The organism is Psychrosphaera ytuae (genome assembly GCF_017638545.1).
Classification (GTDB): domain Bacteria; phylum Pseudomonadota; class Gammaproteobacteria; order Enterobacterales; family Alteromonadaceae; genus Psychrosphaera; species Psychrosphaera ytuae.
The window spans coordinates 2,363,416-2,421,086 of sequence record NZ_CP072110.1 but is presented as its reverse complement, the minus strand read 5'-3'; the positions used below and the strand labels follow the sequence as shown (position 1 = coordinate 2,421,086).

The 57,671-nt window shown below is 42.6% G+C and carries 57 protein-coding genes and 1 pseudogene (2 of these 58 only partly in view); 3 read left to right on the top strand and 55 right to left on the bottom strand.

Going from position 1 to position 57,671, the window contains the following annotated elements; translation table 11 throughout:
- From J1N51_RS10820 to typA, 3 genes are all read right to left on the bottom strand, one after another.
- Positions 1 to 231, bottom strand: partial view of an HAD-IIB family hydrolase gene (locus J1N51_RS10820; RefSeq protein ID WP_208831254.1) — the 5' end (the start) only. The gene continues 618 nt to the left of window position 1, outside the view; only the first 231 of its 849 coding nucleotides appear in the window; it begins with the start codon at positions 229 to 231; the stop codon falls past the left edge of the window.
- Entirely contained in the window at positions 231 to 1,127 is an 897-nt protein-coding gene (locus J1N51_RS10815; protein ID WP_208831245.1) for a kinase, read from the bottom strand. Before J1N51_RS10815 ends, J1N51_RS10820 begins: the two co-directional genes overlap by 1 nt.
- 170 nt (positions 1,128 to 1,297) lie before the next feature.
- Entirely contained in the window at positions 1,298 to 3,130 is a 1,833-nt protein-coding gene (typA, locus tag J1N51_RS10810; RefSeq protein ID WP_208831243.1) for a translational GTPase TypA, read from the bottom strand.
- A gap of 213 nt (positions 3,131 to 3,343) precedes the next feature.
- Here typA and J1N51_RS10805 point away from each other — a divergent pair, with 213 nt between their 5' ends.
- Positions 3,344 to 4,228, top strand: coding sequence for a diguanylate cyclase domain-containing protein (locus J1N51_RS10805; RefSeq protein WP_208831241.1), 885 nt, complete (start codon positions 3,344 to 3,346; stop codon positions 4,226 to 4,228).
- 96 nt (positions 4,229 to 4,324) lie between these two features.
- On the top strand, positions 4,325 to 4,798 hold the full coding sequence (locus tag J1N51_RS10800) for a chemotaxis protein CheX (RefSeq protein ID WP_208831239.1): 474 nt from the start codon (positions 4,325 to 4,327) through the stop codon (positions 4,796 to 4,798).
- Here J1N51_RS10800 and J1N51_RS10795 read toward each other — a convergent pair.
- From J1N51_RS10795 to J1N51_RS10785, 3 genes are all read right to left on the bottom strand, one after another.
- A complete protein-coding gene (locus tag J1N51_RS10795) occupies positions 4,762 to 5,685 on the bottom strand; it encodes a hypothetical protein (protein WP_208831237.1) in 924 nt (307 codons plus the stop codon). The genes J1N51_RS10800 and J1N51_RS10795 overlap by 37 nt on opposite strands.
- A 103-nt stretch (positions 5,686 to 5,788) precedes the next feature.
- A complete protein-coding gene (gene nagA, locus J1N51_RS10790) occupies positions 5,789 to 6,934 on the bottom strand; it encodes an N-acetylglucosamine-6-phosphate deacetylase (RefSeq protein ID WP_208831235.1) in 1,146 nt (381 codons plus the stop codon).
- Between the two features lie 12 nt (positions 6,935 to 6,946).
- Complete coding sequence (locus J1N51_RS10785; RefSeq protein ID WP_208831233.1) at positions 6,947 to 7,543, bottom strand: LysE family translocator; 597 nt, start codon at positions 7,541 to 7,543, stop codon at positions 6,947 to 6,949.
- A 108-nt stretch (positions 7,544 to 7,651) separates the two neighbouring features.
- Between J1N51_RS10785 and J1N51_RS10780 the strand changes: the two genes are divergently transcribed.
- Positions 7,652 to 8,095 carry an Lrp/AsnC family transcriptional regulator gene (locus tag J1N51_RS10780; RefSeq protein WP_208831231.1) on the top strand — a complete coding sequence of 148 codons (444 nt, stop codon included), beginning with the start codon at positions 7,652 to 7,654 and terminating at the stop codon, positions 8,093 to 8,095.
- Here the strand turns inward: J1N51_RS10780 and J1N51_RS10775 are convergent.
- From J1N51_RS10775 to J1N51_RS10540, 49 genes and pseudogenes are all read right to left on the bottom strand, one after another.
- Positions 8,076 to 9,362: a sensor domain-containing diguanylate cyclase gene (locus J1N51_RS10775; protein ID WP_208831229.1), complete on the bottom strand. Its 1,287-nt coding sequence runs from the start codon at positions 9,360 to 9,362 to the stop codon at positions 8,076 to 8,078. The genes J1N51_RS10780 and J1N51_RS10775 overlap by 20 nt on opposite strands.
- The gene (alr, locus tag J1N51_RS10770) at positions 9,340 to 10,443 is read right to left on the bottom strand and encodes an alanine racemase (RefSeq protein WP_208831227.1); all 1,104 of its coding nucleotides are present in this window, start codon (positions 10,441 to 10,443) and stop codon (positions 9,340 to 9,342) included. Before alr ends, J1N51_RS10775 begins: the two co-directional genes overlap by 23 nt.
- Positions 10,444 to 10,451: 8 nt before the next feature.
- Complete coding sequence (gene dnaB, locus J1N51_RS10765) at positions 10,452 to 11,852, bottom strand: replicative DNA helicase (protein WP_208831225.1); 1,401 nt, start codon at positions 11,850 to 11,852, stop codon at positions 10,452 to 10,454.
- 171 nt (positions 11,853 to 12,023) lie between these two features.
- The gene (locus J1N51_RS10760; protein ID WP_208831223.1) at positions 12,024 to 12,989 is read right to left on the bottom strand and encodes a DUF4097 family beta strand repeat-containing protein; all 966 of its coding nucleotides are present in this window, start codon (positions 12,987 to 12,989) and stop codon (positions 12,024 to 12,026) included.
- 15 nt (positions 12,990 to 13,004) lie between these two features.
- On the bottom strand, positions 13,005 to 13,505 hold the full coding sequence (locus tag J1N51_RS10755) for a hypothetical protein (protein WP_208831221.1): 501 nt from the start codon (positions 13,503 to 13,505) through the stop codon (positions 13,005 to 13,007).
- On the bottom strand, positions 13,505 to 14,137 hold the full coding sequence (locus J1N51_RS10750) for an RNA polymerase sigma factor (RefSeq protein ID WP_232842788.1): 633 nt from the start codon (positions 14,135 to 14,137) through the stop codon (positions 13,505 to 13,507). Before J1N51_RS10750 ends, J1N51_RS10755 begins: the two co-directional genes overlap by 1 nt.
- Before the next feature lie 127 nt (positions 14,138 to 14,264).
- Positions 14,265 to 14,717: a 50S ribosomal protein L9 gene (gene rplI, locus J1N51_RS10745; protein ID WP_208831219.1), complete on the bottom strand. Its 453-nt coding sequence runs from the start codon at positions 14,715 to 14,717 to the stop codon at positions 14,265 to 14,267.
- 24 nt (positions 14,718 to 14,741) lie between these two features.
- Complete coding sequence (rpsR, locus tag J1N51_RS10740) at positions 14,742 to 14,969, bottom strand: 30S ribosomal protein S18 (RefSeq protein ID WP_208831217.1); 228 nt, start codon at positions 14,967 to 14,969, stop codon at positions 14,742 to 14,744.
- Positions 14,970 to 14,979: 10 nt separating this feature from the next.
- Complete coding sequence (priB, locus tag J1N51_RS10735; RefSeq protein ID WP_208831215.1) at positions 14,980 to 15,285, bottom strand: primosomal replication protein N; 306 nt, start codon at positions 15,283 to 15,285, stop codon at positions 14,980 to 14,982.
- 20 nt (positions 15,286 to 15,305) lie between these two features.
- Positions 15,306 to 15,644 (bottom strand): 30S ribosomal protein S6, encoded by a 339-nt coding sequence (gene rpsF / locus J1N51_RS10730; protein WP_208831213.1) that lies wholly within the window; start codon positions 15,642 to 15,644, stop codon positions 15,306 to 15,308.
- A gap of 174 nt (positions 15,645 to 15,818) precedes the next feature.
- Entirely contained in the window at positions 15,819 to 16,421 is a 603-nt protein-coding gene (locus J1N51_RS10725) for a TlpA disulfide reductase family protein (protein ID WP_208831211.1), read from the bottom strand.
- 58 nt (positions 16,422 to 16,479) lie between these two features.
- Positions 16,480 to 17,304, bottom strand: a complete 825-nt coding sequence (locus J1N51_RS10720; RefSeq protein WP_208831208.1) for a substrate-binding periplasmic protein — start codon at positions 17,302 to 17,304, stop codon at positions 16,480 to 16,482.
- 26 nt (positions 17,305 to 17,330) lie between these two features.
- A complete protein-coding gene (gene rlmB, locus J1N51_RS10715; RefSeq protein WP_208831206.1) occupies positions 17,331 to 18,077 on the bottom strand; it encodes a 23S rRNA (guanosine(2251)-2'-O)-methyltransferase RlmB in 747 nt (248 codons plus the stop codon).
- Positions 18,078 to 18,119: 42 nt separating this feature from the next.
- Positions 18,120 to 20,657, bottom strand: coding sequence for a ribonuclease R (rnr, locus tag J1N51_RS10710; RefSeq protein WP_208831204.1), 2,538 nt, complete (start codon positions 20,655 to 20,657; stop codon positions 18,120 to 18,122).
- A 145-nt stretch (positions 20,658 to 20,802) separates the two neighbouring features.
- Positions 20,803 to 21,417, bottom strand: a complete 615-nt coding sequence (locus tag J1N51_RS10705; protein ID WP_208831202.1) for a tetratricopeptide repeat protein — start codon at positions 21,415 to 21,417, stop codon at positions 20,803 to 20,805.
- Positions 21,418 to 21,541: 124 nt separating this feature from the next.
- The gene (locus J1N51_RS10700) at positions 21,542 to 22,903 is read right to left on the bottom strand and encodes a S41 family peptidase (RefSeq protein WP_208831200.1); all 1,362 of its coding nucleotides are present in this window, start codon (positions 22,901 to 22,903) and stop codon (positions 21,542 to 21,544) included.
- A gap of 168 nt (positions 22,904 to 23,071) precedes the next feature.
- On the bottom strand, positions 23,072 to 24,370 hold the full coding sequence (locus J1N51_RS10695) for an adenylosuccinate synthase (RefSeq protein WP_208831198.1): 1,299 nt from the start codon (positions 24,368 to 24,370) through the stop codon (positions 23,072 to 23,074).
- A gap of 121 nt (positions 24,371 to 24,491) precedes the next feature.
- On the bottom strand, positions 24,492 to 24,674 hold the full coding sequence (locus J1N51_RS10690) for a DUF2065 domain-containing protein (RefSeq protein WP_208831196.1): 183 nt from the start codon (positions 24,672 to 24,674) through the stop codon (positions 24,492 to 24,494).
- A gap of 79 nt (positions 24,675 to 24,753) precedes the next feature.
- Positions 24,754 to 25,629: a protease modulator HflC gene (gene hflC, locus J1N51_RS10685; protein ID WP_208831194.1), complete on the bottom strand. Its 876-nt coding sequence runs from the start codon at positions 25,627 to 25,629 to the stop codon at positions 24,754 to 24,756.
- A gap of 2 nt (positions 25,630 to 25,631) precedes the next feature.
- On the bottom strand, positions 25,632 to 26,783 hold the full coding sequence (hflK, locus tag J1N51_RS10680) for an FtsH protease activity modulator HflK (RefSeq protein ID WP_208831192.1): 1,152 nt from the start codon (positions 26,781 to 26,783) through the stop codon (positions 25,632 to 25,634).
- A 109-nt stretch (positions 26,784 to 26,892) separates the two neighbouring features.
- A complete protein-coding gene (gene hflX, locus J1N51_RS10675; RefSeq protein WP_208831190.1) occupies positions 26,893 to 28,182 on the bottom strand; it encodes a ribosome rescue GTPase HflX in 1,290 nt (429 codons plus the stop codon).
- A 142-nt stretch (positions 28,183 to 28,324) separates the two neighbouring features.
- Positions 28,325 to 28,573: an RNA chaperone Hfq gene (hfq, locus tag J1N51_RS10670; protein ID WP_208831188.1), complete on the bottom strand. Its 249-nt coding sequence runs from the start codon at positions 28,571 to 28,573 to the stop codon at positions 28,325 to 28,327.
- Positions 28,574 to 28,652: 79 nt separating this feature from the next.
- A complete protein-coding gene (gene miaA / locus J1N51_RS10665) occupies positions 28,653 to 29,582 on the bottom strand; it encodes a tRNA (adenosine(37)-N6)-dimethylallyltransferase MiaA (protein ID WP_208831186.1) in 930 nt (309 codons plus the stop codon).
- A 21-nt stretch (positions 29,583 to 29,603) separates the two neighbouring features.
- A complete protein-coding gene (gene mutL / locus J1N51_RS10660) occupies positions 29,604 to 31,646 on the bottom strand; it encodes a DNA mismatch repair endonuclease MutL (protein ID WP_208831184.1) in 2,043 nt (680 codons plus the stop codon).
- A gap of 7 nt (positions 31,647 to 31,653) precedes the next feature.
- Complete coding sequence (locus J1N51_RS10655) at positions 31,654 to 32,961, bottom strand: N-acetylmuramoyl-L-alanine amidase (RefSeq protein WP_208833403.1); 1,308 nt, start codon at positions 32,959 to 32,961, stop codon at positions 31,654 to 31,656.
- A 36-nt stretch (positions 32,962 to 32,997) separates the two neighbouring features.
- Positions 32,998 to 33,468, bottom strand: a complete 471-nt coding sequence (tsaE, locus tag J1N51_RS10650; RefSeq protein ID WP_208831182.1) for a tRNA (adenosine(37)-N6)-threonylcarbamoyltransferase complex ATPase subunit type 1 TsaE — start codon at positions 33,466 to 33,468, stop codon at positions 32,998 to 33,000.
- A gap of 38 nt (positions 33,469 to 33,506) precedes the next feature.
- Complete coding sequence (gene rng / locus J1N51_RS10645; RefSeq protein WP_208831173.1) at positions 33,507 to 34,979, bottom strand: ribonuclease G; 1,473 nt, start codon at positions 34,977 to 34,979, stop codon at positions 33,507 to 33,509.
- Positions 34,976 to 35,545 (bottom strand): Maf family protein, encoded by a 570-nt coding sequence (locus tag J1N51_RS10640; RefSeq protein ID WP_208831171.1) that lies wholly within the window; start codon positions 35,543 to 35,545, stop codon positions 34,976 to 34,978. The genes rng and J1N51_RS10640 overlap by 4 nt, the downstream gene beginning before the upstream one ends.
- Before the next feature lie 7 nt (positions 35,546 to 35,552).
- Positions 35,553 to 36,041, bottom strand: a complete 489-nt coding sequence (gene mreD / locus J1N51_RS10635; RefSeq protein ID WP_208831168.1) for a rod shape-determining protein MreD — start codon at positions 36,039 to 36,041, stop codon at positions 35,553 to 35,555.
- Positions 36,034 to 36,891, bottom strand: a complete 858-nt coding sequence (gene mreC, locus J1N51_RS10630; protein ID WP_208831166.1) for a rod shape-determining protein MreC — start codon at positions 36,889 to 36,891, stop codon at positions 36,034 to 36,036. Before mreC ends, mreD begins: the two co-directional genes overlap by 8 nt.
- Positions 36,892 to 36,983: 92 nt before the next feature.
- Entirely contained in the window at positions 36,984 to 38,027 is a 1,044-nt protein-coding gene (locus tag J1N51_RS10625; protein ID WP_208831164.1) for a rod shape-determining protein, read from the bottom strand.
- A 152-nt stretch (positions 38,028 to 38,179) separates the two neighbouring features.
- Positions 38,180 to 44,620, bottom strand: coding sequence for a LamG domain-containing protein (locus tag J1N51_RS14880; protein ID WP_208831162.1), 6,441 nt, complete (start codon positions 44,618 to 44,620; stop codon positions 38,180 to 38,182).
- A gap of 3 nt (positions 44,621 to 44,623) precedes the next feature.
- Complete coding sequence (locus J1N51_RS10615; protein WP_208831160.1) at positions 44,624 to 45,094, bottom strand: type II secretory pathway component; 471 nt, start codon at positions 45,092 to 45,094, stop codon at positions 44,624 to 44,626.
- Entirely contained in the window at positions 45,084 to 45,890 is an 807-nt protein-coding gene (locus tag J1N51_RS10610; protein WP_208831158.1) for a PilW family protein, read from the bottom strand. The genes J1N51_RS10615 and J1N51_RS10610 overlap by 11 nt, the downstream gene beginning before the upstream one ends.
- Entirely contained in the window at positions 45,890 to 46,471 is a 582-nt protein-coding gene (locus tag J1N51_RS10605) for a type IV pilus modification PilV family protein (RefSeq protein WP_208831156.1), read from the bottom strand. The genes J1N51_RS10610 and J1N51_RS10605 overlap by 1 nt, the downstream gene beginning before the upstream one ends.
- Positions 46,458 to 46,790: a hypothetical protein gene (locus tag J1N51_RS14735; protein WP_232842787.1), complete on the bottom strand. Its 333-nt coding sequence runs from the start codon at positions 46,788 to 46,790 to the stop codon at positions 46,458 to 46,460. Before J1N51_RS14735 ends, J1N51_RS10605 begins: the two co-directional genes overlap by 14 nt.
- 123 nt (positions 46,791 to 46,913) lie before the next feature.
- Positions 46,914 to 46,970, bottom strand: a pseudogene (locus J1N51_RS14860) (pilus assembly FimT family protein); the annotation flags it as partial.
- A gap of 37 nt (positions 46,971 to 47,007) precedes the next feature.
- On the bottom strand, positions 47,008 to 47,520 hold the full coding sequence (locus J1N51_RS14785) for a prepilin-type N-terminal cleavage/methylation domain-containing protein (RefSeq protein WP_208831152.1): 513 nt from the start codon (positions 47,518 to 47,520) through the stop codon (positions 47,008 to 47,010).
- A 16-nt stretch (positions 47,521 to 47,536) separates the two neighbouring features.
- Positions 47,537 to 48,097, bottom strand: a complete 561-nt coding sequence (locus J1N51_RS10590; RefSeq protein ID WP_208831150.1) for a type II secretion system protein — start codon at positions 48,095 to 48,097, stop codon at positions 47,537 to 47,539.
- A gap of 103 nt (positions 48,098 to 48,200) precedes the next feature.
- Positions 48,201 to 48,704, bottom strand: a complete 504-nt coding sequence (locus tag J1N51_RS10585; RefSeq protein WP_208831147.1) for a hypothetical protein — start codon at positions 48,702 to 48,704, stop codon at positions 48,201 to 48,203.
- A gap of 6 nt (positions 48,705 to 48,710) precedes the next feature.
- Complete coding sequence (locus J1N51_RS10580; protein WP_208831145.1) at positions 48,711 to 49,928, bottom strand: type II secretion system F family protein; 1,218 nt, start codon at positions 49,926 to 49,928, stop codon at positions 48,711 to 48,713.
- A gap of 13 nt (positions 49,929 to 49,941) precedes the next feature.
- Positions 49,942 to 51,669 carry a GspE/PulE family protein gene (locus tag J1N51_RS10575; RefSeq protein WP_208831143.1) on the bottom strand — a complete coding sequence of 576 codons (1,728 nt, stop codon included), beginning with the start codon at positions 51,667 to 51,669 and terminating at the stop codon, positions 49,942 to 49,944.
- 2 nt (positions 51,670 to 51,671) lie between these two features.
- Positions 51,672 to 52,853, bottom strand: a complete 1,182-nt coding sequence (locus J1N51_RS10570) for a tetratricopeptide repeat protein (RefSeq protein ID WP_208831140.1) — start codon at positions 52,851 to 52,853, stop codon at positions 51,672 to 51,674.
- Positions 52,850 to 53,773 (bottom strand): ExeA family protein, encoded by a 924-nt coding sequence (locus J1N51_RS10565; protein WP_208831138.1) that lies wholly within the window; start codon positions 53,771 to 53,773, stop codon positions 52,850 to 52,852. The genes J1N51_RS10570 and J1N51_RS10565 overlap by 4 nt, the downstream gene beginning before the upstream one ends.
- Positions 53,774 to 53,778: 5 nt before the next feature.
- Positions 53,779 to 55,458, bottom strand: a complete 1,680-nt coding sequence (gene mshL / locus J1N51_RS10560) for a pilus (MSHA type) biogenesis protein MshL (RefSeq protein WP_208831135.1) — start codon at positions 55,456 to 55,458, stop codon at positions 53,779 to 53,781.
- Complete coding sequence (locus J1N51_RS10555; RefSeq protein WP_208831133.1) at positions 55,448 to 55,723, bottom strand: hypothetical protein; 276 nt, start codon at positions 55,721 to 55,723, stop codon at positions 55,448 to 55,450. The genes mshL and J1N51_RS10555 overlap by 11 nt, the downstream gene beginning before the upstream one ends.
- Positions 55,724 to 55,778: 55 nt before the next feature.
- Positions 55,779 to 56,507, bottom strand: a complete 729-nt coding sequence (gspM, locus tag J1N51_RS10550; RefSeq protein ID WP_208831131.1) for a type II secretion system protein GspM — start codon at positions 56,505 to 56,507, stop codon at positions 55,779 to 55,781.
- Positions 56,500 to 57,108 (bottom strand): PilN domain-containing protein, encoded by a 609-nt coding sequence (locus J1N51_RS10545; RefSeq protein WP_208831128.1) that lies wholly within the window; start codon positions 57,106 to 57,108, stop codon positions 56,500 to 56,502. Before J1N51_RS10545 ends, gspM begins: the two co-directional genes overlap by 8 nt.
- On the bottom strand, positions 57,098 to 57,671 hold the 3' portion of the coding sequence (locus tag J1N51_RS10540; RefSeq protein ID WP_208831126.1) for a type IV pilus biogenesis protein PilM. Its footprint extends 392 nt past the window's final position; only the last 574 of its 966 coding nucleotides appear in the window; the start codon falls outside the window, past its right edge; it ends in the stop codon at positions 57,098 to 57,100. The genes J1N51_RS10545 and J1N51_RS10540 overlap by 11 nt, the downstream gene beginning before the upstream one ends.

Sequence of the window (57,671 nt, the reverse complement as noted above, 5' to 3'; positions counted from 1 at the left end):
AGGTATATAAACCGCAGCCCCATTTTCGACAATAAAAGGCGTGTTAAGGCCGATTTGTTCAGTGATCACTTTAAGCTCGGCAAAAGTTTTACTCGTATTTGGAATTACGGGAATACTGGCGTGCTGAAGTTGTAATAAGGTCGGCTTGGCGGCTTCAAAGTTGTAGTCAAAGTGGTCTAGCAGGGTGCCATCTAGGTCAGTAAAAACAACAAAAGCTGGGACATCGCTCATTACTTTACTCCTGATATTGGGCGTGAAACGACCTGGTTGATACTGCGATCAGGAGCTAGCTCTATTACTAAATCAAAATTGCGATGACTATTAAGTGTGTGTTCAGTGAGCCTTTGATAATGTGAAACAAATCGGCGCAGTTGGTTAGCAGTCATCAATCCAGATGCATTTTTAGAAGCAACAGCTCTAAGCCTCTGCTCCTGCTCTAACCGCCATTCAAAAACACAATCAAAGCTCGGCGCCTTGAGCATGATCCAAAAGTCCATTAAGTTGTACAAAGGCAAAAAAGCTTGTTCGAGAACTCGGTCCGAATACTGGCGCCAAACTCCTTTGCCATCCTCTTTTTCTTCTAGACTGTTAACGGGCTCACTTAGCTGAAAAGGCGATTGCGGACGAGTGCCCCAGCACCAACCTTCTATTAAAACCAATTCAACGGGCTTATCAATGAAGCCCCAAGCCTCGATGGGATGTGGGTTATCTGTCGCTTTATTAAATCTTGGAATAGCAAAGCCAAGTTCTCGATTCTTTAACTTATGCAACACTGAAGTCAGCGATGCCATATCATGTGTACCCGGAACGCCCCTGGTAATAAACAACTGGTGCACTTCAGACGCTAATGCCTGTCGTTGTTGACGAGATAAATAAAAATCATCTAAGGATAAGGTGACTGAATTAACTTTATAAACTCGAGCAAGGTAATATTCGATAAATGCACAAAGCGTTGATTTTCCCGACCCCTGACATCCGTTAAAGCCGACAAAAAAAGGAGTATGTGCTTCATTTTTGTGCTTATGAAGTTGTTCAGCGATTGGAATGAACCACTTTAGTGCAACATTATAAAATGACTGAGGTAACTTATTTTCCTCAATAAACCTTTGTATTAGTTGGTCTTCCATCTACTTCCTTCGCTCATAATGCTGCGCTTTAAACTTTATTTATGAGAGAAGTTTCAACAAACGTGCCAGTGAAATTAGATACAAGCCTTTAATATCTCGATAATCAAATCGCAGACAAAAAAATCCCCGGCCAAAGCCAGGGATTTTTCAGATATCGTTTTTAAAAGGGATTAGCCTTTAGCACGAGAAGCACGCTTACGCTCAGCTTCAGTTAAGTGCTTTTTACGAATACGGATGTTTTCAGGTGTGATTTCTACCAATTCGTCATCGTCGATGAACTCAAGTGCTTGTTCAAGCGTCATGATAATTGGTGGAGTAAGAACCTGTGCGTCATCAGTACCAGATGCACGAACGTTCGTTAACTGCTTACCTTTAAGCGCATTAACCGTAAGGTCGTTGTCACGGCTGTGAATACCGATGATCATACCTTCGTATACTTCAGTACCGTGACCGATCATCATACGACCGCGTTCTTGAAGGTTAAATAGTGCGTTAGTTAGTGCCTTACCTGTTGCGTTTGCAATCAATACACCGTTCTTACGAGCACCGATCTCACCACCTTTGTGCGGACCGTATTCCATAAATGTGTGGTAAAGAAGACCAGAACCAGAAGTCAATGTCATGAATTCAGTTTGGAAACCAATTAAACCACGGCTTGGCATGATGAAGTCCATACGGATACGACCTTTACCATCTGGTGCCATGTCAGTTAGTTCAGCTTTACGAAGGCCCATGTTTTCCATGATAGAACCTTGGTGTGCTTCTTCAACGTCGATGGTTACTGTTTCGTACGGTTCTTGAATTTCACCGTCGATTTCACGCATGATTACTTCAGGGCGAGATACCGCTAATTCGTAACCTTCACGACGCATGTTCTCGATTAAGATACCTAAGTGTAATTCACCACGACCTGAAACGCGGAACTTGTCCGGATCTTCAGTTTCTTCAACGCGTAGTGCTACGTTGTGTACCAATTCGTTTTGTAGACGTTCAAGGATGTTACGAGAAGTAACGTACTTACCTTCTTGACCAGCAAATGGCGAAGTGTTTACCTGGAATGTCATTGTAACTGTTGGCTCATCAACCGATAGTGGCGGTAGAGGCTCAACTTCTGTCGGACAACAGATAGTGTCAGAGATCTTAAGTTCACCAAGACCTGTGATAGCGATGATGTCACCTGCTGTCGCTGAATCTGCTTCGTAACGCTCTAGACCTAAGTAACCAAATACTTTACCAACTTTACCGTTGTGGATTTTGCCCGCAGCCGTTTGAACAGTTACTTGTTGACCCGGTTTAACAGTGCCACGCATGATACGGCCAACACCGATAACACCTAAGTAAGAGCTGTAATCAAGCTGAGAAACCTGCATTTGGAATGCACCGTCGGCATCCACTTCTGGCGCTGGAACTTGGTCGATGATAGTTTCGAACAATGGCGTCATGTCTGTACCAGTCACGTCTTCTTCATGAGAAGCCCAACCGTTAAGTGCAGAGGCATAAACAACTTGGAAGTCCAACTGTTCGTCAGTTGCACCTAAGTTGTCGAACAAGTCAAAAACTTGGTCCATTACCCAGTCAGGACGTGCGCCTGGCTTGTCAATTTTGTTGATAACAACGATTGGCTTAAGGCCTTGAGCGAATGCTTTTTGAGTAACGAAACGCGTCTGTGGCATCGGACCTTCTTGCGCATCTACGATTAGCAATACAGAGTCAACCATTGACATAACACGTTCTACTTCACCACCGAAGTCGGCGTGTCCCGGAGTATCTACGATGTTTACACGGTAGCCGTTCCAGTCGATAGCCGTGTTTTTAGCAAGAATGGTAATACCACGCTCTTTTTCGATGTCATTCGAGTCCATGACTCGCTCATCTAAATCAGTACGAGAATCTAGCGTACCTGATTGTGCTAGAAGTTTGTCAACTAGCGTTGTTTTACCGTGGTCAACGTGCGCAATGATCGCTACGTTTCTTAGGCCCTTACGGTCGTTTGGCTGGCTCATTTGTATTCCTCAAAAAGGGTGTTTCGCCACGTTAAATTTTAAAACAAATTTCAAAAAATGTGCGACGGGTTTTTATCTGGCGCCGGATTATACATGAAAGCGCAGAAGATAAAGTGAATTAATTAAAAATAGGCTAATTTATTTACAATTGGTGGTAGATTTTTATCCGAATTTGCTTAATATAGTGTGGATCAAACATGGAGCTGTTGATTTATGAGGGAAAGTGCATTCAATTTTATGCAAGGCGTCTTTACGACTGTGTTAAGTCATAGTCTTGACCTATTTGCGTATATTGATAAAGAGTCTAAGTACCAATACATTAGCCAAAGTTACGCTGACTTTTACGGTTTAAACGGCCGTGAACTCATAGGTTGCACTCCACAACAAGTGTTTGATACCCATACCTTCGAAGATATTATCCAACCCAACATCGAAAAATGCATGAGCAACGGCAAACCTGTGCATTTTAAATCTTGGATCCAGGCTAAAAATAGCATACACCTCAGTTATTTATACATTAGCTACTTACCTCATGTCAGCGCTGACACAAAAGAAGTCGTTGGTATTATTGTCATCGCAAAGGATGTGACTGAGTTTAAACGAGCCGAGGGCTTGTTATCTCGTTCAGCTAATACTGATGCATTGACAAATATCCCCAATCGTCTATTTCTCAATAAACATCTCCAGGATTTATGTTTTGCGGATGATGAAGAACAAACCTCATTTGCACTGCTGTTTTGTGATTTAGATGGGTTTAAAAAAGTCAATGATGTCCATGGTCATGCTGTCGGTGACAAAGTACTCAACTTAGTTGCGGCTCGATTAAAGCAACAGATTCGCGGAGATGATATTATCGCTCGGTACGGTGGTGACGAATTTGTAATTTTAATTGCAGACAACGGTGACGACCGTGTTGTAGAAGCTGTAAAAGATAAAGTATCACACGCAATTACGCAGCCTTTTAGCCTCTCTGGAAATGTCATAGAGATAGGCGTGAGCATTGGTACGGCAAGATTTCCTGATGACGGAGTCGATCCTGATTCGCTGCTTAGCCTTGCTGATCGAGAAATGTACAACAGTAAAAATTCTCCCCGATAGTTCTGGAAATATCAGCTCAAGACGACTAGATTTATAGTGTGCAGCAGAGTAAACGCCTCTGCTTTTTTTAACTAATTTATAAGTTTAGAAGTCAAAATGAACGTAGAATTTATTAATCCGTTTTTGAGTTCACTGATGAACGTGCTTGAGACCATGGCGATGACAAAACTGGAACCAGGAAAGCCAAGTCTTAAAAAAGAAGAGACTTCTAGAGGCGACGTTTCTGGCATTATTGGCATGGCAGGACCTCAAACAAAGGGCTCTTTATCCGTTACATTTCAAGAATCTTTAGCACTGTCAATCATGGAAAAAATGCTGGGTGAACGTCCAGACAAAATCAATGATGAAGTCACTGACATGGTAGGCGAGATTACCAATATGGTTACCGGTGGCGCTAAAAATATTTTAGGTGATAAGGGCTACGAGTTTGATATGGCCACCCCGACCATAGTGTCAGGTAAAGACCATACCATCAGCCATCAGTGTGAAGGCGCAACACTTATCATTCCTTTCACGTCCGAATCGGGCAACGCTTACATAGAAGTATCGTTTGACGTTTTGGCTAAGTAGTCAGAGTCGTTCGGTTTGGTTTTTAATGGTGAGAATAGAAAAACAGAACTATTCTCACCCTTGCCAAATGTTGAATCAAATGAATTAAAGCGCTCGCTGAAAGTCATTACTAATCGGCCGTCTACCAACTCATATCGATTGATAGATCCACCAGCAGCTTTCATTTTAAAAAAGATGTAAGCACGTCCACTGCCTTCAAAGGTCGTTGTCATTTCAACAGGAACGCCTTGCTCATTGGTTGTAATGACCAGCTCCCCTTCAAAATTGTCGACGTATTTACGTACTTGTTTATCTCGGATAAAAGATTCTACAGGCATCGAAAAATACATTTTGGTCAGCGCTTGTTGTTCGTTTTCTATAGACTCTACACGGGTTAATGTCGCTGGTGATAAATACGTATTAATAGATGAAATAGGCGATAAAATACTGTTTATTCGAGTCGTCCCTACTTCTCGTATCGCATCTATTGTTGGAGTTTCGACTTCTTCATCGACGACACGGGCGGCGGTTTCTACCTTGATTGCTTCTGTGACTTGTTTGTCATAGGAAATGGTTAAGCCTTTTTGATCTTCCTGAATAAAAAAGCCAACCGAACCAACAGACTCTCGCGGTTCACCATCAAACTCTTCGATATCTTTGAAAGAAACTTGCAATTCACCAGCAATAGGCTGATTGGTGGTGACTTCGGACAGTACTAACTTGAGTTTTTCTAGAGGAGAAGTGCTTTTGTTGGGTTGTTCCAAACTATCCTCATTGGATGCAAAGCTCGCACCTGAAGATATAACCAAACACAGTGCAAGGGTATATTTGGAGCTATTGGCCATTAAGTATTTAGCCTTAAAAGCGACATGTTTCAACGCATCTTGTGACCACTTTTTACGGAACATCGTTTTCTCCCTGATTTGCGAATTAATCTGTTGTATAAGCTAATAAACAGACCCTAACTTTAGCACTTAGTTCCTTGGTCAAATGTAAAAAAGCGTAACCACACTAACTCAATAAGGTTGCTTGCCACCGTTTATCATCTAAATGGATAAGCTGGCGTTGATCCCCTATTCTCACAGGTAATGCCAATTCACTATGAATAAAGTTAGCTGGTATTGTGGTTGCCATTTTTAGCGCATCGTTAATATTAATGTCCAGTTCGAGCACCGCATTTTTAACCGATTCTAACAAGGTTAAATGGGCTCCTGCTAAGGTTCCATCTTCAGTCGTTAACTTTCCTTCAAACACTTTGATGTCTGTGCCAAATAAGTTAAACCTAGCGTCGTTACTTCCTACCGTCGCCATTGCGTCCGACACCAGGAAAAGTCGTTGGTCATGGGTCTTTTTGTTTTCATTTTTAATGGTCCAAGCCAATCGAGCATTGTCGTAGTCGACATGATGGCCATCTAAGATTATTCCGGCGAACGCGTCTTTTCTCGATAATGCCACCCCCACCGCTCCTGGTTCTCGGCCGGTTATTTGTGACATTGCATTAAATAAATGCGTAAACCCAGATGCACCTTGATCTAACAAGGGTTTAATCTGTTTTGCAGTACTGTTTGTATGACCTATTGCAACGTGCCAATGATTTTGTCTCAAAAAAGCCAAATCGTCAGGAGACACTGATTCGGGTGCGACAGTGATTTTTTTGATGCCTAAATCCATGCGTTGATAAATAGCCCGCTCTCGCTCCGAAAAGCCCCTTACATGCTGTGCAGGGTGAACCCCTTTTTTAGGTTGGCTAATATGTGGCCCTTCAAAGTGGATCCCAAGAATTTGAGGATCACTGCTTTTTATCTGGTTTGCAACTGCGTCGGCCGCCTGCTCCATGATCGCTACGTCATCAGTAATGACGGTTGGTAAGTAATAGTACGTACCATATTGCTGATGAGCCAAGCTGATTTTATTTAGTCCTTCCGGTGTTGGCGTGTTATTGAACAATACACCACCACCGCCATTTATTTGTAGGTCAATAAAGGCTGGAGAGACAATACCTTCCAATATTTGTACATCAGAAGGGGGGAGCTTTATCGAAGTCAGTGCCTTACCGGCTTCAAGAGTAACGACTTTCTGGTCATCAAGGCAGAACAACACGTTATGGAGGATAGATTCACCATCAAAAAAGCGAGGGGCCCAATACGTCGTTATCATTTACTATTCCTATTAAACGGGAATTAATACCGGAATCAAAGAGATGACTAATAATAACGCCATTATGCGGTTAAATAACAATAATGTTTTGGGCTCTTCCAATAAACGACGCAATTTATGACCCATCATGGCCCAAAGACTGACAGAAGGTAGATTCATTAAGAAGAAAATAAATGACACGTAAACAATAGTTAAAATCGCCTTGTCAGGAGCATACACACTCACTGCAGTTAAAGCCATCGTCCAAGCTTTTGGGTTAACCCACTGAAACAGCACGGCTTGCATGAAGGTCATCGGTGTTCCTGATGCGTCATGCTCTGAAGCTTTACTACTATTGGCTATTTTGTAAGCCAAATATAACAGGTAAATAACACTAAATACTTTGAGGATCAGATAGCTTGACGGCCACATATTAAATAACTGAACGACACCAACTCCTACCATCAACAACATAAAACTAAAACCGAGCGCTACGCCCATCAAATGAGGAAGTGTGCGTTTAATACCAAAAGTTGCACCTGAGCTCATCAACATCAAATTATTGGGTCCTGGTGTTATTGACGACACCAAAGCGAACACCATAAGTGCGGTTATCATTTCAAAGGTCATTACTGTTCTCTGCTTAATTATTTAACGCTAGATAGTTTATTGGATTGGCGTCGCAAGGTGCTTGCGTTTATTGTTGAAAGGCAACAAAAAACACAATTAAGCACGACTATGGATAAGATAAACGAAAGAATATTGCAACACTTAAAAAGAGATGGTCGAATTACCAATGCTGAGCTCGCAGAGTCAGTCGGGCTTAGCCCATCTGCTTGTTTAAGGCGAGTACAAGAACTCGAAAAGTCAGGGATAATAAAAGGCTATCGGGCTGTTCTGGCGCCTGAAAAATTAGGGATTCAGTTTATCGCCTATGTCACTGTTGGTCTCTCGTCACATACTAAACAAGCACAGGCAGCATTTGAACAAGCCATTGCTGGCACGCCTGAGGTATTGGAATGCCATAATGTAACCGGTTCGTTTGAGTACTTACTGAGGGTAGAAACGGCGAGTTTAACCAGCTACAAACAGTTTCACACTGATGTATTAGGAGACATTCCTGAGGTCAATACTATAACAACCCTCGTCGTTATGGACTCACCTAAGGATGATCGTAGTTAGCGACAGATATTTTATTACGTCCGCTGTTTTTTGATTGATACAAAGCAACATCAGCTAATTTGAGGTAGTGCCTTAATAAATCCACTCCTTCCTCAGCAACGGCAATGCCGAAGCTACAAGTGACCTGAATAGACAAGTCATCCTTGATGATGGTCACATGTTTTTCAATTAACTGTCGAAGGTTTTCTATTTTTTGAATCATCAGAGGTAGACTATCCCCTTCAAGCAAGATGACAAACTCTTCGCCACCCATTCGCGACACTAAGTCTCTGGTACGGATATTATCAACTAAAATATCGGCTAAGGATTTTAGTACGACATCACCTACATCATGACCGTGAGTGTCGTTTACGTTTTTAAATCGATCTATGTCCATAACAGCAACAACAAACGACTTTTCGTTGTGTCTTGCCAAGTTTATAAAACGCTCACCGTCTTGATTTAACCCACGTCTGTTCAATACTTCTGTCAGAGCATCTGTTTTAGCTAATTTCTCTAAGTTAAACGCTTTGTCTTTTATTTTAGTGATGTCACGCTCTATTGCAGCGTAGTGAGTGACGACGCCTGAGTCGTTTTTTAATGGTACGATATTAACGTCAATCCAATACGGTTGGCCTGATTTTGTATAATTGATGATTTCTTCCCGAACTGGCTTACCTTGACTCAAGCACTCAATAATGTGCTTTTTGGCGACTGGGCTTGTCTTTTCACCCTGAACTATGTCGGTTGTGCGACCAATCGCCTCTTCATATGAATAACCAGTCAATCGCGTAAACTCTTTATTTACATAAACAATTGAAGGTCCGCTTCCTTTAAGGTCAATGGCATCACTGACAATCACGGCGTCATTGGCATGTTCTACTACTTCTTTAAACGGAATGAGTTCTTTTTGTGCAGTGATATTAGTAAACGTCACGACGTAGTGATAAGTGCCTTTTCGTTCGGTAGGAGATTTATACGCATCACACAAAAACCAGTACAGGCAATTTTCCAAATGATTAAAAACGCCAATTTCATAATTTTCGATGGGCTCATCAGAGTGCGCGGCTAAATAGCCCGGGTATTTTTCAAATGGAAGGGGCTCACCAAATTTATCGACGATTTGCCATGTCGGTTGTACCAAGCGCCGTGAATCTACTTCACAAACCAACCCGAGCCATGCTATTGCTTTTCCGTTAGCATAAGTGATTTCGGCATCAACATTAAATGCTATGATACCGACACTTAGGCCATCTAGTAGTTGCTCATGGTTGATTTTTAACTTCATTTACACCCTGTAAAAACTGCTTTTCAACTCGCCCTGTAACACCACAAAGTAGCTCGTAAGGAACGGTTTCAGCATGCTCTGCTATATATTCTATGGGTAACACCTCTCCCCAAAGTATAGCTTCGTCTCCAACTTTTACGTTAGATTGCGTACCTATTTCTACGCTAATCATATCCATTGAGACGCGTCCCGCCAAGTAATATGTATCATTATTAATCACTACAGGGGTGCCGTTTCTTGCATTTCGTGGGTAACCATCACCATATCCTATCGCAATGACAGCTAGGCGAGTGTCTTTTTTAGCGGTCCAAGTCGCCCCATAACCGACCGTCTCACCTTCTTTGATGTCTCTTACAGCAATAACGCTCGACTTTAATGTCATCGCTGGCATCAGACCAAAATCAATGGCCGAAGTCGCTTCAATAGGAGATACCCCATACAGCATGATGCCTGGTCTAACCCAATCTTGGTGTGAGTCAGGTAAAGATAATATAGCCGCAGAATTAGCAAATGATGATTCGCCTTGATGCTGCTCTAAAAGCTCAGTAAATAAAGCAAATTGTTGCTGATTTAAAGGATGGTGTACTTCATCAGCACAACCAAAATGACTCATTAGAATAGGTGTGCCTAGTACGTTAGTATGGCCTTTCAGACTACTCATTGCTGAGGAAACCTCTTCAGGTCGAATGCCTAAACGGTTCATCCCTGTATCGACTTTAAGCCACACACGAATTGAACGAGGTAAATCCGCTGCCAAAAAGCTTTCTAACTGGGCCTGCGTATGCAAAACAGTATCTAATCCCAAATTTGCAATGATATGTAATTCGCCTGCTTCAAAAAAACCTTCAAGCAAAACGATGGGCTTAGTTATCCCGGCAGCTCTTAACGCTACGGCCTCACTCAAACGAGCAACCCCAAATGCGTCCGCCTCGTTTAGTGCCATGGCAATTTGAGTTGTGCCATGACCATAGGCATTAGCTTTTAACATAGCTAACACTTTACTATTTGGCGCGTGTTTTTTTACGACTTTTAAGTTGTGCTGAATTGCACCTAGGTTAATCTCGGCAACGGCTATTTTCATTTCTGCGATTAATCCTCGATGAATGCGTTGCCAGCATAGTTATCAAATCGAGAATAATGCAATTGAGTCGTTAAGCGAATACGTCCGATAGGACCATTTCGGTGTTTACCTATGATAATTTCTGCGGTGCCTTTATCTGCTGAATCTTCGTGATATACCTCATCACGGTAAATAAACATGATCAAATCGGCGTCTTGCTCGATTGAACCAGATTCACGAAGGTCTGAGTTAACTGGGCGTTTATCGGCACGTTGCTCTAGGCCACGGTTAAGCTGAGCCAGTGCAATGACTGGAATATTTAATTCTTTTGCTAGTGCTTTTAATGATGCAGAGATATCGGCAATTTCTAACGTACGGTTATCTTTGAATTCTGGAGAGCGCATTAGCTGTAGGTAGTCGATCATGATCATAGACAAACCACCGTGTTCTCGAGCAATTCGACGTGCACGTGAACGCACTTCTGTCGGTGTTAGACCTGATGAATCATCAATGTATAACTTACCCTTTTCTTGCATTATGCCCAATGTACTCGCCAGTCGAGCCCAATCCTCATCATCAAGGTTACCTGTACGAACTTTCGTTTGGTCAATACGACCAAGTGATGCCAACATCCTCATCATGATCGAATCAGCAGGCATCTCCAAACTAAACACTAACGCAGGTTTGTCTGACGTTAAGGCTGCTGTTTCGACTAAGTTCATCGCAAAGGTGGTTTTACCCATCGAAGGACGAGCGGCAACAATGATCAAATCCGACGGTTGGAAACCACTGGTCATCTTATCTAGGTCTTGGAATCCACTCGTTAAGCCGGTAATACCGTCATTATCGGTACGCATTAGCTCTTCGATTTTGTCTACCGTTGAAGTCAAAATGGAGTTGAGGTCTTTTGGGCCATCATTGGCGTTTTCACGTTGCTCAGCAATTTTAAAGACTCGTGATTCTGCAAAATCTAATAGTTCTTCAGAACTTCTGCCTTCTGGGTTGTAACAGGCGTCAGCAACTTCATTTGCGGTGCCGATCAACTCTCTGACAACTGCACGTTCGCGTACGATTTCTGCATAGGCAACAATATTGGCTGCACTCGGTGTATTTTTAGCAATCTCACCCAGATAAGCAAAACCACCAACATCTTCAAGTTGTTTATCTTTTTCGAGTGCTTCCGAAACAGTAATCAAATCAATTGGGTTGTTTTGCGTCATTAATGACGCCATTGCAGCAAAAATAGCTCTGTGCTGACGTAGGTAAAAGTCGTCTTTAACCACTTTTTCGGCGACACGGTCCCAAGCATTATTGTCCAACATCAAACCACCTAATACCGATTGTTCGGCTTCGATTGAATGCGGTGGAACCTTGAGTGAATCAACCTGTTGCTGTTGTTCTTTCGACGGTTTGTACGATGACTTTGCCATGAATTTTGGGACCTAAATCTACGGAATTGATTTGCTAGACAGACTCGCCATTTTAGGGGCAATAACCTTAATGCGCAATAGCGAAACTATGATCGGTAGGGCCTACTCAATAAACAAAAATGTCGCTATAAAAGCGACATTTTTAATTATTTTGGGGTTGGTAGTTGGCTGTTATTTTTTCATTAATTTAATGTCGCCCGATACCGTATCAATTTCCACTTCAATCGGCTCCGAACCAATATTCAAACGAAGTGACTCACCCGGTCCATATCGCTCTTTTTTAGGTCGTTGACCATTGATCTTATTGGTAATGTCACCACCAGAATGAGCTTCGACATTTATTGTTCCAGCAAAACTTTTATCAAATGTTAAGTTTGCATCCCCGCCTACCGTAGAAATGTATATTTTGGCATTGCGTTGAGTGCGAAGCTCTACATCCAAATCACCATTCACAGTGTTAATTTCAAGCTCTTTGATATTGCGAAGATTCAAATCCATATCACCGTTTACGTTGTTGACACTTAACTCCGCTGCATCTGTGGCTGTATTTATATCACCATTAACGGCTTCAATTTCTAATTCACCTTGGCTATCGCGATCTTCAATTTCGCCATTAACCGTCATGAGCTTTATTTTACCCTCTAATTTCGTAGAAAAGATTTTGCCATTTACGGTCTCTAAGCTAACTCTCTTAGTCAAGCTAGACGCTTCAATATCGCCGTTTACGGTATTGATGCGACTGCCGCCATGAACATCGTTAACCTTAACGTTAGTATTAACGCCCTCAAATCGTACGTCATTTTGCTTTGGTAACCAGAAAGTTAAATTAGAACCTGCGTCACTCTTCCAGCTACCCCAGCGTTGTTGAGGCATATACACTTTAAACACGACTCGGCCATTACTCTCTTCAAATTGATATCCTTCGGCATCGTCATCTAGCTCTCCAGTGACTTTTACTTCATTTTTATCCCAGCTTTTTATTTCGACCTCACCGCTCATGACGTCGATCGATACTCGGCCATCACTGTTTGTTTTGACTATTTGATCAATTTTCTCACCTGCTAATACCGGTGCAGTAACCAGCGCCAACAGTGCAAGTAAAGATAAGTTTGTTACGGTTTTTGCTATATTTTTCATATTATTTTACCCACTTTAAATTTGTTTAAATTTGGACTGATGGCTTTTCGCTATAACATCCAATTGTTGTTGATAGACTTGATTTAGCATTTTCATTAACGCTGGGTCTTGTGGTTGATGAATTAATGCCTCTTTTAGCGCGCTTTCAGCTTCTTCCAACTCTGCTAATGTTGTACGCCAGTGTTCATTCACACTTTGATGGCCACTGACTTGCCTTAACATGTTGCGCTTTTGAATTTCAAAACTAGCGCTGACTGGAGCTAACCACTCTGGCCCCTGCTGTACTGCAGGTTGATTATTCATTAATACCCCCGCCAGTATTGCGATTGGCGCAATTGCAGCTGCTACCGCTCCCCAATGCACCTCAAAAGAATTTTTTACTTTTGTTGACTTAGGTTGCTCCTGCGGGACATGAGCAATCGCTTGCTCGATGCCTTGCCAAAGGTCCCGTTTAGGCTCCATTTCTTTAGGCAAAGTCTCAACTAACCTATCCAATTCAGTTTGAGTTTGTTTCATTATGCAACCACTCCACTATCTATCTCTTCTTGATGCAAAGACATTTGTAATAATTGTTTGGCCCTGTGGTATTGCGCCTTACTCGAGCCAACAGCGATATTGAGCTCTTTACTTATCTCTTCGTGGCGCCAGCCCTGAATCGCAAACAATACAAATACAATCCGCGCTTGTTGTGGCAAAGCGGCAATATGTTTGTCCAAACCACTTCGCGATAGCGTGAAATCACTCTGTTCGTCCGACGTCGGCACATTTTCAATGATTTCCGTTGCCATACTTTCGTCTGATTTTACAAACCAGGATTGCCACCAGCGTTTTTGTTTACGCATATGATTTATGGCAACGTGACTCGTTACAGAGTACAACCAGGTACTAAATTTACTCTCGCCCTTAAAGTTATGGATTTTTTGCCAAACTTGGACAAATACCTCTTGGGTTATGTCTTCTGCCACCTCTGCATCACTCGATAAGCGGTAACTTAGGGCATAGACTTTTTTACCATAACGTTCGTACAGGGGACGCAATGCCTGTTGTTGGCCTTGTTTAAGTTGTTCAACCCAATGCCATTCTTCAGAATCAGGCGGAGAGCCTGAATTTTTATGAAATGCATTGGATTCAATTACTTGTCCTGTCACTAGAATTCCAATCTCTTTGCTCGTTGATTTAATAGATTAGTCACCATCAAATCACTAAAGGTTTAAATGGGCAAAAAAAAACACCGCATATGCGGTGTTTTTTTGTATTTAGAAGAAAACTTCTAAATTATGCTTCAGCAATAACAACAACGTTTACGTTGGCCATTACTTCTGCGTGCAATTGAACAGCAAGTTCGAACTCGCCAGTTTCACGGATTGCACCTTCAGGCATTTTAACTTCAGCTTTAGCAACTTCAACGCCAGCCGCTGTGATCGCATCAGCGATGTCACGAGTGCCGATTGAACCGAATAGCTTGCCTTCGTCACCCGCTTTAGATGCGATAGTGATCGCTTCTAATGCGTTTAACTTTTCAGCGCGCGCTTCTGCTGCAGCTAGTTCTTCAGCAACTTTCGCTTCTAATTCAGCGCGACGTGCTTCGAACATTTCTAAGTTTGCTTTAGTTGCTGGAACAGCCTTACCTTGTGGGAAAAGGAAGTTACGAGCAAAACCAGCTTTAACTGTTACGTTGTCACCAAGAGAACCTAAGTTGGCAACTTTGTCTAAAAGGATTACGTTCATGTGTATTAACCTCTTATGCCAATCTTATTGATGTAAATCTGTGTAAGGTAACAATGCTAAGAAACGCGCGCGTTTGATTGCACGTGCTAATTGGCGTTGGTACTTTGCACTTGTACCAGTGATACGGCTAGGTACGATTTTACCGCTCTCTGTAACGTAGTTACGTAGAGTTGATAGATCTTTGTAATCGATCTCTTTTACGCCATCTGCTTTGAAACGGCATACTTTACGACGTCTGAAATAACGTGCCATTAGTAGTCTCCTAATTGAGTCTTTCTATTTGTTGAGCATGAATTGCAATAATGGCTTGGCCGTTTTTGCTTTCGTGGCGGTTTAAAAACCCACTCACTTTTACTTCATCACCCACAATAAAATGTTTGGTTAACTGCTGCTGTTGTTCTCCGCAAGTTACAACGTGAATTCGGACGTACGCGTTGCGATTAAATCCGTCTTCCTGTTGTTGTGATCTGTGTTCAATTGAAAATTGTCCGTGGACCACACCTGCAGGGCTGGTAGAAAACTTCGGCGATTTACAAACTTGGCCAGTAATAACTAGCTGATTTAACACCTAAGCGTTCTCCGTTTAAATTAAGCAGCTTGTTCTTTTTTCTCTTCTTTCGCTAAAGGAGAAGCTTCAGTAACAGCTACGTCTTTACGGATAGTCAAGCTACGTAAAACAGCGTCGTTGTAACGGAAAGTTTCTTCTAACTCAGCGATAACTTCACTTGGTGCTTCAACATTCATAAGAACGTAGTGCGCTTTGTGTAGTTTCTCAATTGGATAAGCTAATTGGCGACGACCCCAGTCTTCAAGACGGTGAACAGTACCATTTGCTTCTGTAACTAGACCAGTATAACGCTCGATCATACCAGTAACTTGTTCACTCTGGTCAGGGTGAACCATGAAAACGATTTCGTAATGACGCATCGTTAGATTCCTTATGGATTAGTAGCCTTATCGACAAGCTCAGCCACACTTGAACAAAGGCAAGGAACAAAATTATTAATAGCTGATTTGGGCGCGTAATTATACGGGTATTTGGCAGGGTTACAAGCGCTTTGTCGGAATTTTAATCAACAGAGCGCTGGAGTTAATTAAGTATTAAGACTGGGTGTCGTCTTCTTTATTTTCCTCACCCTCAGGGACTTTAGGTTTAGGGTTTTCCATCTCATCTTTTAGTTGCTCATATGCTGCTCTGAGTTGAGGATCATTCGGGTCAAACGCGGTATGACGATAGACAATTTCACCGTCTTGATTAACGAAGATGGTCGTAGGTGTGCCCAGTACACCAAACGCCTTGGCAACATTATCTCCCTCGACTAGCACTGGTAAATAAAGTCCTCTTGCTTCCATTTCTTCGGCTGGTTTAGCGCCATCATTTTCCCAAAAGCTAACGGCATAAGTTGGAATGCCTACATCAATGTAATCTAACGCGATGTAATCCAAGCCTGGCTGAAATTTTTTACAATATGGACACCAGGTCGCCCAGAAAGTTAACACATAGGGTTGTCCGGCTAGATCTGCCGAGCTGACATTGCCGCCTTTACCATCTTTCAAAACCCATTCAGGGGCTTCATCTAATTTGACGATTGGATTGCCATCTTCATCCAGTTCTACTTCAGGGTCTGAGGCGTTTGCATGAAGCGCAACAGACATTAACAATACAAAAAGGACTGACACCAACAAGGTGAAGGTATGTTTCATAATTAATTTTTGCCAATAAAAAAGCTTAGGTTGTTAAAATTATAGACCAGAGTGTTGGTTATTTTTGTTCAAGAATGCTTGCCATAGTGCCATTATCTTTCAAAGTTTGGATGGCTTCTAGAATCCGCGCTTTCACGTCAGCACTTACTCTATTGGACTTTTGGCTAAGGCCGATATGGACCTGATCGCCAGCCTGACTAAACATTTGATAGGTAAACTTGTCTTTATTTATACCTTGTTCAGCCATTATGTCCTGAATCGTAATCAAGGGTGCCACAAAACCATCTATGCGTTCTCGTTCTAGTAACTGTAACCCCGAGCTAAGACTAATCACGTCAATAAATTCGCTATTCTCGAACGACTTCGCTATCGTCGTTGGAAGGATATAACCACGCTCATAAGCAATAACTACATTACGTGCGCGTTCTATTTTAGATTTGTGCTTTGGTAGATAAAAAACCGCAATGGGCGCTCTTGGGGTGTATGCCAGTAAATCCATATAGGCCGCACGTTCGTCGGAATAGAGTAATCCAGGCATAACATCTATCGCACCAGATTTCATTAACGCTAAACATTGGCTAAAGCTATCTCTTTGAGGCTCTTCAAGCTCAATACCTGCGGTCTGTAGCACTTGATACAAAAAATGAGTATGCCGACCTAACCATTGTTTTTTACCCTGTTCGTTTATGACATAGGGCCTAAAATCAACACAACTTCTCAGAGATAGTTGTATTGTTTTATCCACCACTGCTGCACTTTTTTTACTTGGTTTAGCAACTGCTTGTGGACTGGGCATCAAAGTAAACAAAACCGTTAGCGTTAGTAATAACGTAACGGCTAATCGACTTAAATTTGACTTTGAATGCCCAACAACGGAGAACATAGATAACTCTTCCGATCTGGTTTTAATTAGCGTCGCTGACGAACAGCTTCATACAAAATGACTCCGGTCGCAACCGAGACATTTAAACTCGAAACCGAACCCGCCATTGGAATTTTAACTAGTTCATCACAGTGCTCACGAGTTAAACGACGCATACCTGTCCCTTCTGCTCCCATAACAATAGCTAAGGGGCCAGAAAACTTCATTTCAAACACATCTGCCTCTGCTTCACCCGCAGTGCCGATGATCCAGACATTGTTATCTTGTAAAAGTTTAAGGCTGCGAGCAAGGTTAGTTACGACATATAGAGGCATAACTTCTGCAGCCCCACAAGCCACTTTACGAGCAGTGCCGTTGAGCTTTGCCGACTTATCTTTTGGTACGATAACACCGTCAATACCTGCAGCGTCAGCGGTACGTAATACAGCACCTAAATTATGTGGGTCTGTCACACCATCTAACACTAATAAAAATGGCGGCTTATCTCGATTTTCAACCGACTTCAGCCACATTTTTAAATCGCCTTCGTCTTTTTGTTTGGCCGCTTTTACGCGAGCGACAACCCCTTGGTGTTGTTCGCCCTTACACTTGTCGTCTAGTGCTTTTCTAGATGTATACTGAACTGAAATACCCAGCGCATAGGCCTCATTTACAATCGGGCTGACTCGCTCGTCCTCGCGACCTTTCAATACGAATAATTCTATCACTCGTTCAGGCTCATTTTGAATTATGGCCGTTAAGGAATGAATGCCGTAAGCTATTTCTGAACTCATAGTTTTCTCTTTTACTGCAACCCTCATTAAGGGTGTTTTAAATTATTTCTTTTTGCGCTTGTTTGTTTTCTTTTTAGACTTACTTGCGCCAGTTTCTTGTTTTTTCTTAGCGATCCGTTTAGCCGCACGTGATTTAGGCTTGCGCTTTGGCTTACGTCCAGAGTCTTCTCTATTCGACTTGGTACCACCTTTTTTGGCGCTTTTACCGCGTTTACCTTTATGTGCGTCTCCATGGCCTGACTTTTCAGTGTCTTCACGCTGACCAGGTACATCACCACGACGCAATTGCTCACGCACACTCATCGCCGCATTTTCAGTACGTGCTTGATTAGATCGACTGCGATTAGGTTTATCAGAGCTCGCCTTTCTTGCATCTAGTTTAGTCGATTTTTTTCGACCTCTTCGAGAATCAGCTAACTCAAAATCAATTTGTTTATCTTCGAGGTTAACTGACACCACTCTCACTGTGAGCTCATCACCCAGTCGATACACTTTGCGGGTGTTTTCACCTACAAGTGCACCTCGCTCAGGACTGTAATTGAAGTAGTCGTTACCCAGTGCAGTAATATGAACCAATCCTTCTATATGCAAATCGGTCAATCGCACAAATACACCAAAATTCGTAACCGAGGCAATCACACCTTCGTATTCTTGGTCGATGTGGTCTTGCATAAATTCGCATTTTAACCACGATTCTACATCTCTCACCGCCTCATCAGCACGTCGCTCGGTCATTGAACATTGCTCACCTAGCTCATCGAGTTCGTCTTCGGTATATGCGTAATGACCATGCACTTTTTGCTTTTGTTTGTGCAAAATAGCTTTGATTGCCCTATGAACAATTAAATCCGGATAGCGACGAATCGGTGAGGTAAAGTGTGCATAACCTTCCAGCGCTAACCCAAAATGGCCAATATTATCTGGTTGATACACAGCTTGGCGCATACTTCGGATCATCATGGTTTGAATGAGCTCACCATCTGGACGATTTAAATATTCGTTAACTTGGCTCGACAACTCTTTTGGAGTTGGCTCATCTGAAAATGTTAGCTCACCGCCCAGTTCCGCCAAAAACGAACGGAAGGTTGCAAGCTTGCTCGGATCAGGCTTGTCATGCACACGGAATAAGGCATGACCATCGTGTTTCTCAATGAACTTAGCAGCAGCGACATTTGCCATAATCATGCATTCTTCGATGATTTTATGAGCATCGTTGCGCTCTACGACTTCTACATGATCAATTTTTTTGTGAGCATTAAATATAAATTTTGGCTCAACAGTCTCAAACTCAAAAGCCCCTCGCTCCGAGCGAACCTCTTTTAATGCTTGATACAAACGATACAGCTCTTGAACATGTGGCCACACTCCACGATACCTTTCTTGAAGATCAGTATCTCCTTCTAACATTGCGGCAACCTTGGTATAGGTTAAGCGCGCATGCGAATGCATGACCGCTTCATAAAATTTGAAGCCAGATAATTTTCCTTTTTGCGAGATGGTCATCTCAGCAACCATACACAGTCTGTCGGTTTGTGGATTGAGAGAACACAAGCCATTAGATAGTGCTTCAGGCAACATTGGGATTACTTTTGATGGGAAATAAACCGAGTTACCTCGGTCAATTGCTTCTTCATCAAGATCAGTTCCAGTTCGGACATAATGAGATACATCGGCGATCGCAACAAACAAGCGCCATCCACCAGATTTTTTCGGCTCACAATATACTGCATCATCAAAGTCACGAGAGTCCTCACCATCTATCGTTACTAATGGGAGGTCTCGTAAATCAATTCGGTCGGCTTTATCTTTTTCTTGTACCTCAGACGGCAGTTTATTGACAAAGCGCTCTATGCTCTTTGACCACTGAAATGGAATTTCATGATTGCGAAGCGCTATATCCACTTCCATTCCGGGTGCCATGTGTTCGCCTAGTACCTCGGTTACACGTCCAATTGCAGAACTTCGTTTACTCGGACGTTGAGTCAACTCAACGATCACCATGTGACCGTGTCGAGCGTCCATTTGTTCGCCCGATGGAATAATTATTTCTTGGTTTATTCGACCATCATCAGGGATCACAACTTGGGTGTTTTGTTCGACAAAATAGCGGCCAATAATAGGTGCAGTGCGCGGCTCTTTGACACTAATAATTCGAGCTTCCGTCTTGCCCTTATATTCACCAATGGGTTGAGCCAAAACTTTATCACCGGGCAACAAGCTGCGCATTTGGCTATGGCTGATATACCAATCACTTTTATTGTTAGTTGCGCCTTCTGGTTGTAAAAAGCCAAAACCGTCCCTATGACCGAGTACGCGACCTTGAATTAAATCCGTTGCTGAAGGAATTTGATATTTTTTGAATTTGTTAAACAGCAACTGTCCCTCTCTTTCCATCGCGCGAAGGCGACGCTTAAGGGCCACAACAGAATCCGGATCTGAAATCTTGCAGAGTTTGGTTAATTCACTAAAAGAGAGAGGCTGGTCGTGTTGTGCCATCGCTTCGAGGATGAATTCGCGACTGGCAATAGGCTTGTCGTACTTTTCTTTTTCCCGAGAATAATTCGGGTCGTTTTTTGGCATTAATATTCCGTTTTTACTGTAAATTAATAATGATTAGTTTTCCGCGCGTAGTAAATTACGCTGACATATGGCAAGTATATCAATAGTTGTGCGATTGTGTGGCAGAGATTTGTTGATTTTTTAGCTTATTATTATGAATGTTTTGTTAATACGCTCTTGCTTTAGCAGCTTTTACCGCCTTTGGGTGCATGAGTTGTTCTAATTTTTTTAGCTTTTGTGCCGCTTGGTTATGGATTTTTTTGTCTGCAATAACCGCATGGTGCAGCCATCGATAAGCATTTTCAAAGTCATACGGACTACCATTTCCCTCTAACTGCATATCGATTAAGCGCAATTGTGCATTCAGGTTACCAAGTTCGGCTGCTCTAAGAATATAGGTGTACGCTTTTTCTTCGTCTTTTTGAACAAATGTGCCTTGATGGTAGTAACGTCCGAGCTGTTCTATTGCCGCGACAAGGCCTTGTTTTGCCGACTCGCGGATATAGTACATGCCTAATTCAGCGTCGCGGTCCACACACACGCCCCACGCAAGCATGTCACCGTACAAAAACTCATACGCAGGTAAATGAAGCTTAACTGCCCGGTCCTCAATATCGCGAGTCAATTGGCAACGGTCCGCTTTAACCCGCTCTAGGTGCTTGTTTTTCTTAATTAAGTCTAACAGCTCATCTTGTGTATATATTTGTACCGCTTGCAACGGCTCTTCTGCTCGAGTAAAAAACGAGACCATTAAAAGTGCAACGACAAACCAATATTTCATAATCTTTCCAAACAAAAATGCTTCAGTATCTGACAAAGCGTTCCGTTAAACCTAATACGAACAACTTTATCAAATATACTGAAGCAAAGTTTAGTCCAGTTTTTATCTTCGAAGCAAATGCGCTTTAAATACGGTTTTGACCCGCAAATGGACCCTCGCGCCAATCAACTGTTGGTTTCTTAAAGTCAGGTATTGATTGGCTGCTTGCATTAGTTGAACAGGCGCCAGTTTCTAAGTACGTCAGCCCCTCAGCCAATAATGGGTCATTGACATCACCCCAATCACCAACCACCTTCTCAACCGCTCTACATTGTGGCTGCAAGCCATCATAGTAATCGCCAAACGACTCTGAGTTTTGACTTTCAAAGTTAATCGCAAAAACAACGTCGTTACATATATTTTGAGGTGCCATGCCTACCGGTTTACCGCACGTTGTATCGCCAATTTGAACCACATCAATGTGAGGGGCCAATCCGTTAATAACAAGTTCACTTGAAGAACAACTCATTTCGGAAGTTAAAACAACGACACGGTTCAAGTCGAGTTGGCTTATGCCCTGTCCTAAACCAAAGTAGAGGGTTTGGTTTTGGCTCGACTTACTATCGTTGTAGGCATAAGTTACAAACACATCATTTTCGACATTAGTACCGGCGATCTGGGTGCTTAATTGATTGGCAACGCGGATCAAACCACCACTGTTGTACCGCAGGTCTAACACTAATTCATCGACACTCTCTTGCTGTAATGTCGCAAAAGATGTTTCTAATTCTGTTTCAGAGATCTCATCAAAAGAATTAAACGCAATGTAACCGACTTTGGCAGCCTTACCATCGATAGACGCATCAAGTGTATCAGTCGCCATCACTGTGTTTGCGGTGATCTTTCCTTTGGTAATCTCGCCTTGACGTTGTTCGCCTGTCGATTTTGTAAAATCTATGACGATGGAGTATCCCTCTTCATTTGGGCCAAAATAATCATTAAAGGTTTTGCTACCCGCTTCGACTTCGGCAATGATTTGAGACATAGGAATGTCATTAATCGCCGTAATAGTATCGCCTCTGCGCAAACCTACTTGATATGGAGTTCCTTCAGTATACGTATAGCGGATCAGCAGGCCTGTTTTGTCTTCGTTAATTTGATGTGAAAAGCCATAACCAAAAAATTCACTTTTTTGATAGGCATCATATTGAGCCGTCGTCATCGAAAAACTAAAGCGGTCTTTACTGACACCTGAAATTAACGCATTCAAGGCATTTGGAATATCGGGTTGAGATTCAGGATTAAAAGAACTTGGTAAGTCTTCGTTCCAGAAATACCAATCTTTCATATAGTTATACAACTTTTGATTGGCATCGGGAGCCGAACAATTGGCATAACCGGTATTTTGATCGTTTAGGGCTTGTCCATCGCCAGAACCTGAGCCACCACAGCCTGATAATAAGGCACTAGTGACGGCAACGAATACGAATTTACTTGGCTTAAACATCTACACCTCTGTACATCTGTTGTCTCTCCTTGAACAAAAGTCCTTACATAGCGTTAAATTATACGAACACCCAGAATTTAACGCTTAATATTTCAGCGCCCAGAATACAAAAAAAGCCGTCCGAAGACAGCTTTTTGTTAGATAAATTGGTTATAGAAGTGTTACCAATTATTCACCGAACGGGTTACGTAGAATAAACGTTTCGCTGCGGTCTGGACCAGTAGAAATAATATCCATTGGCACACCAGTGATTTCTTCTAAACGTTTGATGTAGCTTTGAGCCGCTTTAGGAAGCTTGTCGAACTCAGTAACACCGAACGAGTTTTCAGACCAACCTGGTACTGTTTCGTAAATAGGCTTAGCTTTTTCGTAACCTTCTGCCGCCATAGGTGGTACATCTACAACTGAACCATCTTCTAACTCGTAACCAGTACAGATCTTGATTTCTTCCAAACCGTCTAATACGTCAAGTTTAGTTAAACAGAAACCTGTGATTGAGTTAAGTTGGATAGCGCGTTTCATTGCAACAGCATCAAACCAACCACAACGACGCTCACGACCTGTTGTCGCACCGAACTCGTGACCTTTAGTACCTAAGTGATTACCTACTTCGTCGTTTAGCTCCGTAGGGAATGGACCTGAACCAACGCGAGTCGTGTATGCCTTAACGATACCTAAAACGTAATCGATGTGACAAGGACCAAAACCAGCACCTGTCGCTACACCACCAGCCGTCGTGTTTGAAGATGTTACATATGGGTATGTACCGTGGTCGATGTCAAGTAACGTACCTTGTGCACCTTCGAATAAGATTGATTCGCCCGCTAGACGTGTTTTGTCTAGTAGGTCAGTTACGTCAACAACCATAGCTTTTAGCATATCTGCTACAGCCATTGCATCGTTGTACGTCTTATCAAAATCTACTGCTTCAACACCGTAGTAGTTCACAAGAGCAAAGTTGTGGAAGTCCAATACTTCTTTTAGCTTTTCTTTGAATAACTCAGGGTTAAATAAATCACCTACACGCAAACCACGACGAGCAACTTTGTCTTCGTAAGCTGGACCGATACCACGACCGGTTGTACCGATTGCTTTGTTACCACGCTTAATTTCACGCGCTTGGTCTAGCGCAATGTGGTAAGGCAGAATTAGTGGACATGCTTCAGAGATAAGAAGGCGTTCTTTAACTGGAACACCACGCTCTTCAAGCATAGTCATTTCTTTTAATAACGCTTCTGGAGATAATACAACGCCGTTACCAATGATACATTTAACACCATCGCGTAATACGCCAGAAGGAATTAAGTGAAGAACGGTTTTTTCACCGTTGATAACAAGAGTATGGCCAGCATTGTGACCGCCTTGATAACGCACTACATAAGAAGCCTTATCTGTCAGTAGGTCTACAACCTTACCTTTACCTTCGTCACCCCATTGGGTGCCTAAAACAACAACGTTTTTGCCCATATTTATATCACTCAGAAAAAATTAGGCGGGGATTCTATCAAAAATATGGTGTAAAGATCACCCGTTTTTCGGAATTTCTCAGTAAAAACTTCTAGACGTCTGAGTTTTTACAAGCAGAACATTACCTTAGCAGTAACATGAAAATTCCAATAACAAATAAGATCAGACCAACATGGCGAACAGTCGAAACAGGCTCATTCGCTAATTTTTTGATATACCCTTGCCAGGTTTTGGGAAACAGCAGAGGCATCATGCCCTCGACAATTAACACCATTGCTATTACTAATATCCAATCTATTTGCACAACTGTCTCTCATTCACATTGAAATTAAAAAGGGCTCATCAGAGCCCTTTCATGAAATAATTGTAGTCTATCTGACCAGTTATTTACCGCTTGTCGTTTTCATGTAACGGAAAAAGTCACTGTCTGGCTCAAGAACTAAGATGTCGTTCTTGCTGTTAAAGCTATTTGTGTAGGCTTCAAGGCTACGAACAAAAGAGAAAAACTCAGGGTTTTTGTTAAACGCATCTGCGTATACTTTTGCCGCCATTGCATCGCCTTCACCGCGAAGGGTTTGTGCTTCGCGCTCAGCTTCTGCCAACATAACCGTGATACGTGCATCAACATCGGCACGAATAATTTCGGCTTTCTCACGTCCTTCTGAGCGGTGTGCTTTCGCCACTTCTTGACGCTCAGTACGCATACGTTCGAAAATCGAGTTACTCACTTTAACCGGTAGGTTAATTTGCTTAACACGAACATCGAGTACTTCGATACCTAGGTCACTTGAACTACGCGCTGCGATAATAGCTTGTTGCATTAGCTCTTGACGCTCACCAGACACGATTTCTTTGATAGTACGAGAACCAAAAGCGGTACGAAGACCATTATTTACTTTCTGATCTAGTAGACGCTCAGCATTTGCTTTAATACCACCAGTAGCGAGGTAGTAAGTTGCAAAATCAGAGATACGCCACTTAACAAATGAGTCAACGATTAAGTCTTTTTTCTCAACCGTTACGAAACGGTCTGGTTCACCGTCTAGTGTTTGGATACGTGCATCTAGGGTTTTTACGCGTTCCACAAGAGGAAGCTTAATGTGTAAACCCGGCTCATTGACCACTGGCGCACCAGTGTCATCACGCTTTACTTTACCAAACTGAATAACAATACTGCGCTCGCCTTCTTTCACCACAAATAGTGATGAAAAAGTCATTAGAGCAAAAACAGCAATTAGAATTACGCTAAATGATTTCATAATTAGTCTCGGCCTCCGTTAAAACGGTCACCACGGCTCGAACGTGTATTCGGTAGTGGCTGGCTCGTGTTGTTAGAAGAACCTGTGTTGTACGTATTGGTAGGACGCTGAACCTGTGTAGGCGCAGTACCCTGTTGCTGCATGATCTTATCAAGTGGTAGATACATCATGTTGCCAGTGCCTTTGGTATCAACTAGTACTTTTGAAGTACTTGATAGGACCTGTTCCATCGTTTCTAAATACAAACGTTGACGAGTCACTTCCGGAGCGGCTTTGTACTCTGGTAATAGCTGTTCAAACTTAGCAACCTGACCTTGAGCGGTTAGAATTTTACCTTGTTTGTACGCCGTTGCTTCTTGAACCATACGGTTTACTTGACCACGAGCACGTGGTTCAACTTCACTTGCGTATGCTCTTGCTTCGTTTACGTAACGTACTTCGTCTTCACGAGCTGCGATAGCGTCATCAAAAGCGTCTTTTACTTGCTCTGGTGGACGCGCATCTTTGAAGTTGACGTCAACAACAGCTAGACCTAGTTTGTAAGGCTCGATGATTGCCTCTAACTCATCTCGTGTGCTCTGACGAACAATTTCACGGCCTGACGTTAAGATGTCATCCATTTTTGAGTTACCAATAACAGAACGCAAGGCACTATCTGTTGCTTGGCGTAAGCTGTTTGTAGGATCTGGTACCGAGAACAAAAATTCTTGTGGGTTAACTACTCGGTACTGAACTTCCATTTCAACCTGAACTACGTTTTCATCTTCTGTAAGCATGAAGCCTGCAGCCGGAATTGTACGTACCGTTTGGATGTCAACTGGGATAACTGTATCTATGAAGGTTGGGTTGAAACGCAAGCCCGGCTCTTTAAGCTCGTGGAATTGACCAAACCGCAAAACAACACCGCTTTCTGCTTCGCGAAGGGTATACCAACCTGACAAGAACCAAATAACAATAGCGACGATGAGAACCAAACCGATTCCAAATCCACCTTTAGGCGTTCCGCCTTTGTTGTCATTTTTGCCACCAAACAAACCGTTAAAGCGGTTGCCTAGATCTTTAAATAACTCATCAAGCTCAGGTGGCCCCTGATCTTTACCACCGCGGTTTTTCCACGGATCATTATCGTTTTTTCCCGGCTCATTCCAGGCCATAAAACTCTCCAGTTTCAATCAATATTAATTATTGTTAATTTAGCAAACTCGGTAAAATAACTCTATGTAATATCTCAATTACTCGTAACGAAGTTTGTCAAATCTGTATTTAGTGGCTGACTTGCCATTTTTCAATGTTATAACCGAGCTGTTTATTCAACTTTGCTTGGTCAATTTTACTGATTCTCACTTGTAAAACAAACTGACCCTGCTCATCAATGTGCTCTTCATTGACTCCATTGAGCTGATAAAGTTCTGCTCTTAGTTTCCCCTCACTTGGTGGCAAGACGAGTTGAGTATCCCACATCGCCAGCCCAAGTAACTCAGAAATTGCTTGTAACAGCAGGTCAAGTCCCTGCTCTTTCTGTGCCGTCAACCAAACTGAAATAGGCTTGCCTTCGTCATCTCGCTCAATATGTGGTTGCGCATCTTCTATTAGGTCGATTTTATTAAACACTAAAAGCTGTGGAATATCGTCAGCTTCAATTTCGGTAAGCACTTCATTGACCTGAAAAATATTGTCACTCTTTCGAGGGTCAGCAACATCAATAACATGTAGTTGCAAGTCAGCTTCGCGTGTTTCTGTTAGTGTGGCTTTGAATGCCGCAACTAAGTCGTGTGGTAAGTGTCTGATAAACCCTACCGTATCCGCCAGAATCGTCTCACCAACATCGTCAATGTCTATCTTTCTCAAGGTCGGATCAAGTGTCGCAAACAACTGATCAGCAGCGTATACATCAGCCTCTGTTAATGCGTTAAACAAGGTTGATTTACCCGCGTTGGTATAACCTACCAAAGACACTGTCGGTACCTCGGCCTTCTTGCGACTGCGACGGCCTTGCTCGCGTTGTTTCGATACTTTGGCTAGTCGACCTAATATGTGATTAATACGCGCTCTCAATAACCGGCGATCAGTTTCCAACTGGGTCTCACCTGGTCCACGAAGACCAATACCACCTTTTTGGCGTTCTAAGTGAGTCCAGCCCCGGATTAGACGGGTTGAAATATGTCGAAGCTGTGCAAGCTCGACCTGAAGCTTACCTTCGTGTGTTCTGGCTCGCTGGGCAAATATATCTAAAATCAAACCCGTTCGGTCCAGTACCCGACATTTAAAAAGCGCTTCTAAGTTGCGCTCTTGAGATGGTGAGAGCGCATGATTAAAGATCACAATATCCGCGCCTTCTGCTTGCACCGTGTCAGCAATTTCTTGAGCCTTACCAGAGCCTACGTAATACTTTGCATCAGGAGAGTGGCGTGTAGTCGTACACACTGCCAAAGTCGATACACCCGCTGACGAAACCAACAGGCCAAGTTCTTCTAAATCTTCACGGTCATTTTCAGATGAAAAATTAACGTGAACTAAAACGGCTTGTTCACCGCCTTCGTACCTATCAAACAAATGGGTATCCTACTTAGTAAATGGTGTTATTTTATTGATCTATTTTTACAGATACATAAACGCAAAAAGGAATACGACAATCGTATTCCCTTTGCGTTATACCGTTGTTATGCAAACTTCGATTAAACAGAAATCTTTACGATTATTCTGAGTCGTCGTTATTACCTGCATAGTGCGGATTCGTTTGGAACGGTCTGGCTGGAACAATTGTAGAAATTGCGTGCTTGTAAACCATTTGACTTAGTGTGTTTTTCAGCAAAATGACAAACTGATCAAATGACTCTACTTGGCCTTGTAATTTGATACCGTTCACTAAATAAATCGAAACGGGAATGCGCTCACGACGTAATGCATTCAAAAACGGGTCTTGTAAAGACTGCCCCTTAGCCATTGTCTGTGTTCCTTCTCTTTATTAGTGTTATTTTTATAATTGTCTTGCAAATTAGCCGATTAACTACATTAGCTTAAGATTAGCTTAGCGAGTTTAAAATTCGTTGCAAGTTTTCTTTTGTTTTTCCTATTTCTAGGTACGTAACCTGCTTCCAACTGCGAAGCCAAGTTAATTGTCGTTTAGCCAGTTGCCTAGTTGCCACGACGCCCCTAAAAATCATTTCGTCCCTATCTAATTCGCCTTCTAAATATTGCCACATTTGGCGATATCCAACTGAACGAATCGCGGGTAAATCCATATGTAAGTCGCCACGAGCGTGTAGGCGTTTGACTTCTTGTTCAAACCCCTGTTCCAGCATAATGTGGAACCGTTGCTCGATGCGTTCATGAAGCACCGATTTGTCTTCACACATAAAAGCAAACTGCTTTATGTCATATGGTATCGGCTGCTTTTCCTCAGACATTAATTGGGTCATTGTCTTACCCGAAATCAGGTAAATCTCGTACGCCCTATTTATCCTTTGTGGATCATTCGGGTGGATACGATTTGCTGAATCAGGATCAACTTCGGCCAATTTTTCATGTACATACTGCCAACCGTGCTGATTCGCGAGGGTCTCAATCTCTGCACGAATCTTTGGGTCAGCTTCTGGTAACTGAGAAATACCTTCAACCAGGCTTTTAAAGTACATCATTGTTCCACCGACCAAAATAGGGGTTTTCCCTAATTGGAAACTTCGCTCTATAGCCGCAATTGCATCACGTCTAAAGTCGGCAGCGGAGTATACTTCGGATGGATCAAGAAAGCTTATAAGTTGATGAGGATATTGTTTTAGCTCCGCTTCTGTTGGCTTTGCAGTACCAATATCCATGTCGCGATATATAAGGGCTGAATCGACACTAATCAAGTCACCATTAATTAAATCTGACAATTGCATAGCTAAATCCGTTTTGCCAGAGGCTGTGGGTCCCATAATTGAGATCACAGTTTTGTTATTTGGTTGACTCATTAACGTGAGGTACTCGCCTTATTATAGCGCCAGCCATTGTAACAGCTGCCTTCCTTCAAGTGGTTTAGCCAGCTGCTTCAATCGAGAGCGGTGTGAATCGGTTGAGGTAAGTATACGCAACTCTTGAATAATTTTCTCTAAATCATTTACGCCAGTAGCGGGCTTGACCAAAAGCTCTACAATTTGCTGTTCCGAAATAAGTTCGCTGGGATGTTTTTTCACCATCAATCTCAGCAACTCAGCAAAAAACTCGGGTAACGCATGATTGTTATTTTTACTTCGAATAAAACTCGGCACTTGCTTTATGATCAAAAAGTTATTGTGTTGTTTGAAACCAAAACCGATCCCCTCAAGCAGTGAATCGATTTGTTTAAGGTTGCTTAGCTCTTCTGGCTCAAGCCTAATTCGGATTGGTACCAATAAAGGAGCTGGCTCTTTTTGTTCAACGCTCAAGGAACTTAGGGGTTGTTGACCAACGTCGTCTTTGGTGTCATTTGACCAACTTAATAGTCTACTTACTCTGCTGGCCCATACTTGTTGTTCAAACCAAAACAACACTGCGTCACCTTCAACACTTAAAACTTGCAAAGTGTCCTTGGAAATATCCGATTGGATAGAAGAAACACTCTGTGGCGTACGCTCTAGGTGACCTACCGAGCCTAATTTTGACAAGTTTTTATCATTAGACTGTATTTCAGTTCCTATAGTGCATTCGTCTAACTGTAATTGAGTCAATGAAGATCTATTCTGGTATTCAGTGCCCGTAGACTTCGGCTTCAAACCTGGAAAACTGGTTGTCGAACTCATGGGAGATGGTGTTGACCTCTCTTTTGCGACAAGAGCTGAACGCTCTATTTGAGTTTCGTTAACTGCGGTTTGGTAATTTTGTGGTGTCACTAACCAGTCTGGCTTCACCTGTTTTTGTGATTCTGTTTGAACTTGACCGACGTACTCTGATGACCTTTGCACTTCTGGTTGTGTTGATTGATCACTTACAGCTTGGAAATCCTTATCGCTATCTATAGGAACTGGCTCCTCCAGCATCGAGGCTCGACTAAAATCCTGGATGCAGTCTTGAAATGCAGTCACTATGAGGTCGTGTAACAACCGAGCGTGATGGAATCTCACTTCGTGTTTGGCCGGATGAACGTTTACATCCACTTCATCCGCGGGTAGCTCAATAAATAACACATACTCAGGCTGTTGTTCAGCGTGCAAGCTGTTGGCGTATGCTTGGCGAATCGCATGCTGGATGAGTTTATCTCGCATCATTCTGCCGTTAACAAACGCATACTGTGCCGGGTTGACGGATTTACACATGTCAGGGCGACAAGCCCACACAGAGATATTTATTTGGTCATATTGCACCGACCGAACACTCGTCATCTCCAAAAAGCCGCTGCTTATAACTTCTGAAATTCTGCCTGATTGCACTGAAATTGCATCATCTAAGTGGCATTGACTGCGATATCGTTTGACTGTTTTACCATTGTGTTTGAGCACAAAAGTAATTTCTGGTCGGCTCATTGCAATTCGACGGATAAGCGTTTCGATATGGCTAAATTCAGTCTTTTCAGCACGTAAGAATTTGCGGCGAGCAGGGGTGTTAAAAAATAAGTCTATTACCTCGACCGAAGTGCCGTTTGGGTGTGCTGCGGGTTTTACATCAACCGCCATATCTAGCCCTTCAGCAATGGCGGACCAAGCTTCATTTTGTGTTTTGGGTTTGGAGGTAATTGTCAGCCGAGACACTGAGCTAATCGACGCTAAAGCTTCACCGCGAAATCCCAATGAGACAATCGCCTCAAGGTCTTCAATATTAGCAATTTTGCTAGTTGCATGACGAGACAAAGCCAAAGCGAGTTGATCTTTGGGAATGCCTTTACCATCATCTTTTATCAAGATTTTTTTGTGTCCGCCACGCTCTATGTCTATCTCGATTTTAGTAGCGCCAGCATCCAAAGCGTTTTCAACGAGTTCTTTGACTACTGAGGACGGACGTTCCACTACTTCGCCTGCCGCAATTTGGTTGGCCAGTTGCGGTGGTAATATTTGAATCGTCATAATAATACTACTGAGGAATCGACAAAAGCTGACCGACACGAATCGTATCGGATTTCAGATTGTTGGCCGTTTTTATTGAAGAAATACTGACATTGTAATTCTGAGCAACTAACGATAAAGATTCACCTCGGCGAACACGATGTTTAATAGTGCTCTTCTTTTTCATCGCATAATAGGTGCCATCAGGAGGGTAACGGTCAAAATACTTTTTGACGGCTTGAACAATCGACTTTGCCAAACGGTTCTGTTGCCATGCGTTGGTTAGTAGCTTTTCTTCTTTTGGATTCGAAATAAAACCAGTCTCAACCAAAATAGACGGGTAATTTGGTGACTTCAATACACCTAAACTCATTGATTGCGGCTTATGCTGATGAAGCTTGGTAATATGCTGTAGTTCTGACAAAACCTCTTTCGCAACGTAATAGCCTTGATCGCGAGAATGCTCCATCCGCATATCGATAAACGCATATTTCAAATATTGATCGTTACTCGCTCCGGCTTCTTGAATTGACTGAGCCACACCTGCAAGTACTTCAGATTGACGCTCTTGGTCCTCGAATATTCGACCCACTTCTGTAGTAGCACGAGTGGTACTCTGTAGCCAAACAGACGCACCGCTTGGGCCAGGAGAGGTAAATGCATCTGCGTGAACCGAAATAAACAAATCCGCACCGGCTCTATCAGCTGCTCGGGTACGAGCATGAAGGTCCATACTGTAATCACCTGTGCGGGTCAAAAACGCTTTCATGCCTTTTTGTTTATTGATCAGGGCAGCAATTTTTTTGGCGACACTCAGTGTAATGTGCTTTTCGTATTTTCCACTTGGCCCTATAGAGCCAGGGTCTTCGCCACCGTGTCCAGCATCAATTGCAATAACAACGTCGCGGTTTGAACCAACTTTTTTCTCAGACTTTGCAACTTTGGTTTTGGTATCAATTAAATCAATGACTAGGCGATCGCCATAAGGCCCTGCCGGCGGCAAATCAAAAATAACAGGCTTGATGGATTTGGTTAAATCTAAAACTAAACGCACATCGCCTTTTTTCTTTGGCGTACTCTTGCGCACTTTTTTGAGAAGCTTACTGTCAATGTCGAGCTTGTTTAGGTTTTTGCTTAACTTGGTGTCTTGTAGGTCAATAACCAAACGCTCTGGATTTTTTAAGGTGAAGTAACTGTATTTGGCACTGCCTGACATATCCAAAACAACACGGGTTGAATCAGGAGATGGCCAAATCCGGACATCGGTCACAGTATCTGCAGCAATAGCTGGCTGAATGCAGATGAAAACTGCAATGAGCAATGCGCTGATTGTCATAGAAATGTGTTTTAGCACCACGATCACCTAAGTTTTTTAAAAACTTTTTATTATTTTAGTTACTGCTTCTGAGCCTTGCTCAGAGTTAGCTTTAAACCTTATTTCACGCTGTTCGTCAGCATATGTCAAATACAACTCTAAATCCGCTTGCGGTAAAAAGTCCTGACCTTTTTCTGGCCATTCAATTAGACATACCGCCTTGTCATTAAAATAATCTCTAAAGCCCATAAATTCGAGCTCTTCTGGGTCGGCTAATCGATATAAGTCAAAGTGATATACCGAACACATATCTAACTCGTATGGCTCAACTAGAGTATAAGTTGGGCTTTTTACTCGCCCTTGATGGCCGAATCCCTGAATGATACCTCGACTCATCGTCGTTTTGCCGGCTCCTAAGTCACCGTGCATAAAAATGGTTGTGCCTAACCCAATGTGTTTAGCAATCACACCGCCCATACGGACCGTTTCGGTCTCATCTTCTAAACGGATCACATCAGAAGTATTCATTTGTATAAAGTACCTATCAAATTTAGATGCCACTTTGGCTACATCATTACAACGTCAAACTGGTCCTGATTATACATGGGTTCGGTTTTAACTTTAATCTGTTTACCAATAAACACTTCTAACTCAGCAAGGTTATGATATTCATCGTTTATTAGCGACTCAGCTACAGCTGGAGACGCATAAACAACGAATTTATCAGCATTGTAAGCTCGGTTTACTCGAACGATTTCTCTTAGTAATTCTGCACAAATCGTTTCAACCGTTTTGATATACCCACGGCCGTTACACGCCGGGCAAGTTCCGCACAGTACGTGTTCTAAACTCTCTCGGGTACGCTTACGAGTCATTTCCACCAAGCCCAAGGTCGAAAACCCGTTAATTTTGGTTTTCGCTTTGTCTTTGGCAAGCGCTAATTCAAGGCTATGCAATACTCGACGTTGGTGATCACTGCTGTCCATATCGATAAAGTCGATAATGATGATCCCACCTAAGTTTCGCAATCGCAATTGGCGAGCAATAGCTTGAGTTGCCTCACTATTGGTATTAAAAATTGTATCTTCTAAGCTGCGATGCCCAACAAATGCCCCGGTATTAACATCAATGGTTGTCATCGCTTCTGTTTGATCTATGACTAAATAACCACCGGATTTAAGCTCGACTTTTTTGTCGAGCGCACGTTTGATTTCTGCCTCAACATCAAACAAATCAAAAATAGGACGCTCACCTGGATAGTATTCTAGTTTACTGGTCATTTCCGGCATAAACTCTTCGGTAAAAGCGATGAGCTCACCATACATAAGCTTGGAGTCAATTCGGACACGCTCTAGTTCATCAGAAACAAAATCGCGGATTGTTCTGAACGCTAAATTAAGATCTTCATATAAAACGGCTTGGTTTCGAGTCTTCTTTTTGCGCTTGATGATTTTTTGCCACAAGCGTTTTAAAAACACCGCATCTTGAGCCAGCTCTTCCTCACCTGCGCCCTCTGCTGCCGTACGAACAATATAACCGCCTTCACCTTCTTCATAGTGAGCTTCTACGATACTTTTCAAACGGTGACGCTCTTTGTCGTTCTCGATTCGCTGTGAAATTCCTACGTGTTTCGCATCTGGCATGAACACCAAATAACGAGATGGTAATGTGATATCTGTAGTAAGACGGGCACCTTTAGTACCCAATGGGTCCTTTACAACTTGTACGATTATTTTTTGTCCCTCGCGCACCAACTCTTTGATATCACGTGCGGTGTTACTATTAGAAGTTATCTGGTCCTTTTCATCATCGTAAGTAATGATATCTGAGGCATGTAAAAATGCGGCTTTTTCCATGCCTATGTCGACAAATGCGGCTTGCATCCCAGGCAAAACACGACTGACCTTACCAAGGTAGATATTACCAACAATACCATTGGCACTTTGACGTTCAACGTGTAGTTCTTGCAACATGCCATTTTCTACGGCTGCAACACGGGTTTCACTTGGTGTTACATTTATTAGCAACTCTACACTCATAATACGTCTAACTCCTCTAATACGGCTTCTAACTCTGCCATTGGCAAACCTACAACAGCACTGACACTGCCATTTATCGACTTAACAAATTTGCCACCAATCCCTTGTATTGCATAAGCCCCGGCTTTGTCTTGAGGCTCATTAGTTTGCCAGTATTTGTTAATTTTTGATTCATTTAAGGTGACAAATTCGACGTCAGTAATGACAGTTTTTGTCACCGTTTTTGCTTTTGTTATCACACTAAAAGCAGTCAACACTTGATGAGTCGTACCGGACAATGACATTAGCATAGACTGACAGTCCGCTAAGTCTTCTGGCTTACCCATAATTCGACCATCTTTAACTACGGTTGTATCTGAGCCGATGACGACTGTGTTTTGTGGACTGACAATTTTATTAAATATGGCAGCCGCTTTTTGTTGAGCCAATCGCTCAACATATGCTTGTGGCGACTCGTCTGGAAGAACCGATTCATCGATGTCTGCACTTTGTTGCTCAAAGTGAGCCACTATGTGGCCAAGTAGTTCTTTTCTTCTAGGTGACTGACTAGCCAGAATAATTTTCATATTGACCTCATCGAATTCTAAAGCGACGGCGATAACCCCTTAAAACAGGAAACAACCACAGCCAAAAAATGCTGCTCGTTAGCGCGGGATATAAATATTCAATTGAAAAACTTACTTGTATCAAGAATTTATTCGCCCAAAAAATAACGAAGTGATACAAGACAAGAAATACAAACAAAATAGCCGACTGTTGCCAAATAGAAAAGTTTCTCAACTTTTGGAAGTTACTTGCGGTCACGTAAATAACCAACGCCATGGCCAGTGCGTGCACCCCTAAAACCGTCCCAAGTAATATGTCTAAGATAAAGCCCAATAACCAGGCGGTACCAATATTCACCTTGTGCGGTAACGCTAATGTCCAATAAATCAGTACTAGCGCAAGCCAATTAGGTCTAAACGCTTTGATTTCTAAGGGCAAAGGCATAATGCTAAGAATGAGTGCAATTAAGATGGTAATACCGATAAACCACCATGACGAACGAAACAACTTAGTCATTAATCACTCCTTTGTTAACATCAGCTTGACCTGGTCGTGGCCACAATAACAAGACGTGTTTGAGGCGATTAACTTGTGCCGCAGGTGTCGCTAAAATATCTAAGAAAGGTTTGCTCAAATCAGCCTTTACGTTGACGACTGTTGCTACCGGATAACCATCAGGAAAAACACCACCTAAGCCTGAGGTGATGAGCTGATCGCCAATTTTAATATCCGTATCGTGCGGGACATTGTTTAACGTCATTAAATTGATATCCCCCGTTCCACTTAAAATCCCTGTAATGTCATTGCGTAGGACTCGAATTGGAACCGCGTGGGTTTGATCGGTTAATAGAATAACACGCGCGGTATTATTACCAGCAGATACAACCTGTCCTACAACACCTTCGTGATCAAGTACCGGTTGCCCCTCAAAGACATCGTCCGAGGTTCCTTTATCGATGACCACATTGTGTGAGTAAGGGTGACTTGCAACAGACATTATTTCGGCGATGGCTTTTTTCGCATCAACTCGAATATTGGTGTCGAGTAACGCTCTGAGTCGAGCGTTTTCCGCCACCAGCATATTATACTTTTGTAGTTTTTCGCTCTGCTCTAACTGTACCTTTTGCAGGCGTTCATTTTCATCAAGTAAACGTTGTTTACTCGCCCCGTATTTTGCTGTCGCCTCAAATACTTCTTGTGGTAAATCAGCAAGATATTGAATAGGTGCAACAATACTAGTCAGGGTACTTCTAATCTGTCGAGAGCTTTCGGTGTAGACATCCACCGTCATAGCAACAAGGCTAAGTACAAACACAATTGCAAATCGCAAAGATAATGCTGGGCCTGAGCCAAAAATCGGATTCATACGCTACCTAATTGGAATTTTATTAGCAAAACGGCAGTCGAAACTGCCGTTTATTTTATATTATTTGAAACGATGCCAGCTATGGCAATCGGTTACTCGTAGCTGAAAACGTCACCACCGTGAACGTCTATCATTTCAAGCGCTTTACCACCACCACGAGCAACACACGTAAGCGGATCATCAGCGATGATAACTGGGATACCTGTTTCTTCCATCAACAAACGGTCTAAATCACGTAACAAGGCACCACCACCTGTTAATACCATACCGCGCTCAGAAATATCCGATGCCAGTTCTGGTGGAGATTGCTCAAGTGCGACCATTACCGCACTTACGATACCTGATAACGGCTCTTGAAGCGCTTCTAGGATCTCGTTTGAGTTTAGCGTAAATGAGCGAGGCACACCTTCAGCTAAGTTACGGCCACGAACTTCTAACTCTTTTACATCTTGTGATGGGTAAGCAAAACCAATTTCTTGCTTAATACGCTCTGCGGTTGCTTCACCAATTAAGCTACCAAAGTTACGACGAACGTAATTGATAATAGCTTCGTCAAAGCGGTCACCACCGATTCGTACTGAAGATGAATACACCACACCATTTAGTGAAATGATAGCAACTTCTGTTGTACCACCACCGATGTCAACAACCATTGAGCCCGTTGCTTCTGATACAGGTAAACCTGCACCGATTGCCGCTGCCATTGGCTCTTCAATCAAAAATACTTCACGCGCGCCTGCACCTAAAGCCGACTCACGAATTGCTCGTTGCTCTACTTGTGTCGCACCACAAGGCACACAAACCAAAACACGAGGACTTGGACGCAAAAAGTTGTTGCTGTGAACTTGTTTGATGAAGTGCTGTAACATTTTTTCAGTTACGTAGAAATCCGCAATTACACCGTCTTTCATTGGGCGAATTGCTTTGATGTTACCTGGAGTACGACCTAGCATGCGTTTTGCTTCGCCACCAACTGAGGCAACGCTTTTTGGGCCGCCTGCACGTTCTTGACGAATTGCAACAACAGAAGGCTCGTTAAGTACGATACCCTGTTCTTTTACATAGATGAGAGTATTTGCCGTTCCTAGGTCGATCGACAAATCGTTTGAAAACATACCGCGCAGATTCTTAAACATGGCGCTCTAAATTCCTTTGAAAACTTCTTCAACGTGATAACCGTTAACTTTACCTAACGGCCTATAGCTGAGCAAGAGCGTAGCGCAAACTAATCTAAATTTCTCTCATTAAATGACATATTTGTGTAATAAAATTTAGAAATACAGCAGCGCTAACGTTCCCGTTTGTAAATAATCCTTTCATTACCTCGATAACGACCGAATGTTATTGTCGTTTGAGGCGTAGTTAGATCTAATGAATCGTCAATCCCATCACCATCTGAATCGTTGAATACGCCTGAGGCATTATCATTCCAATCCCAACGCAAAAACGGTAATTCGCTAGTTAAATCGACGTTGATGTTAAGACTACCAATGTTCTTGTCGCCTGGGCTAGCAAATGGCAGGGTTATAAAACCACTGTTTGATGTCACCTCTGTGACTCCCGAAAAGCTCTCTAAAAATGTCTGGGCATTACTTATATCTAGGGTATATCTCGGTGGATTGGTTTCGACATCAAATCGATTGATGCCATCAATCGTCACTGCATTTTCAGTCAAGGTAGAACAATTATCATCACTGTTATGGCGCCATTCACCTGATGATTGATAGACCTGAATTTGTGCACGCCATGGTAAACTTTCCAGTTCAGAGCCATAGGTACTTTCGGTTTTTAATCTGCCGTAACGAAGTTCAGTTCCAGTTATAGACAAGAACTGCACCGGTAAATACACCGGATCAGCCGCATTTGTCTTTATTCCAACCCCATTAACATCTAAAAATGCAGAGGCATTGATCTGAAGGTCTAAATTAGCGTCAAACGGTACATCAGGTGTTGCCGACTTATTGTATCTGACCAGCTGATTAGAAACCTGATAACGTCTCTGACCATCTACGTTTGTTGTATTAAGCTCTAACGCTGTCATAGTGTCGTTATTAATACCGACGCTGTTGTTCACGTTTGATGTTGACTCGGTATAACTATTACCGACAAACTCAGTCGTCATAGCACTCAAATCAAATGGCCAATATCCATTGATATCAGAAAACTCAATGGTTCCGTCAATTGCGTTTTTGGCTGTTAATGTAACTTCTGGGTTAGTCGCCCAATTGATATCTTGCCCAACATAACTGGCAGCACCGCAAGTTGCACCAAGAGCCGGTGTATTTAACGAAGCTGTGTAGTGACTTATACCAAAACTTCCAGAAAGTGGTGAAGCGGTAGAAATGGACTGCCCTAAGTAATTATTGTCCGTAAAGCTCAGTTGTATACTCGCAGCTTCATCGTAATCGACGTTAAGCACCTGTGGGTTTGGTGACCCTACAACGTTGACATTCTCACTGTTCCCATTTGGATTTATTTGTGTGTTATTGGCAACCGTCAGAGTCTCCAGATCGTTAGGTGTAACTCCTGGATTGGCGTTCACTATCTCTGCATCTGTAGGTGCAACACGTGCAGCCTGAACTTGATAGTCACCAGAAGGACGATAGTTTTGAAGTACCGTACCGTCGCTGCATTGACCTGCGATGACAACTTGTTCGGTGATTCCCGCGATATTATTCGCATCACCGTCAGCCCAGCTTGCAGTTAACTGAGACGGTACAAAACCAAGTTGTGCAGTCGTGCTGGTTAAGACTCCATTGGCGTCATTAACAACAATTGAGATCAGACCCGCCTCACGATAGTCCACATCAATAACGGCTTGCGCATTACCATCAAAAGTAACATTTTGATTGTTGCCCGTTTGCCCAGCTGTATGATCAATGCCCTCAATATTCGCGTTCGCAGTGTTAATGACAGCTGAACTATTGGGGTCAATGTAATTAAAGTTGAAGTTAAGCGGATAATCACCTGCCGCATATGCCGGCACACATGCTCCTGAAGTTGGATCATTAGACGCTTGTACAGCCTGAATAGTAAAGCTATTAGCAGCACAGGATTGAGTCACATTATTATTACCAGCTGTAACAATGAAGCCACTTGAGCCAATGTTATAGTCACAGTTTTCTTGTCCTGTCGACGTATTCAAACACTTCACTGTAGCCACCTCAGCTGACGTACCTGTGAATGCAAAAGTCCCGACATTTGCATCCGTAAAGCTTGCGCCACTTAACTGACCCGTCGTCCCATCAATCACATAGGTGTTGATGTCAGAAATGGTCCCTCCAGTATTTTTTTGCAGCGTAAAGCTAATGTCCGAACCTGTGTAAATTGCACTGCAGTCTGCATTGGCACATGCCGTCAATGTCACTGAATGATCTGCGCAAGACACACCGGACCCAGAGTGTTCTATACGAATATGGTCCACTTGGGCATCACACGGTCTCGTTTGATTCATCAGTTTATTAACTTGCGATTGGCTATACGCAAATGGCAAAACATTAACTTCATCAATTGCACCATCAAAGACTTTGAGTTCGCCTAAGCCTGTATAAAGATTACCGATATAAAAGTTAGAAACCGTATCCGGAATAAACGTGCTATCTTCTCTAAATTTACCGTCTAGTACGCCATTAACGTAAACTGCAACTCGCTCATCACGCGGTAAAGTTCCATCAAAAACCACGGCTAAGTGATACCACTGCCCGGTATTAAATTTTGTATTAGTTTTGAAGCGATTGTTGGTTCTATCAATATCTATATACAGCTCATTTCCGCCATTTCGCAGGAAGAAAATACCGTACGAAACATTGTTGGAAAAAGACGGTCGCTTCGATAGTAAACCTCGAGCATTGGTTCCATTTGTCTGGTTCAAGGTATCAGCTTTGAACCACGCCGACAGTGTTATCTGAGGTGTATTGTCCAGCCCTTCGCTATCAGGTATTTCTACATAGTCATCGACGCCATCAAAGCTACCATAGCGACAAGTCCCTGGAGACCCAGGAATTGCCGGATCGGTAGCATTGGTATTAGCACCGTCACCATTGCCAAATCCAAATGCTTTACCGTGCAATTGTGAGCTCGAACTGTCTAACACTTCGTCAGGGGTTCCTGCCCAACTCAACTCATCTAAATGCCACTGACCTGTAGCACAGTTACCAACTGCCAACCCAACCTCGGCAGCTTCAATATAAGCTTGATAATCAAAATTTGTCATTGTGTGCAAACGCAAATATTTTGCATTTAGCGAATCAAACTCAAACGTCTGCAACGCGGCAGTGTTGCTGCCTTTAAAAATATAATCTTTGTATTTTGCACCTGGGGTCGGACTATTAGGAATTTCAGCATCACCAAACAGCTTAAATTCTCGCAGGCCAATATAGGAAGGATCACCGTGGTTGTTAATCGTCTTTAAGCGAACACCAACTGCTCCTGAAATACGATCGTCACTATCAAGTACGATTCGGTGAGGTCCTGTGGACTGTGGCAAGGCAAAGGTATAATTTGCCGTCACACCATTTCCTAACACCTCAAACTCGCGCATACCGATATAACTTGGATCGCCATAGTTATTAATGGTTATTAATTGAAACTCGGTTACATCTGACGGAATGTCTTCTGTGTCTAACGTAAACGTTTGCTCTGAGGCCGTCATTTGACCGACAAATGTTTTGGTCTCAGTGATTGACGGGCCCAACACCTCAAACTCCGTCGCACCTATGTAACTAGGATCACCGTGGTTACTGATGGTCACTAATCTCACGCCTGTTACATTATCAACCACATCGTTAGAGTCGAGTTCAAAACGCTGTATCGCGCTCGTCATCGCGGCTCTAAAAATAGTAGTCTCATTAACCGCGTCTCCAAACAGTTTAAACTCTCTCGCACCAATATAGCTCGGGTCCCCGTGATTACTGATGGTATTCAAACGTACGCCAGTTACTCGCTGCGGAATGTCATCACTGTCTAACGTAAAGGTTTCACCATTGCCATTCATTTGAGCCGTGAAGATCGTTGTTTCAATCGTTGATGGACCGAGCAACTTGAGCTCTCGAATACCGGCATAAGAGCGGTCGCCATAGTTAGTCAAAGTCTCAAACCGAACCGCAGTTACCCCTGTCGGGTAATTATTCGGATCTAATTCGAAGTATTCACCGGCACCAGACATCTGTGCGGTAAATGTTGAGCTGGGTCCAACCGTTTTGCCTGAAAAAGAAATTTCGGACAGTCCAGTGTAAGTGGGGTCACCGTGATTAGTTAAAGTTTTAAATCGAATTCCGTTAACATCCGTTAACTCATCAATCACCCACGTCTGTTCCGCAAAACCAATATTAGCGGTAAAAACAGGCGTGCCGTCTGTTTGGGTAATAGGGATCCAAAGTCCCAGGCTATTAAGGTATTCCACCTCAAACGTTGCGACTGAGCGATCGTCATTGCCATAATTGACTAAACGAATCGTATCAAGGTTAATCGTATCGCCTGTATTACCATCGTAATTAGTATCAAAACTAAACTCTAAAGTGTTTACTTGATTACGGCTTAACCAGCGCGTTCCAAAATCACCGTCATGTGCGTTTTTAGCAGCCCAACTAGTATTGTTTAATTCGGAATCTATAGCGACCAAAGTGCCACCGTGGCCAGCTAGAGAAAAGTTATAGTTTGGCATACCAGCACCACTTCCAGGAACTTCTATGCGCTGCCAGTTACTATCCGCTAAGGTTTGGACATAAATCTGAAACTCTTTTACCGAACGATCATCGTTGCCATAGTTTTGTAAAAATATTCTTCTTAACTCAAAACTATCATTGGCACCCGATAAACTGCCGTCACCATCGACATCAAAACCAAAATCAATGGTGTTAGCCATCTTGTTGCTGAGCCAACGAGTAGTAAAGTCACCATCGTGCAGATTCTCAGCAGCCCACTGAGTCGTATTAACTTGAGAGTCAAATTGAGTTAATACACCGCCATTCGCTTGCAGAGCAAAGTTAAAATTAGGGTCGCCGACGACTGCGCCTGGGCGGCGGATTGCTCGCCAATTGTTATTATCAGCGGTTTTAACTTGAATTTGGAATTCATAAATAGAGCGGTCATCATTGCCGTAGTTTTGAATATAAAACGAATCAAAACTGAATTCATCGTCAACCCCACCGACACTGTTATCCCGGTTAAGATCAAACGCGAACTCCAAGGTGTTATTGTTTTTAAGACTCAACCAGCGCGACTTTTGGCTACCGTCGTGTAAGTTTGCTGCTGACCAATTACTATTGTTGTACTCACTGTCAATTGCGACTAACCGAGCTCCATTGTTAACCAAAGCGAAATTAAAATTAGCATCGCCAATGGCTGCGCCCGGAACATTTATTGGTGTCCACGTTGGATTTGTAGCTGTGGTTACCTCAACCTGAAACTCATCAATTGAACGGTCATCAGCACCGTAGTTTATGATTTGAAAACGCTCAAAAGTGAATAAATCAGACGTTTCGGCAAAAACGCCATTTTCTTCAGGGTCAAACTGAAAGCCAATGCGGCTACTAAAATCACCAGCAAGCCAACGAGTATTTTGGTCTCCGTCGTGAATGTTGTCAGCGCCCCAACTTGTCGTATTTAATTGATCACTGACCTCACTTAACCGAGCACCATGAAACCACAGCGCAAAGTTGTAATCAGGCTCACCGATTACCGCGCCAGGAACATTTATTTTACGCCATGAGGTTATCGTTGGCGTTTTGTATGCAACTTGGAATAATCGCACTGAGCGGTCATCGGCATTGCCATAATTTCGAAGACGGATCTGATTGACACTAAATAGATCATTTACGTCACCGTCTTTACCCGATATCCCATCTTTGTCTGGATCAAAGCTGAATTCTAAAAAGTTATTGCCTTTGCGACTCAACCAACGGGTATTTTGGTCGCCGTCATTGATATTATTGCCAGACCAAGTTGTCGCATTAAAGGCACTGTCCACAAAGTCCAGAGAACCACCGTCGTAAGTTCTTGAGAAAATATACCCAGGATCACCTATTTGCGAACCAGGTGTTTCTATCCTGAACCAATCAATTCCATTAGGTGTGTATTCAACCTGGAATTCTCTGACAGAACGGTCGTCATTACCGTAGTTTAAAAACTCAAACTCAGCTATGTTGATAGGATCGCCGGCGTTGTTATCCCAGTCTGCATCAACATTAAACTCTAATACGTTTCCACCGTAACGAGACAACCACCGAGAGCTAGTGTCACCATCATTGATGTGCTCAGCGGCCCATTGATTAGCATTGTGCTCGTAACTGAAGTTAATCAGCCTCGCACCTTGTGCCCAGCTTAAATAATTTAACAGATCAGTGGGGTTTTCATTGGCTGCAATAGGCTGCCAGCCAACAGTTCCAAAGTTGTTTGCCAAACTGTCGTCGGAGGTTGCAAGTAATGCAAACTCTTTAATATTGCGAGTCGTCTGCCGACTGTTTTGTAGGGTAAAACCCGCAAAACAAGCTGGGTCCCCTGTTGAATCTAATAAGAAATTGATATCGTTGGTTTGTTGTCGACTAAGCCACCGCGAACGCGTATCTAAGTCTATTAAATTTTTTGCTGCCCACGTTGTATCATTGTATTCAAACTGAACACCCGTTACTTGTGCGTTTTCCAAGCCCTCACCGGCTACAGCGGGTAAAGAAGCAAACAACAAACTAGATACTGTAAGGGTTAACGGTTTTATTTTTGAAACAACAGGCACGGCTTACTTCCTCGCTTCAACTTCTATTGTACGGCTAACACACATCTCTAGTGATAAACAGCGCTCATCTGCTGCAGATGGCGATGACGAACTACCTGACAAACCCGCTTTACATATACCCGTGCTGACAATTTCAAAATAATCATTGTTGCCAACATTGGTTTCTTGGCACTGAACTACGACAGAGCAATTTTCGAGGCCTTCAGTGTTAAAGTATAGATGCCGCTTTGCATTACAGGTATGAGTATTAGTATTCAGTGGAAATAGTTGCTGTAATACCACTTCCGTTCCTGTATCTGCGGCTAACAATGCTCTTGTTCCTAAAATCTCATTTACATTTTGATCCGTACTGGACGATATAGTGCGCGTTATGCTCAAACTCAAAATCGCAAAAACGACAATGATAAACACTGCGATAATAAGACTACTTCCCTGTTGTTTTTTACGATAAGTGCATGAGCGTTCAAGGGACATTTGGAATGTGCACCTCTTGGTTAAAAAACATATTTTCGTTTTGGTTAGCGTTAAACTCTAAATATAAATTCACTACAGAGTTTCGATATAGCGCGCCCTCTTGGAACCTAAACGGTGGCTCAGTTGCCAAATCATTGGTCACACCCTCTGACATTAATACGCCAAGATTAGCAATAAAGATGGGTGGCGGATAAAAACTGTTAATCGCATTTCTGACATACCGATAGGCATTACCATTGTATATACAATAAATAATTACCTTATTACCTGTGTAATAACGCTTATTGGGAGATTCTGCCGCAAACGTACTCGACGTATTTAACGTAAATCGATATTCAGGCCCCGAACCGCTTATACTATCAATAACCGCGAAAGACTGGCTTGGTGCATATACGGCATTAAAATTAGCCGCATAAATATATATAAAGTCACCTGGACTATAGCTGCCGTTCCAGCTTACAACATCAAGCTGGGTACCCGATTTAGGTGCAAATGGTGGAGTGACGGCCGCAGAATCTGTGCGATAAGCACCCGAGCCTTTTATTGGAATAAAACGTATGCAACTGCCGCTGGAATTTGGTTGAATGCTTCCTGGAATGGATTCTCTTAACTCTCGTGTAATTCGCTCGACTAAAAATCGACTTTTACTTAATACATGTTGCCGATCGGTTGCCTGAATATAAATCTCGGTACCAAACACGATAAACTTAGATGTGGCTATAGCCAAAACGCCCAAGATGACAATGACTGCAACTAACTCTATCAGAGTAAAACCAATCTGCTTTTTGATATTCATCAATAGTTTGTCCTATACGTTGTATAGTTAACAATCGATCCGCGCGGAGGTGTGACACTCACAGTGATACGCTTTGCAAGTTGATTACTTAAGCCCAAGTCAGACCCTGCATAGACAACTCTCACTGATACAGAAAACTCTTTGTACACATTTATAAGGGCCTGGTCTTCTATATTCGTAATAGTATCACCCGACGCTTCAAAACAATGAAAGTCATCAACGTCATCATAAAGATCACGACTATTTTCTTCTACCCAGGATTTGGATGCTGAGGTATTTGTAGGACAAGTGGTTGGAATATTCGTGCAGGCTGGGCCACTACTTTCGTTACAACGAGTCTGACCGCCAGTACGCGACGAATTTTCATCGAAGCTTCTTGCATTGATTTCATTCATTAGCGATTGCGCTAACTCTGCAGAACGAACTTGAAACCAAGGGTCTGTGCTTCGCTCGGCCTGAGGTACTAACACCCCTGTTAGCAATAACAGGGCTACCGAAAGCGCAGTTATACCTACAACCATCTCAACCAAAGTGAATCCTCGCTGAGATTGAAAGTGGCCATAATCCTTACGAGCACGCATGGATATAACCCTCAGACTGAACGCATACCTTGTATGTTTCTATAGTAATTTCACAACGACGAACGCAGGTTCCATTGTTTGCAATCGGTCTTCCCCAGCTATCAAAATCAATGAAGCTAATCGAACCACCCTGACCATTTATCACTGAGTAAGTAGCAATTTCGTCGATGATCAAAAAATCACTATTAGAACCGCTTGGTAAATTAATAAGACCAGGATCACATTGACCCGTCGTTGGGTTTTGTGCAGAAAGACCCGAAGCCCCATTTAAAAAACGGATCCGATGGCAAGTGGTGCTGTCGTCTTGAGTATTTTGCATTGCCCGCATTTGGACCGTGCGTAATAAAGAAATGAATTGGTCTCGTTGAGAAACTAATTGGTACTCGTTAGTACCCTGAAGTTTGGGAAGGACAGTTATACCGAGTATAGCTATCAAAAGAATGACAACGATCAGTTCTACCAGGGTGAATCCCCGTTGGGGTTGGTTTAAATTGAACAATCGTTGTCACCTTTACTACTTTCTTACAACGTTGCGCTTAGCATTCGTCAGTTAAGATTTGTACCGTCGCTGGTGTTGTTGCAGTAGCCTCATTGTAACGAACGTAACAGTTGTCATCATTGTTAAATGCTGCAGAACCACCGTCGTAGTCACCGGCAGGATAGATACGAACTTGGTTAGTACCGTTACCTGCGATTTCCCATTCAACACCTGCAGGGTCAGAAGGATCAGCATCACGCACTGAAATTTCTAAAATCGCACTGATATCAGCAGTCGTAGCTTGTGGATAACCATAAACTACATTTAGCGTTGGGTTGGTAGTCGAAGCTGTCTGGGCACTTGCTTTACCCTGAACTAACGCTTTTGAGTAAACAATGTTTGATGCACTCTTTAACGAGGCAGCCAAACCTTGAACGGTTGACGCTTTTGCATCACCTTGTAAGTTAAGGAATTTAGGTGATGCCGTAGCCGCTAAGATACCTAAAATCACGATTACAATGATCAGTTCGATCAATGTGAAACCTTGCTGGCGTTTGAAATTATTTGTCATAACAGACTCCTAAAAATTAATTCTTGAATACGGTAATTTGACCCGAGTCGGCATTGTATTCAAAGCCTTGACGGTTCGCCGTGGTAGCAGCATCATTAACATAGTTCGCAGGAACAGTATTACCTGATTCAATACCTTCAGCTAATACAAACTGGCATTCACTGCCTGTCGAAAAACGAACAACATAACGTTCGCCATCGTAATTAGCTGCGCCCGCTAAAATCGTAGTTGGTGCAGACTGGAACATACTTTGAAAAACAAACTGACACGCCTGTGCATCCATATCGCTAGCTTGACTTTCATTGCCATTACCTGCTGGGTAACCGCTATCAGTCACGTCTAATGCGATACCATCATAGTCAATGTTAGTATTACCAGCAGGACGACCTGCTAATTCCCACTCAGCGCGAACAAGGCCAACCGCACTTGCAAAGCCTCCTGCAACCCCTTCAACAGATGCATCACGTGCATCATCAGTAACATCTAATAATCTCGGAACAGCAGCAGCACCTAGAAAGCCTAAGATAATCACTACTATTACTAACTCGATTAGGGTAAAGCCCTGTTGTTTTTTCATTTTTTTTGTACCTCAATCAACATGTAAATTCAGTCTATATAAAAAACACTGATTTTTAAAATAAATATCTCTAAATATCGACCCGCAATCAGCAAAATTTAGCTTATTGCTCAAACCTGCCCACAAGTGAATCATATTTAAAGCTTTTTTGTGCTCCATCTTGATTTTTCCAAGTGTACACACAATAGCGCTCATCGCTTACCACACTGATTGTTACTAATTCGTTTGTTTTTGTATTAGTTTCAGCGAAGTATACCCATAACTGACGACAATTTAACTCAGGGTTTTCCTCATCAACGGTTAAAGGCCATCCCTGTTTATTTAACCAAATCCATACATCCTTTGGATTAGTTTGCGATTCGTAGTAGTCCAGTCTTAACCTACTTGGCTTGCCATTTCGGTCCCACTCCTGGTGTATGTGGCTTACGGATTTAGCAAAGCGGTCCGTCATCAGCTGAGCCTTGTACTCACCAACACCTTCCACCACATCATTTAATGAGCGACTACCAACAAAAAATATTAAAGCTAAAACAACACCGGCAACCAAGACTCTAAAGAACCAGTGTTCAGTGAGCGCCTCCTGCTCTTCCACCGCAGAGTGCTTCATCTGTCGTTAGCCTTTAAATGCCGACATCATGTCCCACATTGGCGTAAAGATACCCAATGCCAAACCACCGACCATAACGGCAACAAAGCCAATTAATACCGGTTCTATTTTTGCGGTTAAACTCTTTAAATCAAAGTCCACCTCGCGCTCGTAATAATCGGCGACTTCTTTAAGTAACTCATCGACACGGCCGGTTTCTTCACCGACTGCAACCATTTGCAAAACTAAAGGCGAAAACAGTTGGCTAGTCACCGAAACACGCAGTAATGAATCGCCTTTTTCGATATTGCGTCGCATGTCTTTAATTTGTTTTTCCATGTATGAGTTATCGACAGCGTCCGCAACAAGTGTCAAGCCTGAGGTCATTGGTACACCGGACTCCAAAATCATCGAAAAGCTTCTGGCGTATCGACCTAACAAGCTTCGCTCTATAATCGAACCAACAAATGGGATTTTGAGTTTAAGCTTATCCCAGGACAATTTGCCTGATTCTGTATTGGACCAATGTTTAAAAGTGACAACGGCAATAACTATACCTATGAGCATCCATTGCCAATAATTCACAAAGAAATTTGAGGTGCCGATGAGTATTTGAGTGGCCAATGGTAAATCAGAACCTAGCTTTGCAAACATGTTGGCAAAAGTTGGGATCACCATCAGATTCAATACGAACATCGCAATGACAATAACTATTAAAACTGTTGTCGGATAACGCATTGCCGATTTTACTCGCTTTCTCGTCTCTTCGTCGCGCTCAAAGTATTCTGCTAGTTGTAAAAAGGCATCTTCTAATCGACCTGTATTTTCACCTACGTGAACAATACTGATCGCCAATTTAGGGAATATCTTTGAATGACTCGACATCGCAGCAGACAACGAACGCCCACGCTCTAATTGCGCTGCAACATCTTCAAGTGTGCGTTTGAGGGGCTTATTAGTCGAGCTATCTGCTAGACCTAAAATAGCGCGTATCATAGGAATACCCGCTTTGGTAAGAGAATACATCTGACGAGAAAATACAACTAAATTCTGGGTCGTCACTCTCTCAAATAAGTTCTCAAAAATATCGCCTTTGGCGTCCGCTTCTTGAGTAAGCGAAATACTCGTAGGAAACTCCTGACGTGCCAACAGAATGTCCGCAGCCGCATTTTCGTTGGCCGCTTCGACTTGTCCTTTAACTACGTTTCCTTTGATGTCTTTTGCTTGATATAGAAAAAACGGCATAAATTAACTCTCGTTACTCATAAGTAGCAGTATCGGCTACTACCTCGGCAATACGCAATACTTCTTTTACTGACGTTATTCCTTGCTCTGCATACTCTAAAGCGGCTTGGCCTAATGTTTTGTAATCAGGTAGTGCCTTGGCCGCTGCAGAAAATCCTTCAGTATCGCCATTTCGAAGCGCAGTGATCAAACTCTCGTTGGTCATTTCTAACAGCTCATAAACACCCGCACGGCCTTTATAACCTGTATTATTACAGTTTTGACAACCAGAGCCATGACTGAAGCTAGCACTGCTCATATCACGTCCTGCGATATTCGAAATCCAAGTCATTTCTTGTTGGTTTGGCTTATATTCAGTCGAACATACCCCACACACACGTCTTACTAATCGCTGTGCTAACACCGCTCGCAATGAGCTTGCCACTAGGTATGGTGCCGCCCCCATATCAATCAAACGCAATGCTGTTGAAACTGCATCATTGGTATGAAGTGTAGACAAAACCATGTGACCAGTCAGGGCCGCTCGCAAACCAATTTCTGCGGTTTCTTGGTCACGAATCTCACCAACCATGATGACGTCCGGGTCTTGACGAAGTGCTGTTCTCAATACGGAAGAAAACGACAAATCGATTTTTGTATTGATTTGAACCTGGTTGATCCTCGGCAATTGATATTCAACAGGATCTTCAACCGTAATAATTTTACTTTCAGGTGTGTTCAGCTCACTCAAGCAACCATACAAGGTCGTTGTTTTACCAGAACCGGTTGGTCCCGTAACCAAAAACATACCATTTGGACTTTTAACCAACTTTCGTACTTTCATTAGAATATGCGGCGGCATACCGGTTGCTTCTAAGCTCAATAAGCCAGCAGACTGATCGAGTAAACGCATAACCACCGACTCACCGTGTTGAATTGGCATAGTCGAAATACGAATATCAATTTCGTGACCTTTCACTTTGATATGAAAACGGCCATCCTGTGGTAAACGCTTCTCAGAGATATCTAGACCTGCCATCAGCTTTAAACGCAAAACTAACGCAGGGGCGATTTTTACTTCATTCAAAATACTTTCTTGCAACACGCCATCGACGCGAGTTCGAATTCGAAGGTTGGTTTTGTCAGGTTCGATGTGAATATCCGACGCTCTAACTTGCACTGCATCCTCAAAAAGTGAACGAAGTAACTTAGCAACAACTGTATCACCATCGCCGTCACCCTCAATCGTCGCAAAGTCAAAATCAGCGCTCTCTTCGTATTCTGCTTGAAGTTGGTGAGCAAATGCCTCAATTTCTTTAGTACGGCGATATAATTGGTCAAAAGCGGTCAGCATTTGGCTTTCGCGAACTGCGACAATTTCAATATTCTTTGAGCCAAACAAGTTAGACAGTTGCTCTATGGCAGACAAGTCTGCAGGGTCTGACATACCAATAGTGACAGAATCCTGATCGCTTTCTAGTACCAGCGCACGTAAGCGCCTTGCATGTACCTCTGATAGCTCACTGGCAAGTTTTTGGTTTAGCTGTAGGTTAGATATATTTATAAAGCGTAAATTTAACTGCTGTGCCAAAAATCGAAGCAGTTGCTCTTCGGTAATAATTCCCGAATCAATTAAAACCGAGCCTAATTTACGGCCTGATTCTTTTTGCGCCGACAATGCGCTCATCAACTCCTCTTCGGAGATGATATCTTCATCGACCAGCAAATCACCCAGTCGTTTTTTGAGTTTTGGAGCTGCCATGGCTACCCTTTTAATTTCTCTATGCGCTGTTGAGCAAAACTAAGTGACTGTGCTGACACGCCACCTGTTTCAACAACTTTAATATAACTTGCTAACGCTTGTTGAGATTTTGCTTGGCTGTCTTGGGCAATTGCCAATCCCAACCACCAATTGCCAACAAACGGCTCTAATTCGGTTAATTTACTGTAGGCTAATTCGGCCGCTGAAAATTGTTTTAGCTGACGAGCTAGATTACCTTTGAGAGTATAAAACTCCTTACTTGCACCCGTTAACTCCACATTGAGATAAGAAAATGCGCCTTCCAGTCTATTTTCTTTGAAAAAGATCTTAGCGGCGGTTGTACGCCACTCTTCAATCAATGGGTAACGTTGTAGCCCATCATTTAAGATAGCAATAGCTCTATTTCCTTCGCCCCGTCCATACCAAGCACCAGCAAGGAGTGTTCGCGCTTCAATATGGCCATCAGAAATAGATAACACTTTGGTCAAATCTTCAATTGCTTCAGTAATATAGCCTTTTTCGTAGGCGCTCTTAGCTTTATTTAACAGCCGCTCAACTCGCTCTTCAGGGGTGAGTTTAGTAGAGGTTTTTTCGATGACAAAAGTAGGTTCTTCTGCCGCTTTTTCGGTTACTCTAACTGGCTCTTGGCTACTTGGTGTAGCTGTAGAAACAAATTGTTCAGTTTGTGACGTTGAAGACTCTTGTGGTTCAACCTCGAGCTGGGGTGCTGTTTGGTCTTCCTCTTCCACAACTAGTTCTGTAGTGACTTCTTCAGGCTCTTCATTTTGAACCGGCAAGTCTGGTGTCGTCTCGGCAACTAATTCTGTTTCGGGGGCAGGAGGTTGTTCTAGTTCTGCGGCGGGATCTGGATCGACACTTTGTGCAGGTTCCGCTAATTCGTTGTTTATTTGTGTCGGCTCACTAGCCGCAGTCATCAAGGCTGGAGTAACTTGGTTGGTGCTGTCAGCCACACGACCCTTGTTGTTCAACAACATTTGGTAGCCAATAAATGCCAGTAACACTGCAATTATGATGAGAACCAGTGTTATTGCGGTAGAACTTGCCTTATTAGAAGACAATTGAGTCCCTGCATTTGGTGTAGCTGCATGGTTTTCTATTGGTGATGTGTCCTGACCTTCTTGACGCTGGTCCAAGTCCTTTAACATTTTGTTGATGACACTCATTTCAAATACTCCGTAATATAAGGCCAGCTTATAAAAAAGCCCAAAACAGCAGTTGTCAGTACACACGCACCAATCACTAAATTAAGTGGTAATGAAACTTGTCGTGTCATCTCAACAGAGTCTGTGTCCTTTGCAGCATAACGAACATGTGACTTCTGAACTTGAGTACCCCCTTCGCCATACACCAACATTAACGCTTTATGACTTAGTACATTGACCAATCTCGGCACCCCTTTACTGTATTTGTGTAAAAGAGCGATAGCGCCTTGGTCAAATAAGCCTGCTTGTTGGTGCCCAGCCATCGCGACTCGATGATGAACGTATTGAGCCACTTCTTCTTTGCTAAGACCTCTTAACTTATAGGAAAAAGTGATCCTTTGTCGCAATTGACGCAGACGATGTGACGCCAACATTGCGTCAAGTTCAGGTTGGCCAAACAACACGACCTGGACCAATTTCCGAGACTCCGTTTCCAAGTTAGTGAATAATCGTAAAGCCTCAAAGCTCTCCCAAGGAATCGTTTGTGCTTCGTCAACAATTAGCACAACACCTTTGCCTTGTTGATTTAACTCCACCAGCTTCATCTGAATTTTTTGACTCAGCTGTTGCTGATTAATTCTTGCTAACCCTTTAATTCCGAGCTCACTGGCTAATGCATAACGCATTTCCTCCGGGGACAAAGCTGGGTTGGGGATATAGGCTACCTCGAATGCGTCAGGTATCTCGTTCAGCAATTTACGGCAAAGAAGGGTTTTTCCTGTACCAACTTCACCAGTAACTTTAATAAAGCCTTCACCTGTCTTCAACGCAGTTAGCAATACTTGCATCGCCTCAGCATGACTGGGCGATGGCAAATAAAAATGCGTATTGGGTGTTAAAGAAAAAGGAAGCTCTTTAAACCCAAAGTGATACAAGTACATGGCTGTTATTGATCACCGTACCAACGCTTTAATATATCGGCACTTCGTTTCATCTGTTCTTGCCACGTGCCAGTACCGACAACAGTCGGCTTGAGTAAAATAACCAACTCTTTTTTGCGCTGTGTATCTTGTTTGGTTTTGAATAAATTACCAAGAACAGGGATTGCACCTAAGTAAGGAACTCTCGACTCACCATTAGTCGTCATTGTTTGCATCAAGCCACCAATAACCACAATTTCGCCGCTTTTTGCTTTGATAACAGTATCCGACTCACGAATGTTACTTTGTGCAAGTGGTAAAATGTATTGTTCTTCATTCAGCGTAACGACTTTTTGTTGTTCATCAATTTCTGTTACTGAAGGATGAACGTGCAAAATCACTTCGCCTTGCTCGCTGATCTGAGGGGTCACATCTAACGCAATACCTGAGAAGAATGGCTCCAAATTAATTTCAGGCGTTGTCGAAGTGGCCGTTCCTGTTACCGTTGTATTAGAAACGTCTGTGACAAAGTATTCATCTTCACCAACTTTAATAACCGCTTTCTGGTTATTTGTTGCCGTTACTCGAGGCGACGACAGAACTTGAACGTTACCTTGAGTTTGAAGCAAGTTAACCACGCCACTAAAATCAGCATTGGCGAAACTCAAACTTGTTAAGCCACCCAATGTAGCGCTTAAGTCATTACCAAAAGTACCTGCCGACGTATTAAATGTGATATTCGTAGAGCCACTATTCGCTAGAACGTTGGTCCAGTTAATGCCTTGTTGGTAATCGTCGTTTAATGCTACTTCAACAATTTTGGCCTCTAAAATAACTTGGCGAGACAAGTTTTGTTCAGAGCGCTTGATAAAGTCTTTTACGGCTTGAATATCTGACGTTAAACCTCGAACTGTGATCAATCCAGACTGCGGACTTACGACTACTTTTGCATCTGATTCATCAGTAGAGCGCATGATCATTTTTAGAGTGTCTTCTAGTTCGGTCCAAAAGTCGCTTTCAGAACTCGTCTGAATGTTAGAACCATTACCTTGAGACATTCCCATCATGTTGTTTCCACCAAGACTACTGCCTTGATTTCCAAAACCGCCCTGCTGGAAGTTATTCCTATTGTTGCCGTTTCCTAACCCGCCTGACTGCTCATTTTGGTTAACGATACCACCTGAGTTGATATTGGTGCTCGTCATGCCAAAGCGCTTTAACATAAGGTAATTAATTGCAATTGTTTCTGTTTTGATGGTCGCAGGATAAACCTGAATGACCTTGCCTCTAAACTGAATGTCTAACGGGTACAGGCTAGATAATAAATCCACTACCTCTTGGATAGTAACGTCTTTAAGATCAAGGCTGATATTGGCATCAACATTTGGATGAAATGCCACGCTGTATGGTGAATCTGTTACTAGACCTTGTAAAAATGGCTTCACAGGTACATTGTTTGCTGACACATTAAAGCGATCTTCTAGTGCAGCAACATCAATTGAGCTAGAAGCGGGCATCATTAAATCGGCATTCACTGAATCCGGCACAACCAATTCTGAGCTTTGTTGTGGCTGAGCAGGCTCGTTAAAAACGCTGTGGACCTCTTCTGATTTATTGGGCGAAGAAGTTAAACTACAGCCAGCCAACAACGAGGTAACTAGGGCTGACAATGCGAATGGTTTGAGTTGGTTCAATTTATTTTTCATATACATACAATCTTTTTTGAGAGCCCGACTTAAGCAGAACCACATTATTATTATTTATTTTACTTACTTTAAACTCGCGAACACTATCGCCAACTTTTACTAATTCACCCGAAATAAACGCCATTTGAATACCACGTTTATTTACAACTCCCTGCAGAGATAACTCATCGGTTTGCTCCGACTCGGCGCTCTGCTCTACCGGCTCTAAGTTTACTTTTGGCAATGTAGGATCATGAATTTTATCGGCGTAAGCTGACGGTGCCATAAACATTGCCACGACTGCTACAGCACGAATAATTCTTTTGTACACGGATAACTTTCTACAATCGAATAACATTTTCATTATCACTTATCGTTACTAAAGATAAAGTCAGCGTCGCCTCGGGATGAGTACCAACCTCATAGTCTAGATCGTTTACGGTAAACTGTTTGTTATTCTCCAATACTCGTTTGACGAAACTCATCAAATCGAAATAACCGCCTTTTACTGCAAGGGTCATTTTATGGCGATATAACATAGGTAATTTAGTCTGACCTACCGGCTCTTGCTGAATTATCTCAGCCGATTCATCAGCCATGTTATTGTCTGTTTCGTCGGTGTTTCCCGCATCGTTTATTGCATTTGGGTCTAATTGGCTCGGTTTGTGAACAACCAAACTCGTTACCCTTAATCCCGGTGCAGTTTGTAACAACTGAGTTAACTTGCGAGCCATCTCCTCTGGAGCAACATATTGAGACATCGCCGCTTCTAGCTGCCCATCAGTGTCTTTTAATGCTGTTTTTAACTGACTAATTTGTGCTTTGATTTCTTTGTTTGGATCTTCTCGCAGTGCTGCTTGAATAATACTTATCTGTTGCTGAAGATCTGAAACCTGCTGATTTGCCGATACAATACGATTATTGAGGTTTTTTTGCTGTTTTAGTGATGGCTCAAGTAATAAGAAATACAGACCATATGTCACCAAAAACACACAAGTAAACGCAACGATGATTTTTTCTCTCTGAGTCAATGCAATAAACTTTTCGCTAAACTCTTGCCATTTACTCATCTGCACCTACCTCCACAGCGTTAATCGACGTTGCGGTTTTAAAGCCGACGACCTGCTCGTTGTGTTCATTGATTTCTAACACGCTAAACTCGCGCCCTTTAAACGACGACGTTGCTTGTAAATAGCTGAGCCAATTTGTCACTGCCTTTGATTGCAATGCATAACCTGCAAAGCTGGCATCGTTTTGGTTAAATCTAAAATGCGTTAACCAAATATCGTGGTCGTGATGTTCGGTAAGGTCCTTCATAACTTGATAGTAATCAACAGCATCCTGATCTGCCTGACTATCAACAATTTTAATCAGTGATTTTTTAGCTTCGATGATACGTTCTAGTTTATTTTTCTCACTTATAAATGACGCTTTATTACTGTGTTCGAGAAGTAACTTTTGATATTCCTGGAGCTCATTTTGAGTATTTTCGAGCTCGACTTGAGCCATATCGATTTTGTTATTAAGGCTTCGATTTTCTAAAAATAGTGACCCAAACCAGACCAACATAGAAACAAATAAAATTGACGTCACTAACGCAATATTGGTTAGGGTTAAGTAGTACTTCTTAGGTCTTAGCTCTTCAACGTAGAGGTTAATGCTAGTTTTCATTAACCACCTCCTGCTTTGAAGTCACTCTTGGCTCTAAATAGACCGCCGCACCAAGAGCCGCCATATATCGAATATCTAGGCCCGGTGGTACTTCTACATCGTCGATCGTAATTAGCTTAGTTCTCACCGGTAATACCTGATTTAATGCGGTGATCAGTGTCTCGGTATTATCACCAAGCATAGACAACAGTGCATTTTTGATAGGAGGCTGTTTAAGTTGACTCTCAAAGTAGTCTATTGAGCGCTGAATTTCGATAGCGATACTGTCACTCCCGCCCATTTCTAATTGCTCAGGTGTCATCTCAAGAATTACTGCTGAGTTTCTAATCTTGCGAGCAAAACAAATTTCTTGATTCTTTACGATGAGTAATACGGCATCCGCTTTTTTATTTTGTATAAAGACTAACTGAGCGGCATCTTCGGTCGTTTGCAGCTTTGCATACGCAAACTGCTCGGTAGTAATTGCGCCGATTTCCGCATTGGCCTCATGAAAAGGATTTATGATGGCTTCTAGATACCCTCTTGAGGTTGCAAGCACCTGTGTTTTCGCACCTTGGCCAGTA

What these genes read in the sequence shown, in the direction of transcription:
- hflK (WP_208831192.1), bottom strand. Translation starts at nt 26,783, where the DNA reads ATGGCCTGGAATGAGCCGGGAAAAAACGATAATGATCCGTGGAAAAAC.
- J1N51_RS10570 (WP_208831140.1), bottom strand. Translation starts at nt 52,853, where the DNA reads ATGAGTGTCATCAACAAAATGTTAAAGGACTTGGACCAGCGTCAAGAA.
- J1N51_RS10795 (WP_208831237.1), bottom strand. Translation starts at nt 5,685, where the DNA reads ATGTTCCGTAAAAAGTGGTCACAAGATGCGTTGAAACATGTCGCTTTT.
- miaA (WP_208831186.1), bottom strand. Translation starts at nt 29,582, where the DNA reads ATGAGTCAACCAAATAACAAAACTGTGATCTCAATTATGGGACCCACA.
- J1N51_RS10780 (WP_208831231.1), top strand. Translation starts at nt 7,652, where the DNA reads ATGGATAAGATAAACGAAAGAATATTGCAACACTTAAAAAGAGATGGT.
- nagA (WP_208831235.1), bottom strand. Translation starts at nt 6,934, where the DNA reads ATGATAACGACGTATTGGGCCCCTCGCTTTTTTGATGGTGAATCTATC.
- J1N51_RS10605 (WP_208831156.1), bottom strand. Translation starts at nt 46,471, where the DNA reads ATGCGTGCTCGTAAGGATTATGGCCACTTTCAATCTCAGCGAGGATTC.
- J1N51_RS10700 (WP_208831200.1), bottom strand. Translation starts at nt 22,903, where the DNA reads ATGTTTAAGCCAAGTAAATTCGTATTCGTTGCCGTCACTAGTGCCTTA.
- J1N51_RS10805 (WP_208831241.1), top strand. Translation starts at nt 3,344, where the DNA reads ATGAGGGAAAGTGCATTCAATTTTATGCAAGGCGTCTTTACGACTGTG.
- J1N51_RS10555 (WP_208831133.1), bottom strand. Translation starts at nt 55,723, where the DNA reads ATGGCACCGTCAGCTTACGCCGATAAAATTCATGATCCTACATTGCCA.
- J1N51_RS10760 (WP_208831223.1), bottom strand. Translation starts at nt 12,989, where the DNA reads ATGAAAAATATAGCAAAAACCGTAACAAACTTATCTTTACTTGCACTG.
- J1N51_RS10575 (WP_208831143.1), bottom strand. Translation starts at nt 51,669, where the DNA reads ATGGCAGCTCCAAAACTCAAAAAACGACTGGGTGATTTGCTGGTCGAT.
- J1N51_RS10775 (WP_208831229.1), bottom strand. Translation starts at nt 9,362, where the DNA reads ATGAAGTTAAAAATCAACCATGAGCAACTACTAGATGGCCTAAGTGTC.
- alr (WP_208831227.1), bottom strand. Translation starts at nt 10,443, where the DNA reads ATGAAAATAGCCGTTGCCGAGATTAACCTAGGTGCAATTCAGCACAAC.
- J1N51_RS10565 (WP_208831138.1), bottom strand. Translation starts at nt 53,773, where the DNA reads ATGTACTTGTATCACTTTGGGTTTAAAGAGCTTCCTTTTTCTTTAACA.
- J1N51_RS10640 (WP_208831171.1), bottom strand. Translation starts at nt 35,545, where the DNA reads ATGAAAATTATTCTGGCTAGTCAGTCACCTAGAAGAAAAGAACTACTT.
- J1N51_RS10695 (WP_208831198.1), bottom strand. Translation starts at nt 24,370, where the DNA reads ATGGGCAAAAACGTTGTTGTTTTAGGCACCCAATGGGGTGACGAAGGT.
- typA (WP_208831243.1), bottom strand. Translation starts at nt 3,130, where the DNA reads ATGAGCCAGCCAAACGACCGTAAGGGCCTAAGAAACGTAGCGATCATT.
- J1N51_RS10720 (WP_208831208.1), bottom strand. Translation starts at nt 17,304, where the DNA reads ATGTTCTCCGTTGTTGGGCATTCAAAGTCAAATTTAAGTCGATTAGCC.
- gspM (WP_208831131.1), bottom strand. Translation starts at nt 56,507, where the DNA reads ATGAGTAAATGGCAAGAGTTTAGCGAAAAGTTTATTGCATTGACTCAG.
- mreC (WP_208831166.1), bottom strand. Translation starts at nt 36,891, where the DNA reads ATGAATCCGATTTTTGGCTCAGGCCCAGCATTATCTTTGCGATTTGCA.
- hflC (WP_208831194.1), bottom strand. Translation starts at nt 25,629, where the DNA reads ATGAAATCATTTAGCGTAATTCTAATTGCTGTTTTTGCTCTAATGACT.
- rng (WP_208831173.1), bottom strand. Translation starts at nt 34,979, where the DNA reads ATGAGTGTAGAGTTGCTAATAAATGTAACACCAAGTGAAACCCGTGTT.
- J1N51_RS10815 (WP_208831245.1), bottom strand. Translation starts at nt 1,127, where the DNA reads ATGGAAGACCAACTAATACAAAGGTTTATTGAGGAAAATAAGTTACCT.
- J1N51_RS10705 (WP_208831202.1), bottom strand. Translation starts at nt 21,417, where the DNA reads ATGAAATATTGGTTTGTCGTTGCACTTTTAATGGTCTCGTTTTTTACT.
- J1N51_RS10655 (WP_208833403.1), bottom strand. Translation starts at nt 32,961, where the DNA reads ATGACAATCAGCGCATTGCTCATTGCAGTTTTCATCTGCATTCAGCCA.
- J1N51_RS14785 (WP_208831152.1), bottom strand. Translation starts at nt 47,520, where the DNA reads ATGACAAATAATTTCAAACGCCAGCAAGGTTTCACATTGATCGAACTG.
- mreD (WP_208831168.1), bottom strand. Translation starts at nt 36,041, where the DNA reads ATGACTAAGTTGTTTCGTTCGTCATGGTGGTTTATCGGTATTACCATC.
- rlmB (WP_208831206.1), bottom strand. Translation starts at nt 18,077, where the DNA reads ATGAGTTCAGAAATAGCTTACGGCATTCATTCCTTAACGGCCATAATT.
- J1N51_RS10800 (WP_208831239.1), top strand. Translation starts at nt 4,325, where the DNA reads ATGAACGTAGAATTTATTAATCCGTTTTTGAGTTCACTGATGAACGTG.
- J1N51_RS10610 (WP_208831158.1), bottom strand. Translation starts at nt 45,890, where the DNA reads ATGAATATCAAAAAGCAGATTGGTTTTACTCTGATAGAGTTAGTTGCA.
- rpsF (WP_208831213.1), bottom strand. Translation starts at nt 15,644, where the DNA reads ATGCGTCATTACGAAATCGTTTTCATGGTTCACCCTGACCAGAGTGAA.
- mutL (WP_208831184.1), bottom strand. Translation starts at nt 31,646, where the DNA reads ATGACGATTCAAATATTACCACCGCAACTGGCCAACCAAATTGCGGCA.
- J1N51_RS10580 (WP_208831145.1), bottom strand. Translation starts at nt 49,928, where the DNA reads ATGCCGTTTTTTCTATATCAAGCAAAAGACATCAAAGGAAACGTAGTT.
- rplI (WP_208831219.1), bottom strand. Translation starts at nt 14,717, where the DNA reads ATGAACGTAATCCTTTTAGACAAAGTTGCCAACTTAGGTTCTCTTGGT.
- rpsR (WP_208831217.1), bottom strand. Translation starts at nt 14,969, where the DNA reads ATGGCACGTTATTTCAGACGTCGTAAAGTATGCCGTTTCAAAGCAGAT.
- J1N51_RS10785 (WP_208831233.1), bottom strand. Translation starts at nt 7,543, where the DNA reads ATGACCTTTGAAATGATAACCGCACTTATGGTGTTCGCTTTGGTGTCG.
- hfq (WP_208831188.1), bottom strand. Translation starts at nt 28,573, where the DNA reads ATGGCTAAGGGGCAGTCTTTACAAGACCCGTTTTTGAATGCATTACGT.
- J1N51_RS10545 (WP_208831128.1), bottom strand. Translation starts at nt 57,108, where the DNA reads ATGAAAACTAGCATTAACCTCTACGTTGAAGAGCTAAGACCTAAGAAG.
- J1N51_RS10585 (WP_208831147.1), bottom strand. Translation starts at nt 48,704, where the DNA reads ATGAAGCACTCTGCGGTGGAAGAGCAGGAGGCGCTCACTGAACACTGG.
- J1N51_RS14735 (WP_232842787.1), bottom strand. Translation starts at nt 46,790, where the DNA reads ATGCAAAATACTCAAGACGACAGCACCACTTGCCATCGGATCCGTTTT.
- J1N51_RS10625 (WP_208831164.1), bottom strand. Translation starts at nt 38,027, where the DNA reads ATGTTTAAGAATCTGCGCGGTATGTTTTCAAACGATTTGTCGATCGAC.
- J1N51_RS10725 (WP_208831211.1), bottom strand. Translation starts at nt 16,421, where the DNA reads ATGAAACATACCTTCACCTTGTTGGTGTCAGTCCTTTTTGTATTGTTA.
- dnaB (WP_208831225.1), bottom strand. Translation starts at nt 11,852, where the DNA reads ATGGCAAAGTCATCGTACAAACCGTCGAAAGAACAACAGCAACAGGTT.
- tsaE (WP_208831182.1), bottom strand. Translation starts at nt 33,468, where the DNA reads ATGAATACTTCTGATGTGATCCGTTTAGAAGATGAGACCGAAACGGTC.
- J1N51_RS10590 (WP_208831150.1), bottom strand. Translation starts at nt 48,097, where the DNA reads ATGAAAAAACAACAGGGCTTTACCCTAATCGAGTTAGTAATAGTAGTG.
- mshL (WP_208831135.1), bottom strand. Translation starts at nt 55,458, where the DNA reads ATGAAAAATAAATTGAACCAACTCAAACCATTCGCATTGTCAGCCCTA.
- rnr (WP_208831204.1), bottom strand. Translation starts at nt 20,657, where the DNA reads ATGCCAAAAAACGACCCGAATTATTCTCGGGAAAAAGAAAAGTACGAC.
- J1N51_RS10615 (WP_208831160.1), bottom strand. Translation starts at nt 45,094, where the DNA reads ATGTCCCTTGAACGCTCATGCACTTATCGTAAAAAACAACAGGGAAGT.
- J1N51_RS10755 (WP_208831221.1), bottom strand. Translation starts at nt 13,505, where the DNA reads ATGAAACAAACTCAAACTGAATTGGATAGGTTAGTTGAGACTTTGCCT.